This window comes from Streptomyces sp. NPDC047081 (assembly GCF_040643775.1).
Lineage (GTDB): Bacteria > Actinomycetota > Actinomycetes > Streptomycetales > Streptomycetaceae > Streptomyces.
Genome location: NZ_JBEYUY010000030.1, coordinates 1 through 57,323, shown reverse-complemented (window position 1 = coordinate 57,323; position 57,323 = coordinate 1). Strand labels below are relative to the sequence as shown.

Here is a 57,323-nt window from a genome sequence, read left to right as displayed (position 1 = left end):
CGGGAGGCGCTCGAGGCCGTACAGGACCTGGCGGGCCCTCGCCGTGCCGAGCGGTTCGATCTGGCTGCGGCGGACGGAGACCAGGGCGAACTCGGCGCCGACGAAGAAGCCGTTGGCGAGCACGAGCAGCCCGGCGAAAAGGAGTTGGAGCACGCTCATCGGGCGACCTCCACGACCGGCCCGGTCCGCACCAGCCGTACTCGCTCGGCGCGGTAGTGGCCGACCCGGCGGACCGTGAGCCGCCAGCCGGGGAGTTCGGCCTTGTCCCCGGCGGCCGGGATACGGCCGAGCAGGTCGGCGACCAGGCCGGCGACCGTCTCGTACGGCCCCTCGGGCACGTCGAGGCCTATGCGCTGCAGGATGTCGACGCGGCAGCTGCCGTCGGCGTCCCAGGCGGGCCTGCCGTCCTCCGGCGGGGCGGCGGCGAGTTCGGGAACGTCCTGGCCGTCGTGCTCGTCGCGGACCTCGCCGACGATCTCCTCGACGATGTCCTCCAGGGTGACCACGCCGGCCGTGCCGCCGTACTCGTCGACGACGACCGCGATGGGCTGCTCGCTGCGCAGCTGGGCGAGGAGCGGCTGGACGGGGAGGGTCTCGGGGACCAGCAGGGCCGGGCGGGCGATACGGCCGACCGGGGTGCGCAGGCGCTCGTGCGCGGCGACCGCGAGGGCGTCCTTGAGGTGGACCATGCCCACGACCTCGTCGATCTTCTCCTTGTAGACGGGGAAGCGGGACAGGCCGGTGGCGCGGGTCAGGTTGACGACGTCCTCGGCGGTGGCCGAGGACTGCAGCGCGCTGACCTTCACGCGCGGGGTCATGACGTGCTGCGCGGTCAGCTCGGCGAGGGAGAGGGTCCGTACGAAGAGATCGGCCGTGTCCTGTTCCAGCGCGCCGGCCTGCGCCGAGTGGCGGGCCAGCGAGACCAGTTCGCCGGGGGTGCGGGCGGAGGCCAGCTCCTCGGCGGGCTCGACGCCCAGGGCGCGGACGAGACGGTTGGCGACGGCGTTCAGCGCGGCGATGACCGGCCGGAACAGGCGCGCGAAGGCGTGCTGTGGGCCGGCCACGAAGCGGGCGACCTGCATGGGCTTGGACACCGCCCAGTTCTTGGGCACGAGTTCGCCGATCACCATCTGCACGGCGGAGGCGGCCAGCATGCCGACGACCACCGCGACTCCGGAGACCGCGCCCTCGGGGATGCCGATCGCGGAGAACGGGCCGTGCAGCAGCTCGGCGAGGGCCGGTTCGGCGAGCATGCCGACGACCAGGGAGGTGATGGTGATGCCGAGCTGGGTGCCGGAGAGCTGGAAGGACAGCTCCTTGAGCGATTCCGCGACCCTACGGGCCCGTCGGTCGCCCTCGGCGGCGGCCTTCTCGGCGTCCGTCGACTCGACCGTGACCAGGCCGAACTCGGCGGCCACGAAGAAGCCGTTGGCGAGGATCAGCAGAAGGGCGGCTGCGAGCAGCAGCAGGGGGGTGGTCATGATGCCGCCGCCTCGGTATGTCGTGAGGGGGCGGCGCAGGTACTACAGGACGATCCGTCCATCGCTGGAGGGAGTCACTCCTCGGGTAGCAGGAACATGAAGCGGCGGAGGCGTCACGAAAACCGCCTCCGCCAACAGATTAATCAAGACACGGCCCTCTACGGCAGATCCCTCGGGGAACGAGCCTCCACCAGAGCCCGCAGGGTGCGTGCGTCGGCGATGGCACGCTCCTTGGCGATGCCCGGCTGGATGCCGAGCGCGGGCAGGCTGGTGCCGTCACTCAGGTTGAGGAACACCCACGGGTCGCCGGGGCGGAGATTCACCTGGATGATCTCGGCCCAGGCCAGCCGGCGCCTGCTGGCGATGTTCTGGACGGTGACCCCGGTGTCGTCGGCGACGACCTTCACCCGAGCCAGCAGGAACAGGACACCGGCGAGCAGGGCCGCCGTGAAGATGAAGCTCAGGCGCTCGCCCGGACCGAGCTGCTCCAGCAGCAGCGCGACCGCGGTGATGGTCACGAAGATCGCGCCGGCGGCGCCGAGCAGCACGGCACGCGTGGTCCCCGGCCGGAACGTGACCGGCAGGACGGGCAGCTCGGAGGACATCTGGTAGCTCCTCAGAGACGGCAGGCGTGGATGGCCGTGGTCAGGATGGCGCGCGCGCCGATGTCGTACAGGTCGTCCATGATCCGCTGCGCCTCCTTGGCGGGGACCATCGCGCGTACGGCGACCCAGCCCTCGTTGTGCAGCGGGGAGACGGTCGGCGACTCCAGGCCGGGGGTCAGGGCGACGGCCTTCTCCAGCTGCTCGACGCGGCAGTCGTAGTCCATCATCACGTACGTCCGGGCCACCAGGACGCCCTGCAGCCGGCGCAGGAACTGCTGGACCTTGGGCTCCTCGGCGTCGGCGCCGGTGCGCCGGATGACGACGGCCTCGGACTTCATGATGGGCTCGCCGAAGACCTCCAGGCCCGCGTTGCGCAGGCTGGTGCCGGTCTCGACGACGTCCGCGATGACCTCGGCGACCCCGAGCTCGATGGCGGTCTCGACGGCGCCGTCGAGGTGGACGACGGAGGCGTCGACGCCCTGCTCGGCGAGGTGTCCGGCGACGATTCCCTCGTACGAGGTGGCGACGGTCTTGCCCTTGAGGTCCGCCACGCCGGTCGCCTCGCCCGGCTTGGAGGCGAAGCGGAAGGTGGAGCGGGCGAAGCCGAGGGGAAGGATCTCCTCGGCGTCGGCGCCGGAGTCGATCAGCAGGTCGCGGCCGGTGATGCCGATGTCGAGCCGGCCGGAGGAGACGTAGATCGCGATGTCGCGCGGCCGGAGGTAGAAGAACTCCACGTCGTTGGCCGGGTCGACGATCCGCAGTTCCTTGGACTCGCGGCGCTGCTGGTAGCCGGCCTCATGCAGCATGTCCGCCGCAGGGCCTGACAGGGAACCCTTGTTGGGGACGGCGATGCGCAGCATGAGGTCGGCTTCCTTTGCTCTGAAGGGGGTGTTGCGGCGGGAGACTTACAGGTGGGCGTACACGTCGTCCAGGGAGATGCCGCGGGCGACCATCATCACCTGGACGTGGTACAGCAGCTGCGAGATCTCCTCGGCGGCCGCTTCCTTGCCCTCGTACTCGGCGGCCATCCAGACCTCGGCGGCCTCCTCGACGACCTTCTTGCCGATGGCATGGACGCCCTTGCCGACCAGCTCGGCGGTGCGGGAGGTGGCGGGATCGCCGTTGGCGGCCTTGTGCTGGAGCTCGGTGAAGAGCTCCTCGAACGTCTTCTTGGACATGGTGGCGCCCACTCTATTGCACTTAATAGTGTCTCTATCGCCACGGTTCAGATACTGAGCGGAGCGTGGCCGCGGTGGCGACCGCGGCCGTCACCGCCTCGTGTCCCTTGTCCTCGTTGGAGCCCTCGATGCCGGCCCGGTCCAGCGCCTGCTCCTCGGTGTCGCAGGTCAGCACGCCGAAGCCGACGGGGACGCCGGTCTCGACGGAGACCTGGGTGAGGCCCTGGGTCACGCCCTGGCACACGTACTCGAAGTGCGGGGTGCCGCCGCGGATGACGACACCGAGGGCGACGATCGCGTCGTAGCCGCGGCCCGCGAGGACCTTGGCGACGACCGGGAGTTCCCAGCTGCCGGGGACCCGCAGGAGGGTCGGCTCGTCGATGCCGAGGTCGTGCAGGGCGCGCAGGGCGCCGTCCACCAGGCCGTCCATCACCTTTTCGTGCCACTGCGCCGCGATGACGGCGACCCGCAGGTCGCCCACGTTGCGTACGGACAGTTCGGGTGCGCCCTTGCCGCTCACGTTCTCTTGTCTCCTAGAAGTACGGATCTACTGGTTGTTGCAGGTGGACAGGGGGGCCGCCGGGGCGGTGTCCAGCCAGGGCAGGTCGTGGCCCATCCGGTCCCGCTTGGTGCGCAGGTAGCGGAGGTTGTGCTCGCCCGCCTGTACGGGCATCGGCTCCCGGCCGGTGACCTTGAGCCCGTGCCGCAGCAGGGCGTCGGTCTTGGCGGGGTTGTTGGTCATCAGCCGCACGCTGCGCACGCCGAGATCCTCCAGGATCTGGGCGCCCGCGCCGTAGTCCCGGGCGTCGGCGGGCAGGCCCAGTTCCAGGTTGGCGTCGAGGGTGTCGCGGCCGCGCTCCTGGAGCTCGTACGCGCGCAGCTTGGACAGCAGGCCGATACCGCGCCCTTCGTGGCCGCGCAGGTAGACGACGACGCCCCGGCCCTCGGCCTGGATGCGCTCCAGGGAGGCCTCCAGCTGGGGGCCGCAGTCGCAGCGCAGGGAGGCGAAGATGTCGCCGGTGAGGCACTCGGAGTGGACGCGGACCAGGACGTTCTCGCCGTCGCCGATCTCGCCGTGGACGAGGGCGACGTGCTCGACGCCGTCGACGGTGGAGCGGTAGCCGTAGGCCTTGAACTCGCCGTGGGCGGTGGGCAGTCGGGTCTCGGCCTCGCGGCGGACGGTGGGCTCGGCGGTCTGCCGGTAGGCGATCAGGTCCTCGATGGAGATGATCGTCAGGCCGTGCTTGCGGGCGAACGGGATCAGCTCGGGCAGGCGCAGCATGCGGCCGTCCTCGCCGGCGATCTCGACGATGGCGCCGGCCGGGCGCAGGCCCGCGAGGCGGGCGAGGTCGACGGCGGCCTCGGTGTGGCCGTTGCGGGTCAGGACGCCGCCGGGCCGGGCGCGCAGCGGGAAGATGTGGCCGGGGCGGACGAGGTCGCCCGGCTCGGCGTCGCCGCTCGCCAGCAGCCGGAGCGTGGTGGCGCGGTCGGAGGCCGAGATGCCGGTGGTGACGCCGTGGGCGCCGGAGGCGTCGACGGAGACGGTGAAGGCGGTCTTCATCGACTCGGTGTTGTCGTCGACCATCTGCGGCAGCTTGAGCCGGTCCAGTTCCTCGCCCTCCATGGGGGCGCAGATCAGGCCGCGGCACTCGCTCATCATGAAGGCGACGATCTCGGGGGTGATCTTCTCGGCGGCCACGACGAGGTCGCCCTCGTTCTCGCGGTCCTCGTCGTCGACGACCACGATCGGGCGGCCGGCCGCGATGTCGGCGATGGCCTGCTCGATCGGGTCGAGGGACCAGTCCTCGATGCCGTCCGTGCTGTACAGGATCGGTGCCGTGCTCATGCCGGCGCTCCTTCCAGGACGGGCTGCGGCGTCCTGCGGGAGCGCAGCCACCAGTCGCGCATGCCCCACAGGACGAGTGCGCCGTAGATGACGTAGACGAAGCCGGAGAAGGCGTAGCCGTTGGCGAAGTTGAGGGGGACGCCGACCAGGTCGACCAGGAGCCAGGCGATCCAGAACTCGGTCATGCCGCGGGCCTGGGCGTACATGGCGACGATGGTGCCGACGAAGATGTAGGCGTCCGGCCAGGGGTCCCAGGACAGGGACGGGTAGGCCTTGAAGAGCAGGGCGACGGCGACCGTGCCGACCGCCGCGGCGGCGACCATGGCGCCGCGCTCGCGCCAGGTGGCGAACCGCGGGGTGATGTGGCCGTCGGTGCCCCGGCCCTTGTCGCGGTTCCACTGCCACCAGCCGTACAGCGCCACGACCATCACGACGACCTGCTTGCCGGCGCTGCCCGCGAGATGCCCGTAGAAGGCGATGAACAGGACCAGGCCGGAGAGGAACTGGACGGGCCAGGTCAGCAGGGAGCGGCGCCAGCCGAGGGCCAGGGTGATCAGGCCGAGGATGTTGCCGATCATGTCGGACCAGATGATGTGCTGGTCGAACATGACGAACGCCTCGGAGTTCAGCCAGTTCACCTGCCCGCCCCCTGACCGGCCGCGAGCAGCCGCTCGACGTATTTGGCGACGACGTCGACCTCCAGGTTGACCGGGTCGCCGGGCTGCTTGATGCCCAGGGTGGTGAGGGCGAGCGTGGTGGGGATCAGGCTGATCGTGAAGTAGTCCGGGCCGGCGTCCACGACCGTGAGGCTGATGCCGTCGACGGTGATGGAGCCCTTCTCGACCACGTAGCGCGCGAGGTCGGCGGGCAGCGAGATCTTGATGATCTCCCAGTTCTCGGAGGGCTTGCGCTCCAGGACCTGCCCGGTGCCGTCGACGTGGCCCTGCACGATGTGGCCGCCCAGGCGGGCACCGACCGCGGTGGGGCGCTCCAGGTTGACGCGGGAGCCGACGGCGATGGCGCCGAGGCTGGAGCGGTCGAGGGTCTCGGCCATGACGTCGGCGGTGAACTCGTCGCCCTCGTGCTCGACGACGGTCAGGCAGACGCCGTTGACCGCGATGGAGTCCCCGTGCTTCGCGCCGTCGGTGACGACGGGGCCGCGCACTCGGAAGCGACAGGAGTCACCGAGGTTCTCGACGTCGGTGATCTCGCCCAGCTCTTCGACGATTCCGGTGAACACTTCCCGGGTCCTCCTGCCTCATTCGGGCACGGACTCCGGGGCTGTCGATGACGACAGAATGTACGGGCAGGGACACCGGGGGCGGCGCCGGACACATTCGTCCCGTAGGACGAAGCGGATACGGCGACGCGCACGAATGCCCGCCCGCCGCGCACTGCCTCCCATCCGGACTTTAACCGTCGGTCCAGGAATTTCGCCTGGTCAACCGGCCGCTGGAAGCGACCGGGTCGCGGACTGTAACCGCCGGTTCGGACTTTCACCGACCCCGGAGTGCGCTGCTTCTGGTACATAGCCAGTGTGCCACGCCTGATCGGAGTCCATACGGGTGAACGTTGTGGGGTGGCTCACAGCCACCGTCTCTGTACTTCTCAACTCGCCCGACCTGATGGAGGCTTTGGTCTAGTCCTTTCGTCTCCCCGAGACCGGCCCGGCGGCGGTGACGACGGCCCTTGCCCGCCGCCGGGCCCCCAACTCCGCGACAGCCCCGCCCTGGTGGCAGGGTGGAACCATGAGCAGCGCGACCGCCGACGACTTCGAGCCGCACCGGCCCCGGCTGTTCGGGCTCGCCTACCGACTGCTGGGCTCGGCGGACGAGGCCGAGGACGCGGTGCAGGACGCGTATCTCCGCTTCAGCTCGGCCGACCGCGGCCACATCGAGCATCCGGCGGCCTGGCTCGCCAAGGTCGTCACCAACCTCTGCCTCTCCCGGCTCACCTCGGCGCGGGCCCGGCGCGAGCGGTACGTCGGCGAGTGGCTGCCGGAACCCGTCGTCACCTCGGACGGCGCCCTGGGCCCGATGGAGTCGGCCGAGCAGCGCGAGGCGGTGTCGATGGCGATGCTGGTCCTGCTGGAGCGGCTCACCCCGACCGAGCGCGCGGTGTACGTGCTGCGGGAGGCCTTCGGGTACGGGCACCGGGAGATCGCCGGTGTGCTGGACCTCGCCGAGGCCAACTGCCGTCAGCTGTACCGGCGGGCGGTGCAGCGCGTGGGCGAGGGACGGCCGCGGTTCGAGCCGGCGCCCGAGCGGCAGCGGGAGCTCGTCACGTCGTTCCTAACGGCGGCCCGGGACGGTGATCTGGCCGCCCTGGAGAAGGTGCTGGCGGCGGACGTGACCTGGACCAGCGACGGCGGCGGCAAGGTCAGCGCGGCCCGGCGGGCGGTCCACGGCCGCGACAAGGTCGGACGCCTCACGCTGGGCGGCGCCGAGCGCTTCGCGGCCGGCCTGACCTTCACTCCTGCCGAGATCAACGGCGAGCCGGGCCTCGCCGCGTGGGCGGGCGACAAGCTCTTCGGCACGGTCGCCTTCGAGGTGCGCGACGGGCTGATCTCCCATGTGCGGGCCGTGGTCAACCCGGACAAGCTGGATTTCGTACGACGTCAGCTCGCACGTCCGTAGCGGCCTGTCACGTTCCGCCGGGCTGCTCGGTCTCAGCTGGGCAGGGTGATCCGACCCGGACCGCCCGCCATCGGAAGGGACTGAACGGCATGACCACGATCCTGGTGACCGGCGGAACCGGAACCCTCGGCCGGCTCGTCGCCGAACGGCTGCGGGCGAACGGGCACGAGGTGCGGGTACTCAGCCGCCATGCCCAGCCGTACGCCGTCGACCTGCGGGAAGGCGGTGCCGGGCTGGACGCGGCGGTCGAGGGTGTGGAGACGGTCGTGCACTGCGCGACCACGCAGACCGGCGGGGACCGGAAGGCGGCGGCGAACCTGGTCGCGGCGGCGCGGCGGGCGGGCGTGGGGCACCTGGTCTACATCTCGATCGTCGGCGTGGACCGGGTGCCGTTCCCGTACTACCGGGCCAAGCTCGACGTCGAGAAGCTGATCGAGGAGTCGGGGCTGGGCTGGACGGTGCTGCGGGCGACGCAGTTCCACGACCTGCTGGCGAGGATGTTCCGAGCGCTGGCGAAGCTGCCGGTCGTGCTCCTCCCGGCCGGGGTCCGCGACCAGCCGGTCGAGGTCGCGGAGGTCGCGGACCGGCTGGCGGAACTGGCCGGCGCGGGTCCCGCGGGGCGGGTCGAGGACATGGGCGGGCCCGAGACCCGGACCTTCGAGTCCTTCGCCCGCGCCTGGCTGAAGTCGACGGGCCGGCGCCGGGCGGTGCTGAGCGTGCCGCTGTGGGGCAAGGCGTACCGGGCCTTCCGCGAGGGCGGGCACCTCGCGCCGGAACGGGCGGTCGGGAAGGGCACGTTCGAGGAGTACCTCGCGGGGCGGAAGGGGTGAGCGGAAGCCGGCGTCCCGCTCACGGGATTCAGCGCTCGGGCGACCCGAACAGCTCGTCCTGAGCACGGTCCCGCGCCGTGAGCAGCGCCCCGCGCAGTACGGCACCGCCGCCGAGCAGACTCGGCCGCACCTCGGTGACCAGCGGCGACATCCGCCGGACCCGCGCCTCGACGCGCGCGGCGAGCTCCTCGCCACCGGCCTGTCCGACCTCGCCGCCGAGGACGACACACCCGGGATCGAGGATCGCCACGACGGAGGCGACGCCGACGGCGAGCCGGTCGGCGAGGGCGTCGAGGAAGCGGCCGGAAGCCGGGTCCGCGGGGACCGCCGCCACGGCTCCCCGCACCACCCCCGCGGCCACCGGCTCGACCCCCACTCCCTCCGCCATCACCCCGTGCTCCCCCGCCAGCCCCACGATCGCCGCCGCCCCGGCCAGCGAATGGAAACCCCCCTCGCAGTCCGTCGCCGACGGCAGGCCCGCGGTCCCCGGCACCGGCAGGAAACCGATCTCCCCCATGCCACCTGACACGCCGCGGCGCAGCGCGCCGTCGAGGACCACCGCCGCGCCCGTGCCATGGCTCAGCCACAGCAGGACGAAGGTGTCACGGTCCCGGGCCGCGCCCTCGCGCTGTTCGGCCAGTGCCGCGAGGTTGGTCTCGTTCTCGACGCTCACCCGGGCCTCGGGCAGCCGCTCCTGCAGCGCGGCGACCAGGCGGCGATGCCATTCGGGCAGGCCGGAGCTGTCGCGGAGGTCACCCGTGGCGGGGTCGATCAGGCCGGGCGCGCCGATGCCGACGGTGTGCAGCCGGTCCGCGCCCGCCTCCTTCACCACCCGCTCCACCAGCATGACCGCCTGCTCCACGGCGGGCCCCGTCCCCGTGTCGCCCCCGATCGGCACGGAGGCCTCGGCGAGATCCCGCCCCACGAGGTCGGTGACCACCACGGACACGCCCTCGGTACGGACGTCGAGGGCGGCGAGATGCGCCCGGTCGGCCAGGATCCCGTACAGCTTGGCGTTGGGCCCGCGCCGCTGCTCCCCCGCTTCTCCGACCACGGTGACCAGTCCGGACGCGGTGAGCCGCTCGACCAGGTCGGCGACGGTCGGCCGGGACAGTCCGGTCAGCTGCTTGAGCTGACCCGCCGTCAACGGGCCCTCGTCCTGGAGCAGTTGCAGGGCGAGCCGGTCGTTGATGGCCCGTGCGGTGCTGGGGGATGCGGGCATGCCGGGATCCTTCCAGATCTGCGTCGCGGCCAGTATTGCACTATCTATCAGGCAGGGTTCCTGATAGTTTTCGGGACGCCAATGAGGGCCTGAGGAACCGGGAGGGGCCGGAGAATGAGCGACATGCTCTGTGACTTGCGCGAGATACGGCGGGCCCGGTACGCCGTGGCCGCCGTGTTCGCCGTGCACGGCGCCGTGACCGGTTCCTTCGCGACCCGCGTGCCGTGGATCCAGGAGCACGCGGGGCTCAGCGCGGGCCAGCTGGGCTTCGCGCTCGCCTTCACGGCCTTCGGCGCCTCCTGCTCGATGCCGCTCGCGGGCCGTATCAGCCACCGCTTCGGCAGCCGCACCGCCCTGCGCGGCCTGATCGCGATGTGGACGCTGGCCCTGGTCCTGCCGTCCCTCGCGCCGAACATGCTCACCCTGTGCCTGTCGATGTTCGTGTACGGCGCGAGCGCGGGCATGGCCGACGTCGCGATGAACGCGCTGGGCGTGGAAGTGGAGCGGCTTCTCGACAAGTCGATCATGTCCGGGCTGCACGGCATGTGGAGCGCGGGCGCCCTGATCGGCTCGGCGGGCGGCACGCTCGCCGCGCACCTCGGCGCGGACGCGCGGGTGCACTTCGCGCTGGCGGCGGCGACCCTCACCATGCTCGGCCTCGTGGCCTGCACCTGGGTCCTCGACCTGCAGCCGGCCGAGGACGAGGAGCCGCCCCCGAGGTTCGCGCTGCCGCCGAAGTCGGCGCTGCTGATCGGCGCGGTCGGCTTCTGCGCGGTGTTCGCGGAGGGCGCGAGCCTCGACTGGTCGGCGGTCTATCTGCGCGACCAGCTGGAGACGTCGGCGGGTCTGGCCGCCGCGTGCACGACAGGCTTCATGCTCACCATGGCGGTGGCCCGGCTGGTCGGCGACACGGTCGTCAACCGCTTCGGCGCGGTCCGCACGGTCCGTATCGGCGGCGGCTTCGCCGTCCTCGGCGGAGTGCTGATCGTCCTCGCGGGCCATCCGGCCGTCGCGATGGCGGGCTTCGCGTTGCTGGGCCTGGGCATCGCCGTCGTCGTACCGCTGTGCTTCGCGGCGGCCGGGCACGCGGGCCCCAACCCCAGTCAGGCCATCGCGGGCGTCGCGACCATCACGTACACCTCGGGTCTGATCGCGCCCGGCCTGATCGGCGGGGTGGCGCAGGCGACGAGCCTGGTGGTGTCGTTCGTGCTGGTGACCGTGCTGGCCTGCGGGCTCGCCGCCTTCGCCGGGGTGCTGCGCAGTGGCGAGCGCGGGCGGAAGACGGTCAGCCCGCCGACCGCGGTGGTTCCCGACCCGCGCCCCTGAGGTCCGGAGGGACTCCCGGGCGTCCTCGCGACGAAGCGGTGGGGGCGCTCCGTCCTGGACGGACGCCCGGGAGTCCCGGTCGGGAGGGCCGGTCTCAGCCCGCGATCGAGTCCAGCTGCTCGGCCGCCGGGCGCAGCGCCCACAGGTCACCGCCGGGCGGCGCCTCCAGCTTCCGTACGGCCTGCTGTGCGGCCTTGTCCCCCGCGTCCGCCGCCGCGTGCACGACGTCGCTCGCCGCGAACCGGTGGAACTCCAGCTCCGGATACGACCACGCGGCGGCCCCGGTCGCGGCGGGCAGCAGGAAATCCACGGCCTTGAACAGCCCCTGCCCGTCGGGGCCTTGGTAGGCCCAGAGGTTCACGCCGACGTGCCGGCCGATCGCCGCGAGCCGGGTGTAGGCGACCAGGTCGAAGGTCGAGTAGTGCCAGCTGCGGGTGCGCGCCAGCTCCTGCGGCTGGCTGCCGTCGGCCGCGATCTGCGGATCGACGCGTCTGGTACGGGCGTCCAGGACCGTCCGCCGGGCCAGCGCCCGGTCGCCGGTCGCGTAGGCGAGGGCGGCGAGCTGCATGTCGTAGAAGGTGCCGTGGTTGTTGGCCGCCGCGCCCTCCTCCTTGCCGAAGTCGCTGTTCTTCAGCCAGCCGAGGAAGTCCGAGTTCCACTTGCCCATCGCGGCGCGGTCCTCGGCGCTCCAGCCGGGCGCCCCGGCGGCGAGGATCGCCTGGGCGTCGAGGACGCTGGTGTACGACTGCGAGAAGTCGATGATGCCGATCGAGCGGCCGTCGTACTTGCACGGGATGAACTGGGCGTGGTTCAGGTTCGGGTTCATGCGGGTGGCCGGGTCGAGGAACCAGGTGCGCAGGACCTGGGCGGCCTTCTCCGCGTACACCTTCTTGCCCGTGTAGTACCAGGCCAGGGAGAGGTCGTACGTCGAGTCGAAGACGTGCTCGACGTCCTGGCGGTCGGTGCCGGAGTCGACCTCGGGGTTGCGCTGTCCGTCGCGCTGGACGTACGGGCAGCCCCAGGGGTTGTCGGCGGTCGGGGTCGTGGTGGGCCACCAGTAGGGGGCCTGGCTGAGGTAGTCGTGGACGTCGCCGCCGGGTGCCGGCTTGGGCTTGTCGACGACCGTCCAGGGGCCCTGGGACAGCCAGTTGTCGGCGCGGGCCGTCAAGTCCTTGACCTCCCGGCGCAGTTGGGGATCACCGCGGTCCAGCCGCGCCTTGGTCTGCTGCAGCCGGGCGCCGTCGAGGACCGCGGTGTCGGGGGCCTTCGGGCCCGCCTGTGCCGACGGGACGAGCACGGCTGCGAGACTCACCACCGCCGCCAGCAGGACGGCCGCACGGGATCTTCCTCTCATCGAGCACTCCGATCCATCGAACGAATGGTCAGAAATGTGAACGTGGTTCATGAGTAGGACCGTGCGAGCGTAGAGGTGCGAGGTAGCCGTGACAATGGTCCGGACAGGACTTCACGTACAGAACTTCACGCACAGAGAAAGCGCCCCCCGGCCTCTCCTGGCCCCGCCTCGGCGCCCAGCACGTGGTGGCCATGTTCGGCGCGTCCTTCGTGGCCCCGGTACTGATCGGTCTCGACCCCAACCTCGCGATCATGATGTCGGGCATCGCGACCGTGATCTTCCTGCTGGCGACGCGCGGCCGGGTGCCCAGCTACCTGGGCTGCTCACTGTCGCGTCGCGATCTTCCTGGGCCTGGTCTTCGGGTACGGCATCTCCTGGGCCTTCGACCGGACTTCGGCCGTATCCACTCGGTCAACGGCAGCGGCAAGGTCACCGACCACTGGCGGCTCGACCTCTCCGGTGTCGGCAAGGCCGACCGGATCGGCCTGCCCTCCTTCCACGGCCCGAGCTTCCAGTGGTCGGCGTGATGGCCGCGACCCGCGTCTACTCCACCTCCGCCTACTGGGCCGCCGCCGGCTTCGCCCTCCTCTTCGGCCTCTGCCCGAAGTTCGGCGCGATCGTGGCCGCGGTCCCCGGCGGTGTCCTCGGCGGCATCACCCATCCTGTACGGCATGATCGGCCTGCTCGGTGCGCAGATCTGGACCAACGCCCGGGTGGACCTGCGCAATCCGCTGAACCTGGTCCCGGCCGCCGCGGGCATCATCACCGGCTACCACGCCCTGCGCGCCTTCGCCCCAGCCCACCTGAAGACCCAGGAGCCGCTGCTGGACGAGGGGACATCTTCCTACGACGACGCCAAGGCGTAGGCGTACGACGGACTGAACGTCCCCGGCGATCCCTTGCACCCGTCCGACTCCCCCGGCAGCTTCACCCACAGGTAGGCGTCGATGCGTGCCTCACCCGTGCTCAGCGTCGGTGCCCGGCCGATCTTCCGGCCCGCGGGATCGCACCACTGGCCGTCCGCCGGGGCGCCGTTGCCGTTGCGGCTGGTGTCGATGACGGCGCCCAGGCTCGCGGGCCCGCCGAGAGCGGCGAGGACGTCACGGTCGTACGCGATCTCGTCGGACGTCGTGTGGAAGTTGGAGACGTTGGAGAAGATCCCGTCGGAGGAGGCGGCCGAGGCGGCGCCCGCCTGTTTCAGCAGGGACGCCTGCTTGGCGGGCTCGTTCCAGCTGGAGTGGCCCGCGTCGTAGTAGATCCGCGCCTTGGGGTCGGCGGCCTTGAGGACGCGGCCCGCGCGGGCCAACGAGGCGAAGCGGTCGGCACGTTGGCCGTCGGAGAGGCAGTCGGACTGGGCGATGGAGTCGGGCTCCAGGACGACCACGACCTCGCCGGAGCCCAGCCCGGCCGCGAAGTCGTCGATCCAGCCGTCGTACGCGTCGAGGTCGGGCGCCCCGCCCTGGGACGCGCCGCCGCAGTCGCGGTCGGGTATCGCGTACGCCACCACCACCGGCACCCGGCCCTGTGCCGCCGCGCCCGAGGTGACGGCACGGACGCGGGAGGCGATGGTCGACGGCGTGAAGTCGGCGAACCACACCGCGGCCGGCTGGTCGGCGATCCGGGACTCGATGACCGGCGTGCGCGGGTCGTCCGGGTGGGCGCGGACCCAGTCGAGGACCTGGGAGTCGGGGTGGCGGTAGAGGCGGGCGGACGCGGGCGTGGGCTGCGGCTTCCGCTCCGTCCGCGTGGGCGAGGGACTCGGCTTCCTCGACGAACTCGGCTTCGGGGACGCCGACTTGGTGACCGTGGCCGACGGCGACGGCACCACCGGCAGCTGCTCAAGCCGCGGCGAGCCGGTCACCTTCGGCCGCGCCTCGTCGGCGCCGTGGCCGTCGGCGAGGGCGGACATCATGCCGGTCGCCGTGCCCACGGCGACCACGACGGAGGCGGCGGCCACCATCGCGCCGCGCCGTGCGGCCCGCCTGCGCTCGGCCCTGCGGGCGGCCAGACGCCGCGCACGTAAGCCCGACACCGTCCCGTTCCCCTCCCCCACAGCGGGCGCGTTCCCCCGTTCTGGGGAAGCCTCGGGCTCGCCGCCACTCCCGTCAGCCTAGGACTGGGACCCTTCCCCCATGCCGCAATTGGAACAGTTCACCACATCCGTAGACGCGGTCGTCTCCCGTATGCGCGCCCTGGACTCGGCTCTGCCCGAGCGGGACGGGATCGCGGTCTTCAACCGCGTCTACCTCGCCGTCACCGAGGCGGTCGACCGGCGCATCGACACCGGTGGGTTCCCGGACCCGCGGGCCGCGATCACCCTGGACGTGCGGTTCGCGGAGCGCTATCTCGCGGCCGTCGAGGCGGCGGGCGACGAGCGCCGCCCGCCGGCCTGCTGGCGCCCCCTGTTCCAGTTCCGCCGCCATCCCGGCGTACGTCCGCTGCAGTTCGCGCTTGCGGGCATCAACGCGCACATCGGGCACGACCTGGCGCTCGCCGTCGTGGACGCCTGTCGTAGCTTGGACTGCGAACCGGCCGAGCTGGAGGACGAGTTCGACCGCGTGGGCGAGCTCCTCGTCTCGCTGGAGGAGCGCATCCGCGAGGATCTGATGCCGGGCCCCGACCTTTTGCAGATCGCCGACCCGCTCACCCATCTGCTCGGCTCGTGGAGCCTGGAGCGCGCGCGGGACGCCACCTGGACCGCGGCCCGGGCCCTGTGGGCGCTGCGCGGACTGCCGGACGTGGCCGCCGAGTTCACCCAGCGGCTGGACACGGCGGTGGGGTTCGCGGGCCGCATGCTGCTCACCCCACTGCCGGACTGACCCGGGCTAGTCCTCCGGGAGCTCCACCGGCGCGATCTCGTCGTACAGGTCGCCCGGGCCCGGGTTGCTCGCGTCCGTCGTGCCGCCGAAGTGGTGCATGACGCCCCACACGGCGTTCAGCGCGGTCTGGATCGCGCCCTCGGCCCAGCCGGCCGTCCAGGAGATGTCGTCGCCGGCGAGGAAGATGCCCCGCTTGTCCTCGGGCAGCCGGTCCTGCATGAAGTGCGTGAACAGGCGCCGCTGGTAGCGGTAGTGGCCGGGCAGGTTGGCCTTGAACGCGCCCATGAAGTAGGGCTCGTTCTCCCAGGACACGGTCACCGGGTTGCCGATGATGTGCTTCCGGATGTCGACCTTGGGATAGATCTCGCCGAGCGACTTCAGCATGACCTCCATCCGCTCGCCCGCCGACAGCGGCAGCCACTTCAGGCTGTCGTCGCACCAGGTGTACGACAGGCAGATCACGGCAGGCTTGTCGGGGCCGTCGTCCAGGAGGTAGGTCCCGCGCGTCATACGGTCGGTGAGGGTCATCGACATGACGTCCCGGCCGGTCTCCTCGTCCTTGTCCAGCCAGAAGGGCCGGTCGACGGGCACGAAGAGCTTGCTGGACTCCATGTAGTGGGTCCGCTCGATCGCCGTCCAGTGGTCGATCGGGAAGAGCGAGTCGTCGCAGGCGATCTTCGACAGCAGCATCCAGGACTGGGCGGTGAAGATCGCCGCCTGGTAGGTGCGGATGTCGCCGTTCGCGTCGGTCACCGTGATCCGGTTGCCGGCGGTGCGGTGCAGACGGGTGACGGCCGGGCGGGGCGCGCGGTTCTCGTGCAGCTCCGCCAGCGAGGTGCCGTACGGCCAGTGCACGATCTTCTCCGGCTCGCGCTCCCAGAGGCGCAGCGGCAGCTGCTGCGAGCCGCCGACGATGCCGCGGTGGTGGTCGTCGGCCTCGGTGTAGACGACCCGCAGGATCTCCAGGATGGAGTTGGGGAAGTCGGTGTCCCAGCCGCCGGTGCCGAAGCCGACCTGGCCGAAGATCTCGCGGTGGCGGAAGGACCTGAAGGCCTCGGAGTCGCAGAGGAAGCCGTAGAAGGTCTGGTTGTCGAGCTTCTCGACGAGCCGGGCCCAGATCTCGCGGATGCGCGGGACGTCGCGCTCGCGCAGGGCGCGGTTCATGTCGGAGAAGTCGGCGCCCTCTTCGAGGCACTTGTTCCAGGCCTCGGCGACATCGCGGTAGACCTGCGGCAGGTCGTCGACCGTCTCGGCGTAGTGCGACTCGCCCTTGAGGTCGACGACGGTCGAAGGGGTCGCCTCGGCAAGGGGGTTGGGGAACGGGCGGGTCTCCAGCCCGACCAGGTCGATGTAGTACTGGAGGGCGGTGGAGGACGGCGGGAAGCGCATCGCGCCCATCTCGGCGGTAAGGCCCTCGGTCCCCTGGCCCTCGAAGCCGACGGTCCGCAGCCGCCCGCCGATCCGGTCGGCCTCGTACACGACCGGCTTGAGGCCCATCTTCATCAGCTCGTACGCGGCCACGATGCCGGACAGACCGCCGCCGATGACCGCGACCTCGGTGCCGTGCTCGGTGGCCGGTATCTGGCCCAGGCCCGCCGGGTGGGCGAGGAAGTCGTCGTAGGCGTACGGGAAGTCCGGGCCGAACATGGTGATCGGCGGCAGCTGCTGCTCGTCGGTGTGCTCGACGGCGTTGGGCACCGTGGACGTCATGGGGTACGGACTCCTTGCGAGAACTCGTGAAAGCCGGGGGAATTCAGATGAGGGACCCGTACAGACCGGGGCGGCGGTCCTTCAGGTACGGGTTGGCCTTGCGGGAGGCGGCGAGGAAGGCCGGGTCCACGTCGGCGAGGAGCAGTTCCTCGCCGCGGCCGGCCCGGGTGCGGGCGACCCCGTCGGGCCCGGCCAGCGTGGAGAGGCCGACGAAGTCGAACTCCCCTTCCTGGCCGACCCGGTTGACGTACGCCACGTACAACTGGTTCTCCCAGGCCCGCACCGGGACCAGTGCCTCGGCGACGAACTGGAACGGGTGCATCTGCGCCGTCGGGACCACGAGGAGGTCGGTGCCGGCCAGGGCGTGGGCGCGTACGTTCTCCGGGAACTCGACGTCGTAGCAGATCATCAGCCCGACGGTGATCCCGTCCAGCTCGGCCTGCACGACCGGCTGCTCGCCCGGCGTGAAGTGGTCGTGCTCGAAGCAGCCGAAGAGGTGGGTCTTGCGGTAGTTGGCGAGGCGGTCGCCCCCGGCGGAGATCAGCTGGGCGGAGTTGAAGACGGTCTCGCCCTCGCGCTCCGGGTAGCCGTAGGCGATCGCGAGCCCGTGCCGGGAGGCGATGTCCGCGATCGCGTCCGCGGAGTCGCCGTCGGCGGGCTCGGCGAGGCGCGCGATGTCGTCGCCGATCGCGTACCCGGTCAGGAACATCTCGGGCGCGGCCAGCAGCGCGGCCCCCGCGGCGGCGGCACGGCCCGCGGCCGCGTCGAGGACCTTGAGGTTCTCGACGACGGAGCCGGGTCGGCCGGAGCTCTGGAGCAGGGCGGTGCGCATGCGTGTTCCTCACCGGGGCGAAGGGGGGTTCGGGGGCCTTTTAGACGGTACGGCCGCCACCCTCCGACCAGCAAGAAGGACCCGTTGCGCGCTGCCGGACGGTTCGTTGCGTACGGCACCGGTCCGACGGCGATTCGTTGCGCGCCGCGCGGGACGGCCCAGTGCGTCAGCCCGACGGTCTTCGAGCGGCGAGCAGCAGTGCCGTCACCAGATACGGCACCGCGAACAGCGCGAAGGCGATGCCGTGCCCGGTCCTCGCCTCGATCGCCGCGTATCCGGCGTACACCGCGACCGTGGCGAGTTCCGTGCCGAGGCCCGCGACCGAGGTGAGTGTCGCCCGGCCGGTGTCCTCGATGCGCTGCTGCAGTCGTACGTCGGCCAGGACCGTCGCCAGCTGGAAGCCGCCGAAGGCCAGGCCGACGAGACCGAGGGCGAGGGGCGTTCCGGCCAGGGCTCCCGCCGCCAGCGCCGCGGCCGCTCCGGCGAGCAGCCATGCGAGTCCCTTCCTCGCGAGGCGTTCGCAGCGGCCGGCGAGCAGGCTGCCGGCCGTGGCGCCGGCCCAGATCAGCAGGAGCAGGTAGGGGACCCGGGCCTCCGACACTCCCGTGTCGTGCACCAGCAGCGGTGTGTACTCGTCCAGCGCTCCCCACACCGCGCTCACGGCCGGGACCAGCAGAATCGCCCCGCGCAGCGACCGCTCGCGCCGGACCTCCGCGAGCCCGGCCTTCAGGGTCGCGGCCCAGCCCTCACCCCCGCCCTCGGCAGCAGCCCGGTGCTCGGGAAAGCGGGTCGCCACCGCGGCGCTCGCGAGGCACGCCAGCACGCTCGCCGCGCCCACGGCCAGGAAGCCGCCCCGCGCGAACACGGGCCCGGCGAGCCCCATCGCCGCCATCACCGCGACCAGCCCCGCCGCATGGGCCCGGCCCATGACATGGGCGTACCGGTCGGCGGCGCCGAGCCGCTCCAGCTCCTCGTAGACGAGCGCCTCCAGCGCCCCGGAGCCCAGCGCTCCGCGGGTGCCCCACAGCACGAAGCCGAGGGCGAAGGCCCAGTACGACGGGACGAGCACCCACAGCGCGAAGCCGACCGCGGTCAGCAGCGGGCCGAGCCACAGCAGCAGCCGTCGGGAGACGGCGTCGGCCCAGGCGCCCGAGGGCACCTCCAGCACGACACCGGTGAGCGACCAGAGGGCGAAGAGGGAGGAGATCTGCCAGACGGACAGGCCGGTGTCGCTGAAGAGCAGCGCGTACACCGGGTAGAGCAGGACGAAGTCGTCGAGGAACGCGTACGCGTACAGCGTGGCGCTCAGCCGACGGGTCCCGGAGCCGGTCGTGGATCAATGTCGCCAGGTCATGCAGTCGATGCTAGACCGCGAACGCCCGGCCGCCCACCGGGATTTCCTGGCCCCGGTGCGACCGCGTCAGGTCGGCGACCCCGACGAGAACCGCCTCAGCAGCGGTGACAGCACCAGCACCGACTTGGTGCGCTCCACGAACGGCTCCCCGGCGATCCGCTCCAGGACCCGCTCGAAGTGCCGCATGTCGGAGGCGAAGACCTGCACGATCGCGTCCGCGTCGCCGGTGACGGTCGACGCGGCGACGACCTCCTGGTACCGCTCCAGGCCCCGCCGGATGGTCTCCGGCGAGGTGTTGTGCCGGCAGTAGATCTCGACGAACCCCTCGGTCTCCCAGCCGAGGGCCGACGGGTCCACCCGTACGGTGAACCCGGTGATCGCGCCGGTGGCGCGCAGCCGGTCCACCCGTCGCTTCACGGCGGGGGCGGAGAGGCCCACGATCTGCCCGATGTCCGCGTAGGAGCGGCGGGCGTCCTCGGCGAGGGCGTGCACGATGCGTTCGTCGAGATCGTTCAGCACGGTCGTTCGATCAGCTTTCAGGTGTTGCCAGTCGGGAGCGGCGATGGCCGTACCCGAAGTAGAACACGAGCCCGGCGGCCATCCAGACACCGAAGACGATCCAGGTGACGGCGGACAGGCTGCCCATCATCCAGACGCAGAAGCCGAGGCCCAGCGCGGGCAGCACCGGCGAGAGCGGGACGCGGAAGGTGCGGGGCATCTCGGGGCGGGTCCGGCGCAGCACGACCACGGCGATGTTGACCAGCCCGAAGGCGAAGAGGGTGCCGATGCTGGTGGCGTCGGCGAGCTGGCCGAGCGGGATCGCGGCGGCGAGGACACCGCAGAACAGGGACACGATCACGGTGTTGGCGCGGGGCGTGCCGGTCTTCGGGTGGACCTTGGCGAACACCTTGGGCACCAGTCCGTCCCGGGACATGGCGAAGAGGATGCGGGTCTGCCCGTAGAGCACGGTCAGCACGACGCTCGCGATGGCGATGACGGCGCAGGCGGCGAGCAGCGTGCCCCAGAAGCTCTGCCCGGTGACGTCCCGCATGATCTGGGCGAGCGCGGCCTCGGAGTCGTTGAACCGCTGCCAGGGCTTGGCACCGACGGCGACGGCGGCGACCAGCACGTACAGCGCGGTGACGATGACGAGCGACAGCATGATGGCGCGGGGCAGGTCGCGCTGGGCGTTCCTGGCCTCCTCGCCGGCGGTGGAGGCGGCGTCGAAGCCGATGTACGAGAAGAACAGCGTGGCACCCGCGGCGCTCACGCCCGCCATCCCGAGCGGCATGAAGTGCTCGTAGTTCCCGGACCGGAAGCCCTGGATGCCGATGGCGCAGAACAGCACCAGCGCGGCGATCTTCACGCACACCATGACGGTGTTGGCGCGCGCCGACTCGCGGGCGCCACCCAGCAGGAAGGCCATGGCGAGGAGTACGACGATGAGCGCGGGCAGGTTGAAGAGGCCGCCGTCGCCGGGCGGGGCGGAGAGCGCGTCGGGGATGGTGACGCCGATGGTCCCGTCGAGCAGTTCGTTGAGGTACTCGCCCCAGCCGACGGCGACGGCGGCGACCGAGACGCCGTACTCCAGAACCAGACACCAGCCGCAGATCCAGGCGACCAGCTCGCCCATGGTTGCGTATGCGTACGAGTACGAGGAGCCGGAGACCGGGATGGTGCCGGCCAGCTCGGCGTAGGAGAGGGCCGAGAACAGGGCGGTCAGACCGGCGATCACGAAGGAGAGGGTGACGGCCGGGCCGGCCTTCGGGACGGCCTCGCCGAGGACCACGAAGATGCCGGTGCCGAGGGTGGCACCGATGCTGATCATGGTGAGCTGCCACAGCCCGAGCGAGCGGCGGAGACTGCCTCCCTCACCCCGACCACCCTCCGCGACCAGGCGTTCCACGGGCTTGCGCCGCATGAGGCCCGCTATCGGCCCCGGGGACGGTGGGGCCGGTGAGGTGCGGCTCTGCGGGGGTGCGCCTTGGTCCAGCACGCGCTGACTCCTTCGTCATGACGGTCAGGCGGGCGGGGACCGGCGGCGCCCTGCGCGAACAGGAACCCACCGAGCGGGGTCCCTGCCACGCCACGTACAGCGCATGACCCTACGGGCGGATGCTTCGCAGACGAAATGCAGCAACCTTGCGTACACCCGCAAGATCGTTGCGTTCATGCGAGAGGGGCGGACGTTCGTTGCGCGCAGGCCATGGCCGACCCCGGCTCAGCGCGGCGGCGGGAGTTCCTTGGTCAGGAAGGTGCAGGGATCCGCGTACTCGTGGGTCACGCCATCGGTGTCCTCGTACGACCAGCGGCCGATGTAGCCGAGCAGAGGGCGGTACCCGAGGCGCGCGTAGAGGGCGGCAGCGCGCGGGTTGTCCTCGCCGACGCCGACCCCGACGACCGACAGGCCCCGCTCCCGGGCCAGTTCCTCGGCGGCGTGCACCAGAGCGGTGCCGATCCCCCGGGAACGGAGTTCGTCGGGCCACACACCCAGGGCGCCGATCTCGGGACAGCCGGGGCACGCCGCCCGCACCCCGGGGTCCGCGCATCCGCCCCAGCGCATCTCCAGATGTCCGACCGGCCGCCCGTCCAGCCACGCGACGAGGTACGTGCTTCGCCCGGCCTCCTGCTCCGCGAAGCGCCGGGCGTGGAACGAGACGGCCCCGGCCGTGCCGATGTACCGGTCCAGCAGCGCCACATCGGCGGCCCGGCAGACGGTGATCTCCATGCACCCGACGGTAGAGGCCGGGGCGGCCGGACGGCTCCCGAATTTCAACGGGAGCCGTCCGTGCGGGACTTGGGTCAGCTCCAGCTGGCGTGCAGGGGCTTGCCCTCGGCGTAGCCCGCCGCGCTCTGGATGCCGACGACCGCCTTCTCGGCGAACTCCTCCAGGGAGCCCGCGCCGGCGTAGGTGCAGGAGGAGCGGACGCCCGCGATGATCGAGTCGATCAGGTCCTCGACGCCCGGACGGGCCGGGTCGAGGAACATGCGGGAGGTGGAGATGCCCTCCTCGAACAGCGCCTTGCGGGCACGGTCGTACGCCGACTCGTCCGAGGTGCGGTTGCGCACGGCCCGCGCGGACGCCATACCGAACGACTCCTTGTAGAGGCGGCCGTTCGCGTCCTGCTGCAGATCGCCCGGCGACTCGTACGTCCCCGCGAACCACGACCCGATCATCACGTTCGACGCCCCGGCGGCCAGCGCCATCGCGACGTCACGGGGGTGCCGTACGCCACCGTCGGCCCACACGTGCTTGCCGTACTTCTTCGCCTCGGCCGCGCACTCCAGCACGGCGGAGAACTGCGGCCGCCCGACACCGGTCATCATCCGGGTCGTGCACATGGCGCCCGGCCCGACACCGACCTTGATGATGTCCGCGCCCGCCTCGATCAGATCCCGGACGCCCTCGGCGGCGACGATGTTGCCGGCGACGATCGGCACCTGCGGGTCGAGGGCCCGCACGACCTTGATCGCGGCGATCATCGACTCCTGGTGTCCGTGCGCCGTGTCGATGACGAGCGTGTCCACGCCCGCGTCGAGCAGCTGCTTGGCCTTGCCCGCGACATCGCCGTTGATCCCGACGGCCGCGGCGATGCGCAGCCTGCCGTTCGCGTCGACGGCCGGCGTGTACAGCGTGGCGCGCAGCGCACCCTTGCGGGTGAGGATGCCGGCGAGGCGGCCCTCGGCGTCGACCGCGGGGGCGTAACGCCGGTTGGCCGCGTCGAGCCGGTTGAAGGCCTCGCGCGGATCGATGTCCGCGTCGAGCAGCAACAGGTCGCGGGACATGACGAGTTCGAGCTGCGTGAAGCGGTCCACGCCGGTCAGGTCCTGGTCGGTGACGACACCCAGCGGCCGCCCGTCCTCGTCGACGACCACACCGGCGTTGTGCGCGCGCTTGGGCAGCAGGGCCAGCGCGTCGGCGACGGTCTGGTGGGGGGCCAGGCGGATCGGGGTGTCCAGCACGAGGTGGCGGCTCTTCACCCAGGAGACGACCTCGGTGACGACCTCGATCGGGATGTCCTGCGGGATGACGACGAGGCCACCGCGCCGGGCCATCGTCTCGGCCATCCGGCGCCCGGCGATGGCGGTCATGTTGGCGACGACCAGCGGGATCGTGGTACCCGTGCCGTCCGGGGAGCTGAGGTCCACACCCTGCCGCGAGCCGACCGCGCTGCGGCTCGGCACCATGAAGACGTCGTCGTACGTCAGGTCGTACGGGGGCTGGATGTCGTTGAGGAAACGCACGTGCTGCACATCCCAGTCGATCAGAGGTGGCCCCCGGACAGGTCAGCCAGGGGGAAAGAGCACGTACTTCATTGTCCCATGAGCACCGGAATGCCATGCCCGGGCGATTCGTCCAGAGGCCGGGACCCCTGCCTTGGAGGATCCGCCGAAAGCGGCCCCGCGCCCATGGATATCGATCGCATGTGTGGAAATGATCCGTGTAAGGAGCAACCGGCGAAAGACCTCGGGGGCACGCGTGCGGAGTCACGAGTTCGGGTCGAACAACGAGCTCAGCGGCACGGTGCACGGCGCGAGCATCCAGGCGGGCGTGGTCCACGGCGGTATCCGCATCGTCTCCGAGACGCCGGCGGCCCCGGCCGCCGGGCGGACTCCGTGGCAGTTTCCGCCCTCCGTGCGCATGGTCGACCGCTCCGAGGAGCTGGCCGTGCTGGAGCGGCACCGGGCCCGCGCCGGGCGCGAGGAGCGGCCGGCGCTGGCCGTGGTGAGCGGGCTGGGCGGGGTCGGGAAGACCGCCCTCGCGCTGCGCTGGCTGCGCACCCTGCGCCCGCACTTCCCGGACGGGCAGCTCTACGCCGATCTGGGCGCCCAGTCCGCCGACGGCCCGGCGTCCCCGGCCGAGGTGCTCGGCCGCTTCCTGCGGGCCCTGGGCGTCCCCGCGCCGGAGATTCCCGCGACGCTCGCGGAGCGGACCGCGCTGTACCGGTCGTCGACCGAGGGCCGGCGCCTGGTGGTACTGCTCGACGACGCCGCGACCGCGGCCCAGGTACGGCCGCTGCTGCCCGCGGGCGGAAACGTCACTGCGGTCACCAGTCGCAGGCGATTACCGGGGCTGGCCGTCGACGGCTGTGTCTCCGTACAGGTGCAGCCGCTCGGTGTCGAGGCGGCGGTGGAACTGCTCGCGGACACCCTGTCCGACGACCGGGTGTCCGCGCAGCCCGACGCCGCCCGCACCCTGGTCGAGCTGTGCGCCGGACTGCCGCTGGCCGTGCGGGTCGCCGGCGCCCGGCTGGCGGCGCGGCCGGAGCGCCGGATCACCACGATGGTGCGCGCCCTCGCCGAGGAACGCGACCGGCTGGAGGCATTGGCGATCGACGGCGACCACGATGTACGGGCGGCACTGGACCTGTCGTACCGGGCGCTGCCGCCCGAGGCCGCCCGGCTGTACCGGCTGCTGGGGCTGCACCCCGGCCCGGAGTTCGGGAGCGCGCTGGCGGACGCCCTGTGCGGCGACGGGGAGCCGCTCCTGGAGGCGCTGCACGACGCGAGTCTGCTCCTGGACGCCGGGGACGGGCGCCACCGCTTCCACGATCTGGTGCGGCTGCACGCCGCCGCGCGGGCCGAGGAGGACGAGCCACCGCCGGAACGCGCCCGGGCGCTGCGCCGTATCGCCGACCACTACCTGGCGAGCGCCACCCGAGCCGAGGAGCTGATCGACCCTCAGCACCGCACCCTGGCACGGGACTTCGGCGCCGGGCCGGTCGTCGTCGCGGAGGTCGGCGAGGACGCCGAGACCGCCCTGGACTGGCTGGAGCGGGAGTTGCCGACCCTGATGGCGGTGCTCCACCGGGCCCGGCCGGCGGGCTTCCCGTCCATCGCCTGGCAACTCGCCGACGCCCTGTGGCCGTTGTTCCTGCGGCGGAAGTTCTACGACGACTGGCGGGCCGCGCACGACGAAGGGCTGCTGGCCGCGCGGGAGTCGGGCGACACGGTGGCCGAGTGCCGGATGCTCACCTCCGGCGGAGTGGGGCGGCTCGGCGCCGGGGACCACGAGCGCGCGCTGGAGATGTTCGAGCGCGCGGCACGGCTCTTCGCCGATTCCGACGACCGGCTCGGGCAGGCCCGCACCCTCAACTACCGCGGGCTCGCCCTGCAGCGGCTCGGGCAACTCGACGCAGCCGCGGACCTGTTCCGGCGTGCCGCCGCGGAACTGCCGGAGCAGGGCGACCGACGGGCCGGTGCGCTGGCCCGGCTGAACCTGGCGGACGTGGCTCTCGCCACCGGGGACGCCGGGGCGGCGTTCCGACACGCCGGTGCCGCTCGCACCGTGCTCGACGGGGAGGGCGATCCGTACAACGCGGCCCGCGCGGCCACACTGCTGGGCCGTGCCTCCCTCACCGTGGGCGAACTCGACGAGGCGGCACGGCAGTTGTCGTACGCCCTGAGGATCCTGCGCCGCATGGCGGCCGGTTACGAGGTGGCCCGCGCCCTCGGTGTGCTGGCGGAGGTCGCCGAGCGGCGCGGGGACCGCCGTGCCGCTCGGGACCACTGCCGGGAGGCGCTGGAGCACTACACGACCGCGGGCCGTTCCGGGTCCGAGGAGGCGGAGTCGGCGCGCCGTCGGCTCCGGGAGCTGGAGGGGTGAGCGAACTCCTCCGCCGGCAGCCCCGCCACCAGCCAGGCATGGGCCAGCGAGGCGAGGGCGGCCCAGGTGCCGTCGCAGGCGGGTCCGCGCAGTTCGATCACGGTCCCGCCGGCGCCGCAGCGCAGCCAGCACCGGTCCCGGTGGTGGACCGCCACGACCAGGGCGCCCGGGTGGGCCGCCGCCGTTTCCCGGGCCCGGTCCGCTCCCGTGCCGTGCTCGATCAGCACGTCGGCGAGTTGGGCCAGCCACCCGGGCGCCGGAAGCCTGACCCTGACGTGCTCGTCCACGGTCACGTGCGTCGCCATGGCACCCCCACGCCGCCGGGCTCGTCGTAGGGCACGGTGGCCGGGAGAGGCGCCGGTTCCGTCGTCGTACGGGAGACGGGGGCCCGCAGGCGCAGCTTCCGGTAGAGCAGGGCGCGCATCTTGCGGGAGAACCTGCCGGGTTCCGAGGAGATGCGGGAGGCCACCCTCTCGTACCGCTGCGGGCGGCAGGTCGCGGAGCTCCGCTTGAGCTGCGCGCGCAGCGGACGGTCCGGGCGCAGGCGCGGCGCGAAGGACATCAGCTCGGCGAGCGGCGATCCCGGGTCGACATCGGCGTCGGACCGGCCTGCCATGAGGACGGGCGCTCCGGTCATCGCCCCGTAGAGGGTGACCGAGCCGTGGTCGCCCACGATGTAGTCGGCGGCGACGAGAGCCCCGGTCCAGTCGCCGTACGGGCTCACCAGGGTCAGCCCGGAGCGGCCCAGTCCGGCGAGCCAGGCCCGTACCTGCCAGGCGCCGTGTGCGTTCCACACATGGGGATGCAGGAGCGCGGCGATCCGGAACTCGTCCCGGGGCAGCTCGTCGACCAGCCGTTCCAGGATCTCCCAGCCCTGTCCGAGCAGGGAGTCGGGCCCCCAGGTGGAGCAGACCAGGACCAGCCGCTGTCCGGCCCGCGCGCCCAGCGCGTCCCGGTACAGCGCCCGGGAGGGCAGGCTCGTGACGATCCGGTCGAAACACGGGTCGCCCACCACCTCGGCCACCGGCAGCGCCTCGGGGCATTCGCGGCCCAGCCTGGTCAGCTCCTCGTGATGGGCCAGCACGATCACCTCGGGCACCAACGCCCCGTCCCGCACCAGCCGCTGCCGGCTCAGTCCGTACACCCCGCGCTGCGCCACGGTCCGGCCCGGCCGCCCGGCCGGGGCGAGCTTGTTGTGCCCGGCCCCGTGCGGGAGCACGATCACCGGGGTGGGCAGTTCGTGCAGGCCGCCGTGGCCGGCGGCCAGGGCGAGGTCGAAGACCGTCTGGACGGCCTGGCTCCACGGCAGGACCAGGCCGCCCAGCCCGTCCAGGAACTCGGCCACGCCGTTTCCGAACACGTCGGGTGCCTGGGTGAAGAAGACCTGCACCCTGACGTCGCCCTCCAGCAGGCGGATCGTGTCGAGCAGTCGCTGTCCCGCGATCATGGTGTGCACCACGACCAGCACCCGCCTGCGGGTCCTGCGAGTGGCCCAGCGCTCGACGTCCGGCCGTACCGGCACATGACGCCACTGCGACTCGGGCACTGTCACACTCATCGTTGTCGTCCCCCGGTTCTCGTTCGATGCCTTCTCGGCCGCGGTTGCGAGCGGCCGGTCATCGGTGCCGTGCCCCGGGAACTGGATGGCGGGCTTGCAGGAACCCTGTACTCTCCCGCCGTGCGCCCCTCGCGCTCCCGTGCGCCCCTGCCCTCTCCCCGGAATCCCGCAGAACAGTGGACTGAGTTCCGCACATACGTACGGCAATGCCGAGGTGGCAGGAACCGCAGACACCCACGGGGGTAGGGGTGGAACTTCTCGCGCTGGGACCGCTGGAGCTGTGGCACGACGGGCGGCAGTACGGACTCGGGTCCCTGCAGGAGCGCCGGGTGCTCCTGATCCTGATCCACGCCCGCTGCGAACCGGTCTCCGTGGACACGCTGACGGACCGCGTCTGGAACGGCGAGCCGCCGCCGACCGCCGTGGAGACGCTGCAGAGCTACCTCTCCCGGCTGCGGGGCCGATTACGCGGGGCCGTGGGCGACGAGCAGGCCTGGGTGGGCCGGGTCTCGCCACGGCTGTACCAACTGCGGGCCGCCGACGCGGAGGACATCGACCTGCTGCGCTTCCAGAGGCTGCGCACGGACGCGGCAGCCGCCGCCGGACGGGGTGAACACGAGCTCGCCATCGGCCTGTTGCGGACCGCCGAGAGCATGTGGCGAGGCGAACCGCTGCGCGAGTTCGGCGACAACGACTGGGCGGCGTCGGCGCGTTCGCGGCTGGTCGAGGACCATCGCCGGGTGCGCGAGGAACGCATCGGTCTGGAGATGGAGCTGGGCCGCCACGACGACCTCGTCGGCGAACTCCGGGAACTGGCCTCGCAGAACCCCTTCGCGCAGAAGGTGCTCGGTTCGCTGATGCTGGCGCTGTACCGCTGCGGCCGGCACGACGAGGCGCTCGCCGTGTACCGGGACCTGCGGGGCCGGCTGCACGAGACCCAGGGCATCGAACCGGGGGCGGAACTGCAGGAGCTGCATCTGCGGATGCTGGAGCAGGACCGGACGCTGATGCGGACGCACGGCGCGGCCGAGGCGGCGATGCCGCCCGCGGCCGAACCCCGCAACTGCCTGCCCCGGGACACCCGGGACTTCACCGGGCGCGTCGGCGAGTTGCGGATCCTGCTCGCGCGGCACACCGACCCCGTGGACCAGGACGACGGACCCGACGCCCTTCCCGACGCCCTTCCCGTCACCGTCCTGTACGGCATGCCCGGCATCGGCAAGACCGCGTTGGCCGTCCATGCCTCCCACCGGCTCTCCGCCGCCTACCCGGACGGCCAGTTCTACGTCGACCTGCGCGGCTACAGCAGTGAGCAGCCGCTGGATCCGGCCGAGGCGCTGGCGATCCTGCTGCACTCGGCGGGGTGGTCGGGTGAGCTGCCGGCCATGCCGGACGAGCGGGCGGCGAGGTGGCGCGAGTGGACCGCGCGGCACCGCGCGATCGTGCTGCTGGACAACGCCAGGGACGCGGCCCAGGTCGCCCCGCTGCTGCCGGGGACGTCCAGCTGCCGGACGATCGTGACCACCCGGAACCGGCTCGCCGGGCTCGCCGGCGCGGCGTTCCTGCGTGTGGACGCCCTGTCGAGGGCGGAGGCGAAGGCCTTGTTCACCCGGATCGTCGGGTCGTCGCGCACCTCCGCCGAACCCGAGGCCCTGGAGCGCGTGGTGGACGCGGCCGATTGCCACCCTCTTGCCCTGCAACTGCTGGCGAGCCGCTTCCGCCACCGGGAGTCATGGGTGCTCCAGGACCTCCTCAACCGACTGGCCCACGCGACCGATCCGCTCGCGGAGTTCGACGACCAGGTCTTCGCGGCCTTCAATGTCTCGTACGCCGGTCTCGGCACCGCGGCGGGCACGTTGCTGCGCCGGCTCGCCCTGCACCCCGGCCCCGACATCACCCTCGCGGCGGCGGCAGCCCTCGCGGGCCCCGAGTTCGAGGAGACACCGGGGGTTCTGGAACGCTGCGTGGAGGAACTGCTGGACGCCAGCCTCCTCGAAGACCCGGTCCGCGGCCGTTACCGCCTGCACGACCTGACCCGCGCCTTCGGCCTGAGGGCCGCCACCCCCACCGACCAAGAGGCGCTCACCCGCCTCCTCGCGCACCACCTCGCCGCGGCCCACCAGGCCGACTGCACCGTCCATCCGCACCGCAGGACGATCGGGCTGCCCCCGGACCAGAGCCGTCACGTCCCGCACTTCGCCGACGCGGACGAGGCGTCGGTGTGGCTCACCGTGGAACGCGCCAATCTCCTCGCGGTCGCCCGGACGGCCGCCGCACGGCACCCCGAGTACGCCGCGTTCTTCCCGGCCGTCCTGGCCAGATCCCTCAAGCTCTGGGGCATCTGGGACATCACCACGGACCTCTTCGACGCCGCTCTCCCGGCCCTGCGCACCTCAGGCGACCGCGCCACGCTCGCCCACACCCTGACAGCCCACGCGGACCTGCTCGCCCAGCGCGACCACGCCGAGGCCCTGCGCCGCGCCACCGAGGCCCTCTCCCTCTACGAGGACCTGCACGACACCCACGGCTGCGCGGACGCCCTCCTCCAGTCGGGCCGCGCCCATCTCGCCGCCGGCCAGGGAGGCCGGGCGATGCACGACCTGGACCGGTCCCTGACGCTGTACCGCGAGGCCCGGGACCGCGCCGGAGAGGCCGAATGCCTGAACGTGCAAGGTGCGGTGATGTATTACGCGGGCCAGTACGACGAGGCCCTGGACCGGGTCCAGCGCATGCAGACCATCTACGAGGAGCTTCCCGACCCCTACGGGCTGGCCCAAGCCCTCAACAACCGCGGCGAGTTGGCGAGCCTCCAGGGGCGTCACGCGGACGCCCGCCTCTGTTACGAACGCTCACTGACCCTGATGCGGGAGCACGGCGGCCCCCAGGACCTGGCGATCCTGGCGACCAACCTGGGCGCCGTCCACCAGGCGACGGGCCGCACCGACCTCGCCCTCAGCTACTACCGCCGCGCCCTCGACGCCCACCGCAGCAGCGGCGACATCCTCGGCGAGGCCGACGCACTCATCAGACTCGGCCTGGCCCACTCGCAGTCCGGACGCCGAGGCGAGGCCTTACTGCACCTCACTATGGCCGAACAGGTGGCCACGAGCATCGACAACCCGTTCGAGCGGCTCCGCGCCCTGCTGGGAAGGGCGGACGTTCAACGGGAGTCGGGGCGGATGGACATCGCCTTCAGGGGCTACAAGGAGGCACTTGCCGTGGCTCGGGGTATCGACGTCCCCCTGGGCACCGCCCAAGCTCTCGACGGCCTCGCCCGCACGACCCGCAGCACTCAGGAGGCCCATACGTACGGCGAGCAGGCGATCGCCCTGTACCGCGGCCTGGGCGCCGACACGGAAGCAGACCAGTTGCTAAAGCTACTGACCGGTCACAAGTCGACCGGCTCCTGAGCACCTCCAGGAGCCGGCCACCAACTACCCCCGGCTCACCACATCCAGCGGAACACCACCACAGTCACATAGGTGGCACCCATGACATGGAATGAGGCAAGGAGGAGTCTCGCGGGGTTCTTCAACGCGCACCTTCTCAGTCTCGGAGCCTGTCCGGCGCACATGATCGCACCGGCCAGGCAGACCGTACACACGCCCGAGAATTCACGCGAATGCACTCTCCAGAAGGGAACTGGTGTGGCAAGATCGGGGCCGGGTGCGCCGCTCCACATTCCCATTCGCAAACAAACCGAGGAGCCCCATGGACCCGGAGTTAGGAATGCTCGTGGGCACCGGAGCCACGACCATGGTCGGGCTGATGGTCACCGAGAGTTGGGAGCAGGCGAAACAGCGTCTGGCGCGCCTCTTCGCCCGCTCCGGCGACGACGCGACCGCCATCGACGGCGAGCTGGACGCGTCCCGCGCAACCCTGACCGCGGCGGCCGGCACCCCGGACGAGGGGGACCTCACCTCCGACGTCACGGCGACGCTACGGCTCCGGCTGCGCCGGCTGCTGGAGCAGCACCCCGAAGCGGCCGAAGAACTCCGGCTCCTCGTGGAGGAGTTCGCGCCCAAGTTGCCAAGCGGTGAGACCGGCGGGGTGATCAACAGCATTACGGGCGGCCGCCAGTACGGTCCCGTGTTCCAGGGCCGGTCCTTCTCGAACCTCACCATCCACGGCTCCGGGACCCCGGCCCCCGACCAGTGAGCTAGCGGCCACCGCCAAGAGCCAGCACCACGGACAGCCCCACCGCTCGGTCCACCGCCTCGCCGAAGACGTCCACCGCGACCTCCCACTCGTCCGGCCGCGCCTTCGCGTACGGCTGCCAGTTCCGGACGACGACGAAGAGGCCCTTCTCCACGGCGCCCTCGGGCCAGACGGTGTGGTCGGAGAGGCTGTCGGTGAGGGCGTCCCAGTTACGCCCGAACCAGTCGGGCAGCTGGAGGGCACGCGCGCACCTCTCCATGAGGCCCGCCTTGTCCGTGACCCCGGCGAGGTCCAGCGTGACCACGAGCTCCGTCATCTCCGTACCGCCCTGAACGAGTCGTAGTGATCGTCCGTGTAGTAGATCTCCCCGCCCTGCCCGGTGACAATGCGCCGGGCCCCGCGATCGCGCGAGCCCGGCGTCCTGACCGTGTATTCGTGGTAGTAGCCCCGCCGGTGCTCGGGCAGCAGTCCCTCGAAGTTCCCGAAGACGACACCGTCCTTGGCGTACGGGTAGGGGCCGCCCTTGTCGATGAGGGCGAGCGTCTGCCGTGCCTCGGAAGGGAGTTGGGAGACCCGGACGGTCGCCATGCCGTCGGTCCGCGCGGGTGCCGAGCCGGTGGAGGAGGAGCAACCCAGCACCACCAGGGCCAGCACGCACAGCAGCACCCGGGGGACGAACCGCAGCAGCACCATGCCGCCGATGCTGCCACGGCCGCCCGCGCCCGACCTGCTGTCAGGGCCCGTCCGGGTCGTTCCTGTTGAGGGCCGGCTTCGGCGTCGGACCCGACGTCATCAGCACGTCCGCGGCCGAGGTGTCGGTCACCAGGCTGGTGACCAGACCGGAGCGCAGCACGGCGTCGATCGCGGCAGCCTTGCGCGCCCCGCCCGCGATCGCGACGACTTCGGGGATACGGCGCAGCTGGTCGGCCTTGACGGTGATGCACCGCTCGCCGAGGTCCCGCCCGACCCGGCGGCCCTCGCTGTTGAAGAGGTGCGCGGACATCTCCGCGGCGACCCCGAGGGACGCGTAGTGGGCGCGCTCCTCGTCGCTGAGCATGTCGTGCACCGTCGAGATGCCCGCCTCCCAGGAGCCGATGGAGACACAGGCGACGGTGACCTTGTCGAAGTACTCGAAGGCCCGCGCGATCCCGGTCTGGTTGCGCAGCGCGGCGGCGGTGGCCGCGTCCGGCAGCAGCATCGGCGCGTAGATGGGGTGGGCGTCGCCGCCGGACACCTGGGCGGCGCGGCGGACGGCCTCGACGGAGCCGCGCTCGGCGGTCCCGGCGTCGTAGACGCCCGTCAGCTGCACCACCGTGCACGGCGGCAGCTTGTCCAGGGCCGCGGCCATGTGGATGGTGGAGCGGCCCCAGGCAAGGCCGAGCACATCACCCTCGTTCACGAGCTCGCCGAGCAGGTCGGCGGCCACCTCTCCGAGGTTCTCGGGGTCGGGCGAGTCCTCGGCCTCCGCCGGGGACTCGACGACGACGGCGTGCCTGAGGCCGTACCGGGCGCGCAGCGCGTCCGAGCGCTCGGCGTCCAGCTCGGCCGGGACGCGGATCTCGATACGTACGAGATCCCGTTCGAGAGCGGTTTCCAGCACCCGGGCCACCTTGAAGCGGCTGACGCCGAACTCCTCCGCGATCTGGATCTTGGACTTGCCCTCGAGGTAGAAGCGGCGGGCCATGGCCGCCGCCTGCACCAGCTCAGCGGGTCCCATCCGCACTGCTGACCGGCCCGCCGACATACCCGACACGGCGATCTCCTCACTGCTGTTCACACTCTGGATTCGCCGTTCATCCTTGCAGATCCGGCGTACTTGATCCGCCCTGATGGGCGGCGTTCAGAAAGCTGTTCACCGACCTGTGGCTCAGTGGTCGCATGCCCACGACGCCTTGGCGGTCGTCGATTCAGCCCGGGTGCGTAGTGCACGTACCGCTTCGGCCGGGTCGGAGGCTCCGTAGACCGCCGAACCGGCCACGAAGACGTCCGCGCCGGCGTCCGCGCAGCGCTCGATCGTCTCGGCCGAGACCCCGCCGTCCACCTGGAGCCAGAGTTCGAGTCCGTGCTTGCTGATCAACTCGCGGGTGCGGCGAATCTTCGGGAGCATGATGTCGAGGAACGCCTGCCCACCGAAGCCCGGCTCCACCGTCATGATCAGGAGCATGTCGAGCTCGGGGAGCAGGTCCTCGTACGGCTCGATGGGCGTCGCGGGCCGCAGGCCCATGGAGGCGCGGGCACCCTTGGCCCGGATCTCCCGGGCGAGCCGCACCGGGGCGGTGGCCGCCTCGACATGGAAGGTGACGGATCCGGCCCCCGCCTCGACGTACTGGGGCGCCCACCGATCGGGGGCCTCGATCATCAGATGGCAGTCCAGCGGGGTGTCCGTCGCACGGGCCAGGGACTCTACGACCGGCACTCCGAGCGTGAGGTTCGGGACGAAATGGTTGTCCATGACGTCGACGTGGAGCCAGTCGGCTCCTTCGACCGCCTTCGCCTCGTCCGCGAGGCGGGCGAAGTCGGCGGACAGGATGCTGGGGTTGATCTGCACGGCCATGACCCAAGCCTGCCATGTCCGGGCACGTTTGTTCGCGCCGGTCCAGACCTAAGCCGTTCATCGGATGTTGCTCCGGAACCCTCCGTGCCATGCTGGGCCGCCGATCGGCACCACGTACGCCCACGGGGGTCGCCATGAGGCAGCTGGACGTCTGGAAGCGGAGCGCCGTCAGGTTCGTGTGCGGACGACGCTCGAAGTGGCTGATCGTACTCCTGTGGGTGGTGATCCTGGGGATCTCGCTTCCCTTCGGGTCGAAGCTCAACTCCGCCCAGGACAACGACGCCCAGTCCTGGCTGCCCGGTTCCGCCGAGTCCACCCAGGTGCTGAACGCCTCGGAGGGCTTCAGGCCCGAGCAGATCCCCGCGGTCGTCGTCTACGCGCGCGAGGGCGGACTGACCGTCCAGGACCGGCGGCAGATCGCCGAGGACGCCCGGCAGCTCAAGGCCCTGGACGACCACGGCATCCGCGGCGCGGAGACCCGGGGCCCGGTCTTCGACCGGCAGCCTGCGCCGCGCGCCGCGCAGATCTACGTGCCGATCACCATGGACGCCCAGGGCTGGCAGCGCATCGCACCCGCGGTCGACTCCATTCGCGACCAGGTCGGCAAGGGCGGTGACGGGCTCGCCGTGCACATCACCGGGCCGGGAGGCACTTCCGCGGACTTCTCCAAGGCCTTCGAGGGGATCGACTCGACGCTGCTGTTCTCCGCGATGGCCGTCGTGATCGTGATGCTGCTGCTCACGTTCCGCAGTCCGACCCTGCTGTTCGTGCCGCTGATCGGGGTGGTGGCGGCCCTGTTCACGGCGCAGGCGCTGATCTATCTGCTCGCGAAACACGCCGGTCTGACCGTCAACGGCCAGAGCGCGGGCATCCTGACGGTGCTCGTCTTCGGCGCGGGCACCGACTACGCGCTGCTGCTGGTGGCCCGCTACCGGGAAGAGCTGCGCCGCCACACCGACCGGCACGAGGCGATGGAGCTCGCCATGAACCGCGCGGGCCCCGCCGTCCTCGCCTCCGGCGCGACCGTCGTACTGAGCATGCTGGTCCTGCTGGTGGCCGAGATGAACTCGACGCGGGGCCTGGGCCCGGTCGCGGCCATCGGCGTCACGATCGCGCTGCTGGCCATGCTCACCCTCTTCCCTGCCCTGCTGCTGATCTTCGGCCGCTGGATCTTCTGGCCGGCGATCCCGCATTTCGGCTCGGCCGATCCCACCGAGCGCGGCGTCTGGGCCCGCATGGGCCGCGCCATCGCCCACCGTCCACGCATGGTCTGGAGCATTACGGCGGCGGTCCTCATCGCACTGTCTCTCGGCCTGTTCCAGCTGCGCGCCGCGGGAATCGCCAACGCGGACGCCTTCACCAACACCCCGGACTCGATCACCGGCCAGAAGGTCTCCGCACGCTACTTCCCGGCGGGCACCGGCGATCCGCTCGTCATCGTCTCCAACAAGGCGCAGGCCGAGCAGGTGGGCCGGGCCGTCGCCGCGGACCGCGGGGTCGTCCCGCGGAGCATCGGCGTACCGCCCGGCACCGCGCCCGAGCACGACGGGCAGGTGCTGTTCGAGGCGACCATGCGCGCCCCGGCCGACAGCGACGCGGCCAAGACGACCGTGGAGCGGGTCCGCGACGCGGTGCACGCCGTGCCCGGCGCCGACGCCCGGGTGGGCGGCGGCACGGCCGCCCTGCTGGACATGGAGAACGCCCAGACCCACGACAACTACCTGGTCATCCCCCTGGTGCTGGCCGTCGTCCTGCTGGTGCTCGGCATACTGCTGCGCGCCCTGGTGGCCCCGCTGCTGCTGATCGGGACGGTCATACTGTCCCTGGCCACGGCACTGGGCCTGAGCGCCCTGGCCTTCCGGTACGTCTTCGACTACGCGGGCGAGGACGTGGCCTTCCCGCTGTTCGTCTTCGTGTTCCTGGTCGCGCTGGGCATCGACTACAACATCTTCCTGACCACCCGCATCCGCGAGGAGGCCATCCGCCAGGGCACCCGGCCCGGCGTGGTCACGGGCCTGGCCGCGACCGGCGCGGTGATCACCTCGGCCGGCCTGGTCCTCGCGGGCACGTTCGCCGCCCTGGGGACACTCCCCATGGTGGGCTTCGCGGAGATCGGCTTCGCGGTCGCCCTCGGCGTCCTGCTCGACACGTTCGTCGTACGGTCCGTGCTGGTCACCGCCCTCTTCCTCGACGTGGGGAAGAAGGTGTGGTGGCCGCACCGACTGGCGCACGAGGACGGGGCGGCCCGCCCGCCCGAGTCGGTCGGCCCGAAGGTCAGCCAGTCCTCCGAATGAGGGCCAGGTACATGGCGTCGGTCCCGTGCCTGTGCGGCCACAGCTGTACGTCGGGACCGTCGCCGAGGTCCGGCACGCCGGGCAGCAGCGGGCGGGCGTCGAGGATGTCGGCGTCGGGGCGCTGCTTGAGCACGTCCTCGACGACGGCCCTGGTCTCGGCGAGGTGGGGCGAGCAGGTGGCGTAGCCGACGACACCGCCGACCCGTACGGCGTCCAGCGCGCTCAGCAGCAGGCCGCGCTGGAGCGGAGCGAACCCTTCCAGGTCCTCGGGCCGGCGCCGCCAGCGCGCCTCGGGCCGCCGGCGCAGCGCGCCGAGTCCGGTGCACGGCACGTCCATCAGCACGCGGTCGAAGGAGCCGGGCCGCCACGGCGGCTTGGTCCCGTCGGCGGCGATGACCTGGTAGGGCCCGGGGTTCCCGGCGAGCGCCTTCGCGACGAGGCCGGCCCGGTGCGGCTGCTTCTCGGAGGCGAGCAGCACGGCCCCGCGCTCCGCGGCGAGCGCGGCCAGCAGCGCGGCCTTGCCGCCGGGCCCGGCGCACCCGTCGAGCCACTTCCCGTCCGGCCCGTCGAGCGGAGCGTTGGCCAACGCGAGCGCGACGAGCTGGCTGCCCTCGTCCTGGACGCCGGCCCGTCCGTCCCGCACGGCGTCGATGGCCCCGGGCTCCCCGCCCTCGGTCAGCCGCACGGCATACGGCGACCAGCGTCCCGGCACCGCGGCCTCGGTGGAGAGCAGTTCCTCGGTGGTGGCCCGTCCGGGACGCGCCACGAGGGTCACCTCGGGCCGTTCGTTGTCGGCGGCGAGCAGTTCCTCGATGCCGGCCCGGCCGCCGCCGAGCGAGTCCCACAGCGCGGAGACGACCCAGCGCGGATGCGAGTGCACGACGGCGAGATGGTCCTCGGGGTCGTCCTCGTAGGGCGGTGCGACCTTGGCGATCCAGCCGTCGAGATCGTCCTGCGCGACCTTGCGCAGCACGGCGTTGACGAACTTGGCCCGCCCGTCCCCCAGCACGACCCGCGCCAGCTCGACGGAGGCCGACACGGCGGCGTGCGTCGGGATCCGGGTCCCGAGCAGCTGATGCACCCCGAGGCTGAGCACGTCCAGCACCGGCGGATCGACTTCCCTCAACGGCCGGTCCACACAAGCGGCGATGACGGCGTCGTACGTCCCCTGCCGCCGCAGCGTCCCGTACACCAGCTCGGTCGCGAGCGCCGCGTCCCGCGCGTCGAAGTCGCCCTTCTCACGCGCCTTCCGCAGCAGCGGCGGCAGCACGAGGTTGGCGTACGCGTCCCGCTCGTCCACGGCCCGCAACGCCTCGAAGGCGAGGATGCGGACGGGGTCCTTCTTGGGCCGCCGGTAGGGCTTGCCGGGCTTGCTTGGCCGACGGGAGGTGTCGCTCACGAAAAAGGTGCTCCGGTACATCGGTGAGTCACGCGCGGCACACACGTGCGTCACGCGGGGGATACGCGACCAAGCCTACGTCCGACCGGCCCGCCTGCCCCCTCCCCCGCTACCCGCCGAGGGTCTCCGCGTCGCCGATCCGCACCCCGCGCGCCCAGTCCGCGGCCTTCATCGGCTTCTTGCCCTGGGCCTGTACCCAGAGCAGCTCGACGGCGTACGAGCCGGTGCCGACATGGACGCTGTTCTTCCCGACGGCGATCCGGCCGGGCTCGAGATCGGTCCGCTCCGGCACCGGGGTGACCTGGATGAGCTTGAGCCGCTCCCCGCGGAACGTGGTCCAGGCACCGGGCGCCGGGGTACAGCCGCGCACCACCCGGTCGACCCGCAGCGCCGGGGCGCCCCAGTCGACCCGGGCGTCCTCGACGGTGATCTTCGGGGCGAGCGTGATGCCGTCACTTGGCTGCGGTACGGCCTTCAGCGAGCCGTCGGCGATCCCGTCCATGGTCGCGGCGAGCAGCCCGGCGCCGGCGAAGGCGAGCCGGGTGAGCAGATCGCCGCTGGTGTCGGTGGGCCGGATCTCCTCGGTGACCGTCCCGTAGACGGGACCGGAGTCGAGCCCCTCCTCGATGAGGAAGGTCGACGCGCCCGTGATCTGGTCCCCCGCCATGATGGAGTGCTGCACGGGCGCGGCCCCGCGCCAGGCGGGCAGCAGCGAGAAGTGCAGGTTGACCCACCCATGCGCGGGGACGTCGAGAGCGACCCGGGGCAGCAGCGCCCCGTACGCGACCACGGGACAGCAGTCCGGCGCGATCTCCCGCAGCCGCTCCAGGAACTCCGGATCCCGCGGCTTGACCGGCTTCAGCACCTCGATCCCGGCCTCCTCCGCCCGCTGCGCCACGGGCGACGCGACCAGCCTGCGTCCGCGCCCCGCCGGCGCGTCGGGCCGCGTGACGACGGCGGCCACCTCGTGCCGCCCCGAGGCGATGAGAGCGTCCAGAGCGGGAACGGCGACCTCGGGGGTCCCGGCGAAGACAAGCTTCATGGGTGCGTACGGGCCTCTCGGGGAGGTTGATGACGGGCAGCGCCCCAGTCTATGACGACGGCTGCGACGTGCCCCGCCGCCCGCGAGCGGAAAGCCGCCGATGGCGAGGCACCCCCACGGCAGACCCTGACTTCTCGGCCAACTGGAAACGGGTGGTGCGTGGGTGGGAGACATAGCCCGATGGCCGAAGGCCGAGGCGTACACCCCCACCCCCCCGGGGCGCACGCATATGCCGACACGCCCCCACTGCGTGACCCGCGGAGCGCTCCCGCGTTGGTCAAGAAAGAGTTGACCACAACGGGCCGCATCACCGCGGCCCGATCCTTTTCTTCATACGCCGGTTCGAGAGGCTTGTTCATGGCCGACCACGCAACCCACGACGCCCAGGCTCGGGCCAGCCTGCACTTGCTGGTGCGCGACATCGAGCGGGTCCGCCGGCAGGTGGACGCACTGCGCACGCTCACCGCCCAGTTGGGCAACGTCTACCGCCCGCGCCGCTCCGGCCCGTCCACAGGCTTCGTCGTCTACGGACGCGCCCCCGCCCCGACGGTCCGTCTCGCCCAAGAGCTGCGGGACAGTGTCGAGACCCTGGTGACGGCGGCGGTCGACTTCGACCGTTCCCTCGGCTTCTCGTGGGACGCGGTGGGTTCCGCGCTCGGGGTCACCAAGCAGGCGGTGCACCGCCGTTACGGCGCCCGTCGCGCGGCCGCGCAGGCGGCAGCGGAGGCCGAGCGGACCACCGAGCCGTCGGGCAGCCGGACGGTCAGCGTGAACACGGGCCTCCCCGCGGTGCCGACGGTCCCCGCGGCCCGCTCGATGCCGACCCAGCCGACGGCGGGCAGCCCCGTCCTCCGCGACGAGGCCAGACCAACGGCTTTCCCCGGCCCCCGCAACGGCTGACCCACCTCCACCTCCTGCCCTCCCGGCACGTCTCCGGGAGGGCAGATCCGTATCCGCCCGAAGGCGCCCCGACTCACCCGATGCCCGGAGGCGTCTCTCCCCCTCCCGGGGCTCACCCGATGTCCGGCGGATCGATCCGCACCCGAACCCCCGCCTCCGCAGTCCCACGCGCCATCCGCGCCGCCTGCGCCGCCTTCAACGCGGCGGCGAGCGCGGCCCCGCTCCCCGGTGGCACCCGTACCAGCGCCCGCTCCCAGTGCTCCCCGGGTGGCGGTGCCCCCACGCGCCGGGGCCGCCCCGCGCCGGTGACCGGCAGCGGCACGGGCCCCAACACCTCGGCCTCCCGCGGCAGTTCGGCCGTACGCAGGAACTCGGTCACCGCCTCCGCCGTCCCCGACACGGCCGCCATCCGCGACACCGGCGGAAATCCCAGCCCGGCGCGCTCGCCCAGCTCCCGCACCGCATGGCCGACGGGATCCCACCGCACCAGCGCCTGCACGGGCCGCAGCGTCGGTTCGGCGAGGGCGACGACCGTGCCGCCGGCACTCTGCGGCCGTACCAGCGCGGCGGCCGCCATCCACCGCCGCAGCGCGTCCTCGCCGGCGCGGAGATCCGGCCGGCCGAGCATCGCCCAGCCGTCGAGCAGCAGCGCGGCCGCGTACCCGCCCTCGGCGACCGGCTCGGCCCCCGGCGTGCTCACGACCAGCGCGGGCGCGCCCGGCACGGTGTCCAGCACATGCTCACGCCCCGAGGTCCGCACCGGCACGGCGGGGAACGCCCGCCCGAGTTCCTCGGCGGTCCGCCGCGCCCCCACGACCTGGGCCCGCAGCCGGAAGCCGCCGCACTCCGGGCAGTGCCAGCCCGTCTCCTCCCGCGCACACCACCCGCACCGCAGCCCCGCGGCCCCCGACTCCTGCGCCTCCAGCGGCCCCGCGCAGTGCCGACAGCGCGCGGGCGCACGGCAGTTGGCGCAGGCCATCCGGGGTACGTACCCCCGGCGCGGCACCTGGACGAGCACGGGCCCGTGCCTGAGCCCCTCCCGCACCACCTGCCAGGCCAGCGTCGGCAGCCGCGCGGCCCGGGCGGCCTCGTCCCGGGCGAGGTCCGTGTCCCCCACGGTCCGCACCAGCGGCGCCGCGGCCCGCACCTGCTCCCGCCCGGCGACGAGCGGCCGCGCCCACCCGCTCTCGACGAGCTGGGCCGCCTCCACGGTGCAGCTCCAACTCCCCAGCAGAAAGGCGCACTTGTCCTGCGCGGCCCGCAACAACAACACCTCACGCGCATGCGGCTGCGGCGCGTGCTGCTCGCTGTGACTGTCGTCCCCGTCGTCCCAGATGGCGACGAGCCCGAGATCCTGGACGGGCGCGAACATGGCGGCCCGGGTCCCGACAACGGCCCGCACGGCTCCCCGCCGCACGGCCAGCCACTCCCGGTACCGCTTCTCGGGCCCGGCATCGGCGGTGAGCACGGCATGCCGCCCTTCCCCCAGCAAGGAGGTCAGCGCGGCATCGACCCGGGCAACGGCCCGCCCGTCGGGTACGACGACAAGAGCGCCCCGCCCGAAAGCCAGCGTGGCCACCACGGCCCGCGCGAGCTCGTCACTCCACTCGGGCCCGGGCAGCGCGTTCCACACGGCACGGGGCGCCGCTCCCGCTGCCAGCGCCTCCAGAAACGCACCGCCCCGCTCATACCGCCCCCACGAACCCGCCTCCGGCGCCCCGGGCGGCGGCAAGGGCTCGCCCGAAGCCCGCCGCTCGGCCCGCGCACTGCGCGGCGGCACGGCGAGCTGCAGCACATCGGCGAGGCTCCCCGCATACCGATCGGCGACGGCCCGCGCGAGCCCGAGCAACTCCTCGCTCAACACCCGCTCGGGCGAGACGACCTGGGCGAGCGCGGCCAACGGCCCGGAGTAGTCGGACTCGGCGAGCCGCTCGACGAGAAACCCGTCGATCAGCCCCCCGCCCTCACGCCGCCCGTCCCGCACCCGATGCCGCCCGGCCCCGAACCGCACCCGAACCCGCACCCCGGGCTGCGCATCGGCATCAAGCTCTTCGGGCACGGCGTAATCGAAGTACCGATCAAGATGCAGCACCCCCTTGTCCACCAGCACCCGCGCGACCGGCAACTCCTTGGCAAGCGCGGCCCCCCGCCAGGTCCGCGGCTTGGCCCGCGGCACCTCGGCCTTGCGCACGGTCTCCCGAATGAGCGCAAGCTGCTCGACCGACGCGCCTTCCGCCCCGCCACCGGCCTGTCCGTCCTCGCTGCTCACCCTTGCATTCTTACCAAACGGCACTGACACCGGGACACGCCGAGGCCCGGCCCCCCGAAGGGAACCGGGCCTCGCTTCAATCCTCAGGCCTTACAGACCCACAGCCTTCCGCAGCGCCTCCACGCGGTCCGTCTTCTCCCAGGTGAACTCGGGGAGCTCGCGGCCGAAGTGGCCGTACGCCGCCGTCTGGGCGTAGATCGGGCGGAGCAGGTCGAGGTCGCGGATGATCGCGGCCGGGCGGAGGTCGAAGACCTCGTCGATGGCCTTCTCGATCTTCTCGGCGTCGACCTTGGCCGTGCCGAAGGTCTCGACGAAGAGACCGACGGGCTCGGCCTTGCCGATGGCGTACGCGACCTGGACCTCGCAGCGGGAGGCGAGGCCCGCGGCGACGACGTTCTTCGCGACCCAGCGCATCGCGTACGCGGCGGAGCGGTCGACCTTGGACGGGTCCTTGCCGGAGAAGGCGCCGCCGCCGTGACGGGCCATGCCGCCGTACGTGTCGATGATGATCTTGCGGCCGGTGAGGCCGGCGTCGCCCATCGGGCCGCCGATCTCGAAGCGGCCGGTCGGGTTGACCAGGAGGCGGTAGTTCTCCGTGTCGAGCTTGATGCCCTCGTCCAGGAGCGCCTTCAGCTCCGGCTCCACGACGAACTCGCGGATGTCGGGGGCGAGCAGCGACTCCAGGTCGATGTCCGAGGCGTGCTGCGAGGAGACGACCACGGTGTCCAGGCGTACGGCCTTGTCGCCGTCGTACTCGATGGTGACCTGCGTCTTGCCGTCGGGGCGCAGGTAGGGGATGGTGCCGTTCTTGCGGACCTCCGAGAGGCGCTTCGACAGGCGGTGCGCCAGGAAGATCGGCAGCGGCATCAGGGTCGGCGTCTCGTCGGTCGCGTAACCGAACATCAGGCCCTGGTCTCCCGCGCCCTGCTTGTCCAGCTCGTCCTCATCGCCCTCGACCCGGGACTCGTACGCCGTGTCGACACCCTGCGCGATGTCCGGGGACTGCGCGCCGATGGACACCGAGACACCGCAGGAGGCGCCGTCGAAGCCCTTCTTCGAGGAGTCGTAGCCGATCTCGAGGATCTTGTTGCGGACGAGGGTCGCGATGTCCGCGTAGGTCTTGGTGGTGACCTCACCGGCGACGTGCACCAGACCGGTGGTGATGAGCGTCTCGACGGCGACCCGGGAGGTCGGGTCCTCGCGCAGAAGCGCGTCGAGAATGGTGTCGCTGATCTGGTCAGCGATCTTGTCGGGGTGACCCTCGGTCACGGACTCCGAGGTGAACAGGCGACGGGACACAACGCTCCCTGGGGTTGCAGCGGCTGCTGGCTGATCATTGGCGGACGGGCTCGGGGGCTGCGCCCGGCATCGTCCGAGAACAGTTTATCGGTCGCACTCGGCCAACCGCCCCCCTGTCTCGCCTCTCGGGAGGGCCGTGACCTGCGGCACGGGCATTCTGCCCAATCCCGGGCGGGCTTGACCAGGGTCGCCACACCTCTGTCGCAGAGGTTTGAGAGGACCGAGAAGCGAATGAAACATTCAGCCGAGGCGCCGCGCCACCAGGTCCCAGACGGTTTCGGCCAGATGTTCCTTGGGTCCGTGCGACACCGGGGTCTCGCTGCCGTCGGCGCCGAGCACCACCGCCTCGTTCTCCTCGGAGCCGAAGGTCTTGCGCTCCCCCACCTCGTTCACCACCAGCAGATCGCACCCCTTGCGTGTCAGCTTGGCGCGCCCGTTGGCGAGCACGTCGTCGGTCTCCGCGGCGAAGCCGACGATCACCTGTCCGGGGCGGGCGCGGTCCGCGGAGATCTCCGCGAGGATGTCCGGATTCCGCACGAGGACGATGGGGTCGGGGTCCTTGTCGTCCTTCTTCTTGATCTTCCCGACCGCGTACTGCGCGGGCCGGAAGTCGGCTACCGCGGCCGCCATGACGATCGCGTCCGCCTCGGGCGCCGCCTTCAGCACCGCCTCACGCAGTTGTACGGCCGTGCCGACCTGGACGACGTCCACGCCCGCCGGGTCAGGCAGCCCGGTGTTGGCGGCGATCAGCGTGACCCGGGCGCCGCGCGCGGCGGCGGTGCGGGCGAGGGCGTAACCCTGCTTGCCGGAGGAGCGGTTGCCGAGGAAGCGCACGGGGTCGAGGGGCTCGCGGGTACCGCCGGCACTGACGACGACGTGCCGGCCCTCGAGGTCGGGCTCGGTGACACCCCGGTCCAGCACGCGCCGGCAGACGGCGTAGATCTCCGCCGGGTCCGGCAGCCGGCCCTTGCCGGTGTCGACGCCGGTGAGGCGGCCGACGGCGGGCTCGATGACGAGGGCACCGCGTCGCCGTAGCGTCGCCACGTTCTCCTGCGTCGCCGGGTGTTCCCACATCTCCGTGTGCATCGCGGGCGCGAAGACGACCGGACAGCGGGCGGTGAGGAGCGTGTTGGTGAGCAGGTCGTCGGCCAGGCCGTGGGCGGCCTTCGCGAGGACGTCGGCGGTGGCCGGGGTGACCACGACGAGGTCGGCGTGCTGCCCGATGCGGACGTGCGGGACCTCGTGGACGTCGTCCCAGACCTCCGTGGAGACCGGGTTGCCGGAGAGGGCGGACCAGGTGGCGGCGCCGACGAAGTGCAGCGCGGACGCGGTGGGGACGACGCGGACGTCATGACCCGACTCGGTGAACCTTCTGAGCAGCTCACAGGCCTTGTACGCGGCGATGCCACCGCTGACCCCCAGCACGACCTTGGGCTTGTCCACCGTCTCTCCCCGGCTCGGCAACGTACAGGTCCCATCACACACCACAGGCCCGACAGTCGCGCTGTCGGGCCTGTGGAAAAGCCAACTGCAATACGAAAGTACTACTGCGCCGGAGAGTTACTGCGCCGGGCCCTCGACGGCCTCGGACGTCAGCAGACCCGCGTTGATCTCGCGCAGGGCGATCGAGAGCGGCTTCTCGTGCACGTGGGTGTCGACGAGCGGACCGACGTACTCGAGGAGGCCCTCGCCGAGCTGCGAGTAGTACGCGTTGATCTGCCGGGCACGCTTCGCCGCGTAGATCACGAGGCTGTACTTCGAGTCGGTGGCCTCGAGGAGCTCGTCGATCGGCGGGTTGATGATGCCCTCGGGCGCGGAGATGGAAGAGGACACGCTCTACCTTCCGATGGATGGGAAAAGATCGTCATGATCACAGATCGTGATCACACTACGTCCATCAAGGCTAGCAGCTCGCGCGCCACGTCCTCGACGGAGGTGTTGACCAAGGTCACGTCGAACTCCGGCTCCGCCGCCAGCTCGATCCGCGCCGCGTCCAGGCGGCGCTCGATCACCTCGGGCGGCTCGGTCCCCCGCCCGGTGAGCCTGCGCACCAGCTCCTCCCAGGAGGGTGGAGCCAGGAACACCAGCTGGGCGTCCGCCATGGACTCGCGGACCTGCCGGGCGCCCTGGAGGTCGATCTCCAGGAGCACCGGCTCACCCGCCTCCAGGCGGTCCAGCACGGCCGCGCGCGGCGTGCCGTAACGGTTGCCGGCGAACTCGGCCCACTCCAGCAGTTCGCCGTTGGCGATCAGCTTGTCCATCTCCTCGTCGCTGACGAAGAAGTAGTGGACTCCATGCTTCTCGCCGGGGCGGGGCTTGCGGGTCGTCGCCGACACCGAGAGCCAGACCTCGGGGTGTTCCTTGCGCATATGGGCGACGACCGTGCTCTTGCCGACCCCGGAGGGGCCGGAGAGCACGGTCAGCCGCGGACGTTCACTCATGCAGCGATTATTCCAGCAATCCCGGGGTGCCCGGGACTCCCGGTCCGGTGGATCCGGACTCAGGAACCGGTGCTGCCGAACTCACGCTCCAGGGAAGCGATCTGGTTGGAGCCGAGACCGCGAACACGGCGGCTCTCGGAGATGCCGAGTCGCTCCATGATCTGCTTGGCGCGGACCTTGCCCACGCCCGGCAGGGACTCGAGCAGCGCGGAGACCTTCATCTTGCCGATGACGTCGTTCTCCTGGCCCTGCTTGATGACCTCGTGCAGGGAGGCGCCGGAGTGCTTGAGTCGATTCTTGACCTCGGCCCGCTCCCGGCGAGCCGCGGCGGCCTTTTCGAGCGCGGCTGCGCGCTGTTCAGGGGTAAGGGGCGGAAGAGCCACGCCTACGTCACCTCGGATGTCGAACTGTCGGATACGGACCGGTGAGGAACCTAGTCGCCCCACACCTGGGGAGCCACGAGCAACACGCTTGCCCGTTCACTCTGCTCGGAGACTAGCGGCCAACTCCGCCAGAGTCAGCGAGAACAGCGGAAAAGTCCTGGTCAGCCTCCGCCAGGACGGACATTTAGGACATAATGCCCCGGATTTGAGGATGTATTCAGACTCAAGTGGGCCCCGAAGCACTCATCGGAGGACTCCGTCGACCAGCTCGAACGCCCGCGACGACCGTCGGGAAAGCCTCATACGGTCGCCGCGCAAAACTTCCACCAACATTCTTCGATCGTCGCGCCTCATCTACGACCGTCACGGCGGCGCCACAACGCAGAAGGGGTCATACGGCCGCGAGCGCGTCCCGGATCTCCTCCGCGAACCGGTCCGCCGCGGCCCGCAGCGCGCCGACGTCCGGCCCGTGCCGCAGTACTCCGCGGCTGACGTTCGGGACGACATTGCGCGCGGCGGCTCCGAAGACCCGGGGAAGGTCGGCCGGCGTAGCACCCTGGGCGCCCACACCGGGGGCCAGGAGCGGACCGTTGATGTCCAGCTCGTAGGAGGACAGGTCGCCCAGTGTGGCGCCGACGACGGCCCCGAAGGAGCCCAGGGGCGCCTCGCCCTCGTTCTCGGCGGCCAGGTGGCCCAGGATCGTCGCCCCGACGTTCCGGCCGTCCGCCCGCACCGCGTGCTGCACCTCGCCGCCCTCCGGGTTGGAGGTCAGCGCGAGCACGAACAGGCCCGTGCCGCTCTCCCGGGCCAGCGCGACCGCCGGCGAGAGCGACCCGTACCCGAGATACGGCGAGACGGTCAGCGCGTCCGAGAACAGCGGCGCGTCCTTGTGCAGGAAGGCCTCGGCGTACCCGGCCATGGTGGAGCCGATGTCGCCGCGCTTGGCGTCCATGACGACCAGCGCACCGGCCGCCCGCGCCTCGGCGACCGACCTCTCCAGGACGGCGATGCCACGCGAGCCGAAGCGCTCGAAGAAGGCGCTCTGCGGCTTGAGGACGGCGACCCGGTCGGCCATCGCCTCGACGACGGTACGGCTGAACCGCTCCAGACCGGCCACGTCGTCGTTCAGGCCCCACTCGGTGAGCAGAGAGGCGTGCGGGTCGATGCCGACGCACAGCGGGCCACGCTCGTCCATGGAGCGGCGCAGCCGGGCGCCGAAGGACTCGGTCATACGGTCGTCTTCCTCACGTCGGCGCCGACCGCGTCGGCGAGGGTGGCGTACGGGCTGGTGCGCAGGCGCGCGGCGAGCCCCTTGTGGATGGCACGGCCCCAGAAGGGCCCCTCGTAGACGAACGCGCTGTAGCCCTGTACGAGGGTGGCACCGGCGAGGATGCGCTGCCAGGCGTCCTCGGCGTCCTGGATGCCGCCGACGCCCACCAGGGTGATGCGGTCGCCCACGCGCGCGTAGAGGCGGCGCAGCACCTCCAGGGAGCGCGCCTTCAGCGGGACGCCGGACAGGCCGCCCGTCTCCTTCACCAGCGAGGGTTCGGATTTCAAACCGAGCCCGTCGCGCGCGATGGTGGTGTTCGTGGCGATGATCCCGTCCAGGCCGAGCTCGACGGCCAGGTCGGCGACGGCGTCGACGTCCTCGTCGGCGAGGTCCGGCGCGATCTTCACCAGGAGCGGGACGTGCCGGTTCGCGACGATCCGGTCGGCGGCCTCGCGCACGGCGGTCAGCAGCGGCCGCAGCGCCTCGGTGGCCTGCAGATTGCGCAGCCCGGGCGTGTTCGGCGACGACACGTTCACGACCAGGTAGTCGGCGTACGGGGCGAGTCGCTCGGTCGACTTCACGTAGTCGCCGACGGCCTCGGCCTCCGGTACGACCTTGGTCTTCCCGATGTTGACGCCCACGACCGTCCTGAAGACGGGCGTACGAGACGCCAGGCGGGCCGCGACGGCCAGCGAGCCCTCGTTGTTGAAACCCATGCGGTTGATGAGCGCGCGGTCCTTCACGAGCCGGAACAGCCGCTTCTTGGGGTTGCCGGGCTGCGCCTCCCCCGTCACCGTGCCGATCTCGACGTGGTCGAAGCCGAGCATCGACATGCCGTCGATGGCGACCGCGTTCTTGTCGAAGCCCGCGGCGAGCCCGAAGGGGCCGTGCATGCGCAGCCCGAAGGCCTCGGTGCGCAGCTCCTTGTAGCGGGGCGCGAGCGCGGCGGCGACGAAGGTGCGCAGCCCGGGGACGCGGACGGCGAGGCGGATCCAGCGGAAGGCCAGATGGTGGGCCTGCTCCGGGTCCATGCGCTTGAAGACGAGGTTGAAGAAGATCTTGTACATGCTGTCCTCATGAAGCCTCATGAAGAGGGGGACACCGTTTCCGGTGTCCCCCTCGTCGGCTGCTAGTCGCGGGCCGCGGTCAGGTGTTCCGCGTGTTCCTGGAGCGAACGGACGCCCACGTCACCGTGGTTGAGGGCGTCGATGCCCTGGACGGCCGCGGCGAGCGCCTGGACCGTCGTCAGGCACGGGACCGACCGGGCCACGGCCGCCGTACGGATCTCGTAGCCGTCGAGGCGGCCGCCCGTGCCGTACGGGGTGTTGACGATCAGGTCTACGTCGCCGTCGTGGATCAGCTGGACGATCGTCTTCTCGCCGTTCGGGCCGGTGCCCTCGGACTGCTTGCGCACGATGGTGGCGTTCATGCCGTTGCGCTTGAGGACCTCGGCGGTGCCGGAGGTGGCGAGCAGCTCGAAGCCGTGGGCGACCAGCTCGCGCGCCGGGAAGATCATCGAGCGCTTGTCCCGGTTGGCGACCGAGATGAACGCCCGTCCCTTGGTGGGCAGCGGCCCGTACGCGCCCGCCTGCGACTTGGCGTACGCCGTGCCGAAGACGGAGTCGATGCCCATGACCTCGCCGGTGGAGCGCATCTCCGGGCCGAGGACCGTGTCGACACCGCGGCCGTGGATGTCGCGGAAGCGCGACCACGGCATGACCGCCTCCTTGACGGAGATCGGCGCGTCGAACGGCAGCTCGCCGCCGTCACCGTTGGCCGGAAGCAGCCCCTCCGCCCGCAGTTCGGCGATGGTCGCGCCCAGCGAGATCCGGGCGGCGGCCTTCGCGAGCGGCACCGCGGTCGCCTTCGAGGTGAAGGGGACGGTGCGGGACGCGCGCGGGTTGGCTTCGAGGACGTAGAGGATGTCGCCGGCCATCGCGAACTGGATGTTGATCAGTCCGCGGACGCCGACACCCTTGGCGATGGCCTCCGTCGACGCCCGCAGCCGCTTGATGTCGAAGCCGCCCAGCGTGATCGGCGGCAGCGCGCACGCCGAGTCGCCGGAGTGGATGCCGGCCTCCTCGATGTGCTCCATGACGCCGCCGAGGTAGAGCTCCTGGCCGTCGTAGAGGGCGTCGACGTCGATCTCGATGGCGTCGTCCAGGAACCGGTCGACGAGGACCGGCCGGGAGGGGCTGATCTCGGTCGACTCGGCGATGTAGGACGCGAGGCGCGTCTCGTCGTACACGATCTCCATGCCACGTCCGCCGAGGACGTACGACGGCCTCACGAGGACCGGGTAGCCGATCTCGTCGGCGATGGCCTTGGCCTCGGCGAAGGTGGTGGCGGTGCCGTGCTTGGGGGCCGGCAGGCCCGCCTCCGCGAGCACGCGCCCGAAGGCGCCGCGGTCCTCGGCGGCGTGGATGGCCTCCGGGGAAGTGCCCACGATCGGCACGCCGTTGTCCTTGAGTGCCTGGGACAGACCTAGCGGGGTCTGGCCGCCCAGCTGGACGACGACGCCTGCCACGGGGCCTGCCTGCTGCTCGGCGTGGACGATCTCCAGCACGTCTTCCAGCGTCAGCGGCTCGAAGTACAGGCGGTCGGAGGTGTCGTAGTCCGTGGAGACGGTCTCCGGGTTGCAGTTGACCATCACCGTCTCGTACCCGGCGTCGCTGAGCGCGAAGGAGGCGTGGACGCAGGAGTAGTCGAACTCGATGCCCTGGCCGATGCGGTTGGGGCCGGAGCCCAGGATGATGACGGCCGGCTTCTCGCGGGGCGCGACCTCGGTCTCCTCGTCGTACGAGGAGTAGAAGTACGGCGTCCTGGCCGCGAACTCGGCGGCGCAGGTGTCGACCGTCTTGTAGACCGGGCGCACGCCCAGCGCGTGCCGGACCTCGCGGACGACGTCCTCGCGCAGGCCGCGGATCTCGCCGATCTGCTGGTCGGAGAAGCCGTGCCGCTTGGCCTCGGCGAGCAGTTCGGGCGTCAGCTCGGCGGCCTCGGCGAGCTCGTCGGCGATCTCCTTGATGAGGAAGAGCTGGTCGACGAACCAGGGGTCGATCTTCGTGTACTCGAAGACCTCCTCGGGTGTGGCGCCCGCGCGGATGGCCTGCATGACGGTGTTGATGCGGCCGTCGGTCGGCCGGACCGACTCTTCGAGGAGCCGCGCCTTGTCGCCGGGGTCGCCCACGAAGGTGAACTGGCTGCCCTTCTTCTCCAGCGAACGCAGCGCCTTCTGGAAGGCCTCGGTGAAGTTGCGGCCGATGGCCATGGCCTCGCCGACCGACTTCATCGTGGTGGTCAGCGTGGAGTCGGCCTGCGGGAACTTCTCGAACGCGAAGCGCGGGGCCTTGACCACCACGTAGTCGAGCGTCGGCTCGAAGGAGGCCGGGGTCTCCTGCGTGATGTCGTTCGGGATCTCGTCGAGCGTGTAGCCGACGGCGAGCTTGGCGGCGATCTTGGCGATCGGGAAGCCGGTCGCCTTGGAGGCGAGGGCCGAGGAGCGCGACACGCGCGGGTTCATCTCGATGACGATCACGCGACCGTCCTCGGGGTTCACCGCGAACTGGATGTTGCAGCCGCCGGTGTCGACGCCGACCTCGCGGATCACGGCGATGCCGATGTCGCGCAGGATCTGGTACTCGCGGTCGGTCAGCGTCATCGCCGGGGCGACGGTGATCGAGTCGCCGGTGTGCACGCCCATGGGGTCGAAGTTCTCGATGGAGCAGACGACCACGACGTTGTCGTGCTTGTCGCGCATCAGCTCCAGCTCGTACTCCTTCCAGCCGAGGATGGACTCCTCCAGGAGCACCTCGGTGGTCGGCGAGAGCGTGAGGCCCTGGCCGGCGATGCGGCGCAGCTCCTCCTCGTCGTGCGCGAAGCCGGAGCCGGCGCCGCCCATGGTGAAGGACGGGCGGACGACGACCGGGTAGCCGCCGAGCGTCTCGACGCCCGCGATGACGTCGTCCATGGAGTGGCAGATGACCGAGCGGGCGGACTCGCCGTGCCCGATCTTCTTGCGGACCTCCTCGACGACCTCCTTGAAGAGGTCGCGGTCCTCGCCCTTGTTGATGGCCTCGACGTTGGCGCCGATCAGCTCGACGCCGTACTTCTCCAGCGTCCCCGCCTCGTGCAGCGAGATGGCGGTGTTGAGGGCCGTCTGGCCGCCCAGGGTGGGCAGGAGGGCGTCCGGGCGCTCCTTGGCGATGATCTTCTCGACGAACTCCGGGGTGATCGGCTCGACATAGGTGGCGTCGGCGATCTCCGGGTCGGTCATGATCGTCGCCGGGTTGGAGTTGACCAGGATGACCCGCAGGCCTTCGGCGCGCAGGATCCGGCACGCCTGGGTGCCGGAGTAGTCGAACTCGGCGGCCTGGCCGATGACGATCGGACCGGAGCCGATGACCAGGACGGACTGGATATCGGTGCGCTTAGGCACGCTGGCCCTCCATCAGGGATACGAAGCGGTCGAACAGGTAGGCGGCGTCGTGCGGGCCGGCTGCCGCTTCGGGGTGGTACTGGACGCTGAAGGCGGGGCGCTCGAGGAGCTGGAGTCCCTCGACCACGTTGTCGTTCAGGCAGACGTGGGAGACCTCGGCGGGGCCGTAGGGGGTCTCGGAGACCTTGTCGGTCGGCGCGTCGACGGCGAAGCCGTGGTTGTGCGCGGTGACCTCGACCTTGCCGGTCGTACGGTCCTGCACGGGCTGGTTGATGCCCCGGTGGCCGTACTTGAGCTTGTAGGTGCCGAAGCCCAGCGCACGGCCCAGGATCTGGTTGCCGAAGCAGATGCCGAAGAGCGGGGTGCCGCGCTCCAGGACCGCCTGCATCACGGAGACCGGGTGGTCGGCGGTGGCGGGGTCGCCGGGGCCGTTGGAGAAGAACACGCCGTCGGGGTCGACGGCGTACACGTCCTCGACGCTCGCGGTGGCGGGCAGCACGTGCACCTCGATGCCGCGCTCGGCCATCCGGTGCGGGGTCATGCCCTTGATGCCGAGGTCGACGGCGGCGACCGTGAACTTCTTCTCGCCGATCGCCGGGACGACGTAGGCCTCCTTGGTGGCGACCTCCGCGGAGAGGTCGGCGCCCTTCATCTCGGGGGCCTGGCGCACCTCGGCGAGCATGGTGCCCTCGTCGGGCAGCGCGTTGCCGGAGAAGATGCCGACGCGCATGGCGCCGCGCTCGCGCAGATGGCGTGTCAACGCGCGCGTGTCGATGCCCGAGATCCCGACGACGCCCTGATGGCGCAGCTCCTCGTCGAGGGAGCGCCGGGAGCGCCAGTTGGACGGCACGCGCGCGGGGTCGCGGACGACGTATCCGGCGACCCAGATCCGCTTGCTCTCCGGGTCCTCGTCGTTCACGCCGGTGTTGCCGACGTGCGGGGCGGTCATCACGACGACCTGGCGGTGGTACGAGGGGTCGGTCAGGGTCTCCTGGTAGCCAGTCATGCCGGTCGAGAAGACCGCCTCGCCGAAGGTCACCCCCACGGCCCCGTAGGCACGGCCGCGGAAGATCCGGCCGTCCTCCAGGACGAGCACCGCGGGAGTCCTTGAGGCTCCCCTTGTGGAGGTAGTCATCGTGCGCCTTCCGTTTCCGTCTTGTTGATCATGGAGTTGATCGCGTCGACCCACTCCTGGTGCTCGGCCGCGTGGTCCGAGCGGAAGCCCGAGTCGATCAGCCTGTCGCCGTGCGCCCAGGTCACCACCAGCAGCCCGCCCTCGGTGAGGACCTTGCCGGCGATGCCCTTGCCCAGCAGGGCCTCGCGCAGCGCCTCGCGCGGGACGAAGAAGTCCGTCGCTCCGGGCCGTACGACGTCCAGTCCCGCGTCCGTCAGCGTGAGCTCGACCCGGCTTCTGGTGCCGAGGCCGCGCGCCACGATGCGGTCGAGCCACTGACCGGCGGTGGTGGAGCCGTGGTAGCGGCCGGTCATGGTCAGTTTCGCCGGGCCGGGGTCTTCCGGCGCGGTGGGCAGCTCCGGAAGGTCGCCCTGGAGCGTGCCGCGCCACTTCCAGCCCTCGCGCATCAGCCAGTAGACGAGCGCGACGAAGAGGGCGAGGCCGACCAGCCAGCCGACGCGGGCGGCCCAGTCGGTGACCTCGGCCGACTTCTTCTCGGCCGCGAGCAGGATTACAGGTGTCACGTGAGCTTCCCGTCGACGAGCGTGGCCTTGCCCCGGAGCCAGGTGTGCGTCACACGGCCCGGCAGCTCACGCCCCTCGTACGGGGTGTTCCGGCTGCGCGAGGCGAAGCCCGCGGGGTCCACGGACCCACGGTATGCCGTGTCGACGAGCGTGAGGTTGGCGGGCTCACCAGCCGAGACGGGACGCCCGTGGCCCTTCGCCCGCCCGATCTCGGCGGGCTTGGAGGACATGCGCTCGGCGACCCCGGCCCAGGTGAGGAGCCCGGTGTCCACCATGGTCTCCTGCACCACTGACAACGCGGTCTCCAGGCCCACCATCCCCATGGCGGCCGCGGCCCACTCGCAGTCCTTGTCCTCGTGCGGGTGCGGGGCGTGGTCGGTGGCGACGATGTCGATCGTGCCGTCGGCGAGCGCCTCGCGCAGGGCGAAGACATCGCGCTCGGTGCGCAGCGGCGGGTTGACCTTGTAGACGGGGTTGTACGTCCGGACCAGCTCGTCGGTGAGGAGCAGGTGGTGCGGGGTGACCTCGGCGGTGACGTCGATGCCGCGGGACTTGGCCCAGCGCACGATCTCGACGGAGCCGGCCGTCGACAGGTGGCAGATGTGCACCCTGGAACCCACGTGCTCGGCGAGCAGGACATCCCGGGCGATGATCGATTCTTCGGCCACCGCGGGCCAGCCCCCGAGCCCCAGCTCGGCCGAGACGATCCCCTCGTTCATCTGGGCGCCCTCGGTCAGCCGCGGCTCCTGCGCGTGCTGGGCGACGACCCCGCCGAAGGCCTTCACGTACTCCAGCGCCCGGCGCATGATCACGGCGTCGTCGACGCACTTGCCGTCGTCGGAGAAGACGGTGACACCGGCGGCCGACTCGTGCATGGCGCCCAGCTCGGCGAGCTTCTTGCCCTCCAAGCCGACGGTGACGGCGCCGATGGGCTGCACGTCGCAGTAGCCGTGCTCCTGCCCGAGCCGGTAGACCTGCTCGACGACACCGGCGGTGTCGGCGACCGGGAAAGTATTGGCCATGGCGAAGACAGCCGTGTAGCCACCACTCGCCGCCGCGCGCGTGCCGGTCAGGACGGTCTCGGAGTCCTCACGGCCGGGCTCGCGCAGGTGGGTGTGCAGGTCGACGAGCCCCGGCAGCAGCACCTTCCCTGCGGCCTCGACGACCTCGGCGCCTTCGGCGGACAGCCCCGTACCGACGGCCTCGACGGTCTCGCCGTCGATCAGCACGTCCTGCGGCTCGCCGCCGAGCACCTTCGCACCACGGATAAGGATCTTGCTCATGGTTCTTACTTCTCCTCGATGGTGCGGGCGTGGCTGACGGCGGGTTCGTTGCCGCCGAGCAGCAGGTACAGGACGGCCATCCGGATGGAGACTCCGTTTGCGACCTGCTCGACGACGGTGCAGCGGTCGGAGTCGGCGACCTCGGCGGTGATCTCCATGCCGCGGACCATCGGCCCGGGGTGCATCACGATGGCGTGCTCCGGCATCCGCGCCATGCGGTCGCCGTCGAGGCCGTAGCGCCGCGAGTACTCGCGCTCGGTCGGGAAGAACGCCGCGTTCATGCGCTCGCGCTGGACGCGCAGCATCATCACGGCATCGGACTTGGGCAGTACGGAATCAAGGTCGTACGACACCTCGCACGGCCAGGTCTCGACGCCGACGGGCACCAGGGTGGGCGGCGCGACCAGGGTGACCTCGGCGCCCAGGGTGTGCAGCAGGTCGACGTTGGAGCGGGCGACCCGGCTGTGCAGGACGTCGCCGACGATCGTGATGCGCCTGCCGGCAAGGTCCTGCCCTATCCCGGCGTCCCGGCCGACCAGGCGGCGGCGCATGGTGAAGGCGTCCAGCAGGGCCTGAGTGGGGTGCTGGTGGGTGCCGTCACCGGCGTTGATGACGGCGGCGTCGATCCAGCCGGAGTTCGCGAGCCGGTACGGCGCACCGGAGGCGCCGTGCCGGATGACCACGGCGTCGACGCCCATGGCCTCCAGGGTCTGCGCGGTGTCCTTCAGGGACTCGCCCTTGGAGACGCTCGACCCCTTGGCGGTGAAGTTGATGACGTCCGCGGAGAGGCGCTTCTCGGCGGCCTCGAAGGAGATACGCGTGCGCGTGGAGTCCTCGAAGAAGAGGTTGACGATCGTACGTCCGCGCAGGGTCGGCAGTTTCTTGATCGGCCGGTCGGCGACCCGGGCCATCTCCTCGGCGGTGTCGAGGATCAGGACGGCGTCGTCGCGGGTGAGGTCGGCGGCCGAGATGAGATGACGCTGCATCTGTCAGGCTCCGTAAGGCAGTTCACGTATGGGAGATTCGGGACAGGCCGGGGCACGCCGAAGCGGCGCGAGCCCCTCGGCCTGCTACTGGGTCGGCTTCGCGCCGAGCAGGACGGTGTCGCGACCGTCCTCCTCGGCGAGCAGGACCTTGACCGTCTCCCGCAGCGACGTGGGGAGGTTCTTGCCGACGTAGTCGGCGCGGATGGGCAGTTCGCGGTGGCCTCTGTCGACGAGGACCGCGAGCTGGACCGCGCGCGGGCGTCCGATGTCGTTCAGGGCGTCCAGGGCGGCGCGGATGGTGCGGCCGGAGAAGAGCACGTCGTCGACGAGGACGACGAGGCGGCCGTCGATGCCGTCACCGGGGATCTCGGTGCGGGCCAGCGCACGCGGCGGGTGCATGCGCAGGTCGTCGCGGTACATGGTGATGTCGAGGGAGCCGCAGGGAATCTTGCGGCCGGTGATCTCCTCCAGCTTCGCGGCGAGCCGCTGGGCGAGGAAGACGCCTCGGGTCGGAATGCCGAGGAGCACCACGTCGTCGGCGCCCTTGGCGCGCTCGACGATCTCGTGGGCGATGCGGGTCAACACCCGCGCGATGTCCGGGCCTTCGAGCACGGGCCGGGCATCGGACGCCGGAATCCCGGACGTGTCCTGCTTGTCCATACGAAACGGACCCCCTTCTCCGCCTCACGGGACGGACCTTAAAGGACGTCGGATTTGCGCCATCAACGTTAGCAGGCCGGGGCGACACCCCTGATCACCCCCCTGGCGTAATCGGCCACCGCTGCCACGGAAGAGTCGGTGTGGACCATTCGGCTTGACGCACGAGAGTCACGCTGCGTAACCTCACAGTGAGTTACCAGACGCGCGGCTCGGATCCTCTGCAGCCGCGTCGACACAGTGTCCGGGGAGCTATATGTCCAGCGAATACGCCAAACAGCTCGGGGCCAAGCTCCGGGCCATCCGCACCCAGCAGGGCCTTTCCCTCCACGGTGTCGAGGAGAAGAGCCAGGGACGCTGGAAGGCGGTCGTGGTCGGTTCGTACGAGCGCGGCGACCGTGCCGTGACCGTACAGCGCCTCGCCGAGCTGGCGGATTTCTATGGGGTCCCGGTGCAGGAGCTCCTCCCGGGCACCACCCCGGGCGGCGCGGCCGAGCCGCCGCCGAAGCTGGTCCTGGACCTGGAGCGGCTGGCGACCGTGCCGGCCGAGAAGGCGGGCCCCCTGCAGCGCTATGCGGCGACGATCCAGTCGCAGCGCGGTGACTACAACGGCAAGGTGCTGTCGATCCGCCAGGACGACCTGCGCACACTCGCCGTCATCTACGACCAGTCCCCCTCGGTCCTCACCGAGCAGCTGATCAGCTGGGGCGTGCTGGACGCCGACGCGCGCCGCGCGGTCGCCTCCCACGAGGACAGCTGAGCCGTACAGCACTTCAGCAGAAACGTGCCGCCGGGGTGGCCCCGAGCGTGCTCGTGCCCGGGGCCGCCTTGCAGGCGGCGGGTCCTGAGCCGTCGACGGGCGCGGTGGAGCCGACCGTTCCGGAACCGGCCGCG

At 71.5% G+C, this 57,323-nt stretch carries 51 protein-coding genes, 1 pseudogene and 1 riboswitch (1 of these 53 running past the window's edge); of the genes and pseudogenes, 11 read left to right on the top strand and 41 right to left on the bottom strand.

Annotation, left to right across the window (positions count from 1 at the left end; genetic code table 11):
* The 9 genes from ABZ848_RS39735 to ABZ848_RS39695 all read right to left on the bottom strand — a co-directional run.
* On the bottom strand, nt 1–159 hold the 5' end (the start) of the coding sequence (locus ABZ848_RS39735; RefSeq protein ID WP_360839935.1) for a hemolysin family protein. It extends 927 nt beyond the left edge of the window; the window shows 159 of its 1,086 coding nt (coding positions 1–159); the start codon lies at nt 157–159; its stop codon lies off the left edge, out of view.
* On the bottom strand, nt 156–1,481 hold the full coding sequence (locus ABZ848_RS39730; RefSeq protein WP_360839933.1) for a hemolysin family protein: 1,326 nt from the start codon (nt 1,479–1,481) through the stop codon (nt 156–158). Before ABZ848_RS39730 ends, ABZ848_RS39735 begins: the two co-directional genes overlap by 4 nt.
* Nucleotides 1,482–1,639: 158 nt before the next feature.
* Nucleotides 1,640–2,086, bottom strand: a complete 447-nt coding sequence (locus ABZ848_RS39725; RefSeq protein WP_360839931.1) for a PH domain-containing protein — start codon at nt 2,084–2,086, stop codon at nt 1,640–1,642.
* An 11-nt stretch (nt 2,087–2,097) separates the two neighbouring features.
* Nucleotides 2,098–2,946, bottom strand: coding sequence for an ATP phosphoribosyltransferase (hisG, locus tag ABZ848_RS39720; protein ID WP_360839929.1), 849 nt, complete (start codon nt 2,944–2,946; stop codon nt 2,098–2,100).
* Between the two features lie 45 nt (nt 2,947–2,991).
* Complete coding sequence (locus tag ABZ848_RS39715) at nt 2,992–3,264, bottom strand: phosphoribosyl-ATP diphosphatase (protein ID WP_031486114.1); 273 nt, start codon at nt 3,262–3,264, stop codon at nt 2,992–2,994.
* Between the two features lie 34 nt (nt 3,265–3,298).
* Entirely contained in the window at nt 3,299–3,784 is a 486-nt protein-coding gene (ribH, locus tag ABZ848_RS39710; protein ID WP_003988915.1) for a 6,7-dimethyl-8-ribityllumazine synthase, read from the bottom strand.
* A 27-nt stretch (nt 3,785–3,811) separates the two neighbouring features.
* Nucleotides 3,812–5,110, bottom strand: coding sequence for a bifunctional 3,4-dihydroxy-2-butanone-4-phosphate synthase/GTP cyclohydrolase II (locus ABZ848_RS39705; protein WP_360839927.1), 1,299 nt, complete (start codon nt 5,108–5,110; stop codon nt 3,812–3,814).
* Complete coding sequence (gene pnuC, locus ABZ848_RS39700) at nt 5,107–5,748, bottom strand: nicotinamide riboside transporter PnuC (protein ID WP_360839925.1); 642 nt, start codon at nt 5,746–5,748, stop codon at nt 5,107–5,109. Before pnuC ends, ABZ848_RS39705 begins: the two co-directional genes overlap by 4 nt.
* Nucleotides 5,745–6,350, bottom strand: a complete 606-nt coding sequence (locus ABZ848_RS39695; protein ID WP_360839923.1) for a riboflavin synthase — start codon at nt 6,348–6,350, stop codon at nt 5,745–5,747. The genes pnuC and ABZ848_RS39695 overlap by 4 nt, the downstream gene beginning before the upstream one ends.
* A gap of 147 nt (nt 6,351–6,497) precedes the next feature.
* Nucleotides 6,498–6,628, bottom strand: a riboswitch (FMN riboswitch).
* A 230-nt stretch (nt 6,629–6,858) separates the two neighbouring features.
* Here ABZ848_RS39695 and ABZ848_RS39690 point away from each other — a divergent pair.
* Together ABZ848_RS39690 and ABZ848_RS39685 are read left to right on the top strand one after the other, a co-directional pair.
* Complete coding sequence (locus ABZ848_RS39690) at nt 6,859–7,746, top strand: RNA polymerase sigma-70 factor (RefSeq protein WP_360839922.1); 888 nt, start codon at nt 6,859–6,861, stop codon at nt 7,744–7,746.
* Between the two features lie 89 nt (nt 7,747–7,835).
* On the top strand, nt 7,836–8,576 hold the full coding sequence (locus ABZ848_RS39685) for an SDR family oxidoreductase (RefSeq protein ID WP_360839920.1): 741 nt from the start codon (nt 7,836–7,838) through the stop codon (nt 8,574–8,576).
* Between the two features lie 28 nt (nt 8,577–8,604).
* Here the strand turns inward: ABZ848_RS39685 and ABZ848_RS39680 are convergent, their stop codons facing one another.
* Entirely contained in the window at nt 8,605–9,798 is a 1,194-nt protein-coding gene (locus ABZ848_RS39680) for an ROK family transcriptional regulator (RefSeq protein WP_360839918.1), read from the bottom strand.
* 114 nt (nt 9,799–9,912) lie between these two features.
* Between ABZ848_RS39680 and ABZ848_RS39675 the strand changes: the two genes are divergently transcribed.
* Complete coding sequence (locus tag ABZ848_RS39675) at nt 9,913–11,124, top strand: MFS transporter (protein WP_360839917.1); 1,212 nt, start codon at nt 9,913–9,915, stop codon at nt 11,122–11,124.
* Nucleotides 11,125–11,218: 94 nt separating this feature from the next.
* Here the strand turns inward: ABZ848_RS39675 and ABZ848_RS39670 are convergent, their stop codons facing one another.
* Entirely contained in the window at nt 11,219–12,478 is a 1,260-nt protein-coding gene (locus ABZ848_RS39670) for an alginate lyase family protein (protein ID WP_360839915.1), read from the bottom strand.
* Nucleotides 12,479–12,630: 152 nt separating this feature from the next.
* Here ABZ848_RS39670 and ABZ848_RS39665 point away from each other — a divergent pair.
* A pseudogene (locus ABZ848_RS39665) lies at nt 12,631–13,344 on the top strand (solute carrier family 23 protein); the annotation flags it as partial.
* Here ABZ848_RS39665 and ABZ848_RS39660 read toward each other — a convergent pair.
* Nucleotides 13,323–14,438, bottom strand: a complete 1,116-nt coding sequence (locus tag ABZ848_RS39660; protein ID WP_360840026.1) for a glycoside hydrolase family 6 protein — start codon at nt 14,436–14,438, stop codon at nt 13,323–13,325. The pseudogene ABZ848_RS39665 and the gene ABZ848_RS39660 sit on opposite strands and share 22 nt — an antisense overlap.
* Nucleotides 14,439–14,610: 172 nt before the next feature.
* On the opposite strand from ABZ848_RS39660, the gene ABZ848_RS39655 reads away from it, so the two are divergent.
* Nucleotides 14,611–15,297: a DUF5995 family protein gene (locus tag ABZ848_RS39655; protein WP_360839913.1), complete on the top strand. Its 687-nt coding sequence runs from the start codon at nt 14,611–14,613 to the stop codon at nt 15,295–15,297.
* 6 nt (nt 15,298–15,303) lie between these two features.
* Here ABZ848_RS39655 and ABZ848_RS39650 read toward each other — a convergent pair whose 3' ends face one another.
* From ABZ848_RS39650 to ABZ848_RS39620, 7 genes are all read right to left on the bottom strand, one after another.
* Nucleotides 15,304–17,007: an NAD(P)/FAD-dependent oxidoreductase gene (locus ABZ848_RS39650; RefSeq protein WP_360839911.1), complete on the bottom strand. Its 1,704-nt coding sequence runs from the start codon at nt 17,005–17,007 to the stop codon at nt 15,304–15,306.
* A 43-nt stretch (nt 17,008–17,050) separates the two neighbouring features.
* Nucleotides 17,051–17,839: a carbon-nitrogen hydrolase family protein gene (locus ABZ848_RS39645; RefSeq protein ID WP_360839909.1), complete on the bottom strand. Its 789-nt coding sequence runs from the start codon at nt 17,837–17,839 to the stop codon at nt 17,051–17,053.
* A 166-nt stretch (nt 17,840–18,005) separates the two neighbouring features.
* Nucleotides 18,006–19,148 (bottom strand): MFS transporter, encoded by a 1,143-nt coding sequence (locus tag ABZ848_RS39640; RefSeq protein ID WP_360840025.1) that lies wholly within the window; start codon nt 19,146–19,148, stop codon nt 18,006–18,008.
* A gap of 111 nt (nt 19,149–19,259) precedes the next feature.
* The gene (locus tag ABZ848_RS39635; RefSeq protein ID WP_242775019.1) at nt 19,260–19,712 is read right to left on the bottom strand and encodes an Lrp/AsnC family transcriptional regulator; all 453 of its coding nucleotides are present in this window, start codon (nt 19,710–19,712) and stop codon (nt 19,260–19,262) included.
* 10 nt (nt 19,713–19,722) lie between these two features.
* Complete coding sequence (locus tag ABZ848_RS39630) at nt 19,723–21,189, bottom strand: amino acid permease (protein WP_360839907.1); 1,467 nt, start codon at nt 21,187–21,189, stop codon at nt 19,723–19,725.
* A 225-nt stretch (nt 21,190–21,414) separates the two neighbouring features.
* Complete coding sequence (locus ABZ848_RS39625; protein WP_360839905.1) at nt 21,415–21,921, bottom strand: GNAT family N-acetyltransferase; 507 nt, start codon at nt 21,919–21,921, stop codon at nt 21,415–21,417.
* A gap of 74 nt (nt 21,922–21,995) precedes the next feature.
* Nucleotides 21,996–23,438, bottom strand: a complete 1,443-nt coding sequence (locus ABZ848_RS39620; RefSeq protein ID WP_360840024.1) for a GuaB1 family IMP dehydrogenase-related protein — start codon at nt 23,436–23,438, stop codon at nt 21,996–21,998.
* A gap of 235 nt (nt 23,439–23,673) precedes the next feature.
* Here ABZ848_RS39620 and ABZ848_RS39615 point away from each other — a divergent pair, with 235 nt between their 5' ends.
* Nucleotides 23,674–25,800 (top strand): tetratricopeptide repeat protein, encoded by a 2,127-nt coding sequence (locus tag ABZ848_RS39615; protein WP_360839903.1) that lies wholly within the window; start codon nt 23,674–23,676, stop codon nt 25,798–25,800.
* Here the strand turns inward: ABZ848_RS39615 and ABZ848_RS39610 are convergent.
* Together ABZ848_RS39610 and ABZ848_RS39605 are read right to left on the bottom strand one after the other, a co-directional pair.
* Complete coding sequence (locus tag ABZ848_RS39610; RefSeq protein WP_360839902.1) at nt 25,725–26,105, bottom strand: hypothetical protein; 381 nt, start codon at nt 26,103–26,105, stop codon at nt 25,725–25,727. The two genes, ABZ848_RS39615 and ABZ848_RS39610, sit on opposite strands and share 76 nt — an antisense overlap.
* Nucleotides 26,090–27,358: a hypothetical protein gene (locus tag ABZ848_RS39605; RefSeq protein ID WP_360839900.1), complete on the bottom strand. Its 1,269-nt coding sequence runs from the start codon at nt 27,356–27,358 to the stop codon at nt 26,090–26,092. The genes ABZ848_RS39610 and ABZ848_RS39605 overlap by 16 nt, the downstream gene beginning before the upstream one ends.
* Before the next feature lie 248 nt (nt 27,359–27,606).
* On the opposite strand from ABZ848_RS39605, the gene ABZ848_RS39600 reads away from it, so the two are divergent.
* The gene (locus ABZ848_RS39600) at nt 27,607–30,768 is read left to right on the top strand and encodes a BTAD domain-containing putative transcriptional regulator (RefSeq protein ID WP_360839898.1); all 3,162 of its coding nucleotides are present in this window, start codon (nt 27,607–27,609) and stop codon (nt 30,766–30,768) included.
* 301 nt (nt 30,769–31,069) lie between these two features.
* Entirely contained in the window at nt 31,070–31,516 is a 447-nt protein-coding gene (locus tag ABZ848_RS39595; RefSeq protein ID WP_360839897.1) for a hypothetical protein, read from the top strand.
* 1 nt (nt 31,517) lies between these two features.
* Here the strand turns inward: ABZ848_RS39595 and ABZ848_RS39590 are convergent, their stop codons facing one another.
* The 4 genes from ABZ848_RS39590 to rpe form a co-directional block, all read right to left on the bottom strand.
* Nucleotides 31,518–31,832: a barstar family protein gene (locus ABZ848_RS39590; RefSeq protein ID WP_360839896.1), complete on the bottom strand. Its 315-nt coding sequence runs from the start codon at nt 31,830–31,832 to the stop codon at nt 31,518–31,520.
* A complete protein-coding gene (locus tag ABZ848_RS39585) occupies nt 31,829–32,206 on the bottom strand; it encodes a ribonuclease (RefSeq protein WP_360840022.1) in 378 nt (125 codons plus the stop codon). Before ABZ848_RS39585 ends, ABZ848_RS39590 begins: the two co-directional genes overlap by 4 nt.
* Before the next feature lie 43 nt (nt 32,207–32,249).
* Nucleotides 32,250–33,293: a sugar-binding domain-containing protein gene (locus tag ABZ848_RS39580; protein WP_360839894.1), complete on the bottom strand. Its 1,044-nt coding sequence runs from the start codon at nt 33,291–33,293 to the stop codon at nt 32,250–32,252.
* 90 nt (nt 33,294–33,383) lie between these two features.
* A complete protein-coding gene (gene rpe / locus ABZ848_RS39575) occupies nt 33,384–34,070 on the bottom strand; it encodes a ribulose-phosphate 3-epimerase (RefSeq protein ID WP_360839892.1) in 687 nt (228 codons plus the stop codon).
* 134 nt (nt 34,071–34,204) lie between these two features.
* Here rpe and ABZ848_RS39570 point away from each other — a divergent pair, with 134 nt between their 5' ends.
* A complete protein-coding gene (locus tag ABZ848_RS39570; RefSeq protein ID WP_360839891.1) occupies nt 34,205–36,364 on the top strand; it encodes an MMPL family transporter in 2,160 nt (719 codons plus the stop codon).
* Here ABZ848_RS39570 and ABZ848_RS39565 read toward each other — a convergent pair.
* Nucleotides 36,345–37,763 (bottom strand): transcription antitermination factor NusB, encoded by a 1,419-nt coding sequence (locus ABZ848_RS39565; RefSeq protein ID WP_360839890.1) that lies wholly within the window; start codon nt 37,761–37,763, stop codon nt 36,345–36,347. The genes ABZ848_RS39570 and ABZ848_RS39565 overlap by 20 nt on opposite strands.
* A gap of 109 nt (nt 37,764–37,872) precedes the next feature.
* Nucleotides 37,873–38,805, bottom strand: coding sequence for a methionyl-tRNA formyltransferase (gene fmt, locus ABZ848_RS39560; RefSeq protein ID WP_360839888.1), 933 nt, complete (start codon nt 38,803–38,805; stop codon nt 37,873–37,875).
* Between the two features lie 357 nt (nt 38,806–39,162).
* Here fmt and ABZ848_RS39555 point away from each other — a divergent pair, with 357 nt between their 5' ends.
* A complete protein-coding gene (locus ABZ848_RS39555) occupies nt 39,163–39,705 on the top strand; it encodes a hypothetical protein (protein WP_360839887.1) in 543 nt (180 codons plus the stop codon).
* Nucleotides 39,706–39,817: 112 nt separating this feature from the next.
* Here ABZ848_RS39555 and ABZ848_RS39550 read toward each other — a convergent pair whose 3' ends face one another.
* The 14 genes from ABZ848_RS39550 to pyrR all read right to left on the bottom strand — a co-directional run bounded on the left by ABZ848_RS39550 (nt 39,818) and on the right by pyrR (nt 56,432).
* The gene (locus tag ABZ848_RS39550) at nt 39,818–41,974 is read right to left on the bottom strand and encodes a primosomal protein N' (RefSeq protein ID WP_360839885.1); all 2,157 of its coding nucleotides are present in this window, start codon (nt 41,972–41,974) and stop codon (nt 39,818–39,820) included.
* A 90-nt stretch (nt 41,975–42,064) separates the two neighbouring features.
* Nucleotides 42,065–43,273, bottom strand: a complete 1,209-nt coding sequence (gene metK / locus ABZ848_RS39545) for a methionine adenosyltransferase (protein WP_360839883.1) — start codon at nt 43,271–43,273, stop codon at nt 42,065–42,067.
* Nucleotides 43,274–43,513: 240 nt separating this feature from the next.
* Nucleotides 43,514–44,716, bottom strand: a complete 1,203-nt coding sequence (coaBC, locus tag ABZ848_RS39540) for a bifunctional phosphopantothenoylcysteine decarboxylase/phosphopantothenate--cysteine ligase CoaBC (RefSeq protein ID WP_360839881.1) — start codon at nt 44,714–44,716, stop codon at nt 43,514–43,516.
* Between the two features lie 117 nt (nt 44,717–44,833).
* Nucleotides 44,834–45,106 carry a DNA-directed RNA polymerase subunit omega gene (rpoZ, locus tag ABZ848_RS39535; protein WP_003988945.1) on the bottom strand — a complete coding sequence of 91 codons (273 nt, stop codon included), beginning with the start codon at nt 45,104–45,106 and terminating at the stop codon, nt 44,834–44,836.
* 50 nt (nt 45,107–45,156) lie between these two features.
* The gene (gmk, locus tag ABZ848_RS39530; protein WP_360839880.1) at nt 45,157–45,714 is read right to left on the bottom strand and encodes a guanylate kinase; all 558 of its coding nucleotides are present in this window, start codon (nt 45,712–45,714) and stop codon (nt 45,157–45,159) included.
* Nucleotides 45,715–45,773: 59 nt separating this feature from the next.
* Complete coding sequence (locus ABZ848_RS39525) at nt 45,774–46,097, bottom strand: integration host factor (protein ID WP_003977346.1); 324 nt, start codon at nt 46,095–46,097, stop codon at nt 45,774–45,776.
* Nucleotides 46,098–46,488: 391 nt separating this feature from the next.
* Nucleotides 46,489–47,328, bottom strand: a complete 840-nt coding sequence (pyrF, locus tag ABZ848_RS39520; RefSeq protein ID WP_360839878.1) for an orotidine-5'-phosphate decarboxylase — start codon at nt 47,326–47,328, stop codon at nt 46,489–46,491.
* Entirely contained in the window at nt 47,325–48,434 is a 1,110-nt protein-coding gene (locus ABZ848_RS39515; protein WP_360839876.1) for a quinone-dependent dihydroorotate dehydrogenase, read from the bottom strand. Before ABZ848_RS39515 ends, pyrF begins: the two co-directional genes overlap by 4 nt.
* Nucleotides 48,435–48,496: 62 nt before the next feature.
* A complete protein-coding gene (gene carB, locus ABZ848_RS39510) occupies nt 48,497–51,805 on the bottom strand; it encodes a carbamoyl-phosphate synthase large subunit (protein WP_360839874.1) in 3,309 nt (1,102 codons plus the stop codon).
* The gene (carA, locus tag ABZ848_RS39505) at nt 51,798–52,940 is read right to left on the bottom strand and encodes a glutamine-hydrolyzing carbamoyl-phosphate synthase small subunit (RefSeq protein WP_360839872.1); all 1,143 of its coding nucleotides are present in this window, start codon (nt 52,938–52,940) and stop codon (nt 51,798–51,800) included. The genes carB and carA overlap by 8 nt, the downstream gene beginning before the upstream one ends.
* Nucleotides 52,937–53,503, bottom strand: coding sequence for a hypothetical protein (locus ABZ848_RS39500; RefSeq protein ID WP_360839870.1), 567 nt, complete (start codon nt 53,501–53,503; stop codon nt 52,937–52,939). Before ABZ848_RS39500 ends, carA begins: the two co-directional genes overlap by 4 nt.
* Nucleotides 53,500–54,786: a dihydroorotase gene (locus ABZ848_RS39495; RefSeq protein WP_360839868.1), complete on the bottom strand. Its 1,287-nt coding sequence runs from the start codon at nt 54,784–54,786 to the stop codon at nt 53,500–53,502. Before ABZ848_RS39495 ends, ABZ848_RS39500 begins: the two co-directional genes overlap by 4 nt.
* A gap of 5 nt (nt 54,787–54,791) precedes the next feature.
* A complete protein-coding gene (locus ABZ848_RS39490; RefSeq protein WP_360839865.1) occupies nt 54,792–55,772 on the bottom strand; it encodes an aspartate carbamoyltransferase catalytic subunit in 981 nt (326 codons plus the stop codon).
* An 84-nt stretch (nt 55,773–55,856) separates the two neighbouring features.
* Nucleotides 55,857–56,432 (bottom strand): bifunctional pyr operon transcriptional regulator/uracil phosphoribosyltransferase PyrR, encoded by a 576-nt coding sequence (gene pyrR, locus ABZ848_RS39485; RefSeq protein ID WP_242774962.1) that lies wholly within the window; start codon nt 56,430–56,432, stop codon nt 55,857–55,859.
* Between the two features lie 253 nt (nt 56,433–56,685).
* Between pyrR and bldD the strand changes: the two genes are divergently transcribed.
* Nucleotides 56,686–57,189, top strand: a complete 504-nt coding sequence (gene bldD, locus ABZ848_RS39480; RefSeq protein ID WP_242774960.1) for a transcriptional regulator BldD — start codon at nt 56,686–56,688, stop codon at nt 57,187–57,189.
* Nucleotides 57,190–57,323 lie beyond the last annotated feature (134 nt).

Bases quoted from the DNA above. Each gene is read 5' to 3' on its own strand.
- ABZ848_RS39730 (WP_360839933.1), bottom strand. From the start codon at position 1,481: ATGACCACCCCCCTGCTGCTGCTCGCAGCCGCCCTTCTGCTGATCCTC.
- ABZ848_RS39725 (WP_360839931.1), bottom strand. From the start codon at position 2,086: ATGTCCTCCGAGCTGCCCGTCCTGCCGGTCACGTTCCGGCCGGGGACC.
- hisG (WP_360839929.1), bottom strand. From the start codon at position 2,946: ATGCTGCGCATCGCCGTCCCCAACAAGGGTTCCCTGTCAGGCCCTGCG.
- ABZ848_RS39715 (WP_031486114.1), bottom strand. From the start codon at position 3,264: ATGTCCAAGAAGACGTTCGAGGAGCTCTTCACCGAGCTCCAGCACAAG.
- ABZ848_RS39705 (WP_360839927.1), bottom strand. From the start codon at position 5,110: ATGAGCACGGCACCGATCCTGTACAGCACGGACGGCATCGAGGACTGG.
- ABZ848_RS39690 (WP_360839922.1), top strand. From the start codon at position 6,859: ATGAGCAGCGCGACCGCCGACGACTTCGAGCCGCACCGGCCCCGGCTG.
- ABZ848_RS39685 (WP_360839920.1), top strand. From the start codon at position 7,836: ATGACCACGATCCTGGTGACCGGCGGAACCGGAACCCTCGGCCGGCTC.
- ABZ848_RS39680 (WP_360839918.1), bottom strand. From the start codon at position 9,798: ATGCCCGCATCCCCCAGCACCGCACGGGCCATCAACGACCGGCTCGCC.
- ABZ848_RS39675 (WP_360839917.1), top strand. From the start codon at position 9,913: ATGAGCGACATGCTCTGTGACTTGCGCGAGATACGGCGGGCCCGGTAC.
- ABZ848_RS39670 (WP_360839915.1), bottom strand. From the start codon at position 12,478: ATGAGAGGAAGATCCCGTGCGGCCGTCCTGCTGGCGGCGGTGGTGAGT.
- ABZ848_RS39660 (WP_360840026.1), bottom strand. From the start codon at position 14,438: ATGGTGGCCGCCGCCTCCGTCGTGGTCGCCGTGGGCACGGCGACCGGC.
- ABZ848_RS39655 (WP_360839913.1), top strand. From the start codon at position 14,611: ATGCCGCAATTGGAACAGTTCACCACATCCGTAGACGCGGTCGTCTCC.
- ABZ848_RS39650 (WP_360839911.1), bottom strand. From the start codon at position 17,007: ATGACGTCCACGGTGCCCAACGCCGTCGAGCACACCGACGAGCAGCAG.
- ABZ848_RS39645 (WP_360839909.1), bottom strand. From the start codon at position 17,839: ATGCGCACCGCCCTGCTCCAGAGCTCCGGCCGACCCGGCTCCGTCGTC.
- ABZ848_RS39625 (WP_360839905.1), bottom strand. From the start codon at position 21,921: ATGGAGATCACCGTCTGCCGGGCCGCCGATGTGGCGCTGCTGGACCGG.
- ABZ848_RS39610 (WP_360839902.1), bottom strand. From the start codon at position 26,105: ATGGCGACGCACGTGACCGTGGACGAGCACGTCAGGGTCAGGCTTCCG.
- ABZ848_RS39605 (WP_360839900.1), bottom strand. From the start codon at position 27,358: ATGAGTGTGACAGTGCCCGAGTCGCAGTGGCGTCATGTGCCGGTACGG.
- ABZ848_RS39595 (WP_360839897.1), top strand. From the start codon at position 31,070: ATGGACCCGGAGTTAGGAATGCTCGTGGGCACCGGAGCCACGACCATG.
- ABZ848_RS39590 (WP_360839896.1), bottom strand. From the start codon at position 31,832: ATGACGGAGCTCGTGGTCACGCTGGACCTCGCCGGGGTCACGGACAAG.
- rpe (WP_360839892.1), bottom strand. From the start codon at position 34,070: ATGGCCGTGCAGATCAACCCCAGCATCCTGTCCGCCGACTTCGCCCGC.
- ABZ848_RS39570 (WP_360839891.1), top strand. From the start codon at position 34,205: ATGAGGCAGCTGGACGTCTGGAAGCGGAGCGCCGTCAGGTTCGTGTGC.
- fmt (WP_360839888.1), bottom strand. From the start codon at position 38,805: ATGAAGCTTGTCTTCGCCGGGACCCCCGAGGTCGCCGTTCCCGCTCTG.
- ABZ848_RS39555 (WP_360839887.1), top strand. From the start codon at position 39,163: ATGGCCGACCACGCAACCCACGACGCCCAGGCTCGGGCCAGCCTGCAC.
- gmk (WP_360839880.1), bottom strand. From the start codon at position 45,714: ATGAGTGAACGTCCGCGGCTGACCGTGCTCTCCGGCCCCTCCGGGGTC.
- pyrF (WP_360839878.1), bottom strand. From the start codon at position 47,328: ATGACCGAGTCCTTCGGCGCCCGGCTGCGCCGCTCCATGGACGAGCGT.
- ABZ848_RS39515 (WP_360839876.1), bottom strand. From the start codon at position 48,434: ATGTACAAGATCTTCTTCAACCTCGTCTTCAAGCGCATGGACCCGGAG.
- carA (WP_360839872.1), bottom strand. From the start codon at position 52,940: ATGACTACCTCCACAAGGGGAGCCTCAAGGACTCCCGCGGTGCTCGTC.
- ABZ848_RS39495 (WP_360839868.1), bottom strand. From the start codon at position 54,786: ATGAGCAAGATCCTTATCCGTGGTGCGAAGGTGCTCGGCGGCGAGCCG.
- ABZ848_RS39490 (WP_360839865.1), bottom strand. From the start codon at position 55,772: ATGCAGCGTCATCTCATCTCGGCCGCCGACCTCACCCGCGACGACGCC.
- pyrR (WP_242774962.1), bottom strand. From the start codon at position 56,432: ATGGACAAGCAGGACACGTCCGGGATTCCGGCGTCCGATGCCCGGCCC.
- bldD (WP_242774960.1), top strand. From the start codon at position 56,686: ATGTCCAGCGAATACGCCAAACAGCTCGGGGCCAAGCTCCGGGCCATC.